57 protein-coding genes and 1 riboswitch (1 of these 58 only partly in view) are annotated in these 55,001 nt (G+C 71.9%); of the genes, 34 read left to right on the forward strand and 23 right to left on the reverse strand.

Annotated features, from left to right (window positions below; translation table 11 throughout):
• Positions 1-144 precede the first annotated feature (144 nt).
• The 3 genes from ACZ6I3_RS07350 to ACZ6I3_RS07360 all read right to left on the reverse strand — a co-directional run bounded on the left by ACZ6I3_RS07350 (position 145) and on the right by ACZ6I3_RS07360 (position 2,567).
• A complete protein-coding gene (locus tag ACZ6I3_RS07350; RefSeq protein ID WP_469412530.1) occupies positions 145-1,176 on the reverse strand; it encodes a LacI family DNA-binding transcriptional regulator in 1,032 nt (343 codons plus the stop codon).
• 211 nt (positions 1,177-1,387) lie between these two features.
• Positions 1,388-1,594: a DUF5999 family protein gene (locus ACZ6I3_RS07355; protein ID WP_193482070.1), complete on the reverse strand. Its 207-nt coding sequence runs from the start codon at positions 1,592-1,594 to the stop codon at positions 1,388-1,390.
• Between the two features lie 388 nt (positions 1,595-1,982).
• Positions 1,983-2,567, reverse strand: a complete 585-nt coding sequence (locus ACZ6I3_RS07360; RefSeq protein ID WP_469412532.1) for a hypothetical protein — start codon at positions 2,565-2,567, stop codon at positions 1,983-1,985.
• A 563-nt stretch (positions 2,568-3,130) separates the two neighbouring features.
• On the opposite strand from ACZ6I3_RS07360, the gene ACZ6I3_RS07365 reads away from it, so the two are divergent.
• Together ACZ6I3_RS07365 and ACZ6I3_RS07370 are read left to right on the forward strand one after the other, a co-directional pair.
• Positions 3,131-4,648, forward strand: coding sequence for a glutamate-cysteine ligase family protein (locus ACZ6I3_RS07365; protein ID WP_469412533.1), 1,518 nt, complete (start codon positions 3,131-3,133; stop codon positions 4,646-4,648).
• Between the two features lie 110 nt (positions 4,649-4,758).
• Positions 4,759-5,562: a CPBP family intramembrane glutamic endopeptidase gene (locus tag ACZ6I3_RS07370; protein WP_469413109.1), complete on the forward strand. Its 804-nt coding sequence runs from the start codon at positions 4,759-4,761 to the stop codon at positions 5,560-5,562.
• A gap of 16 nt (positions 5,563-5,578) precedes the next feature.
• On the opposite strand, the gene ACZ6I3_RS07375 is transcribed toward ACZ6I3_RS07370, so the two are convergent.
• Entirely contained in the window at positions 5,579-6,397 is an 819-nt protein-coding gene (locus tag ACZ6I3_RS07375; protein ID WP_469412535.1) for a PhzF family phenazine biosynthesis protein, read from the reverse strand.
• Between the two features lie 179 nt (positions 6,398-6,576).
• Here ACZ6I3_RS07375 and ACZ6I3_RS07380 point away from each other — a divergent pair, with 179 nt between their 5' ends.
• The 3 genes from ACZ6I3_RS07380 (at position 6,577) to ACZ6I3_RS07390 (ending at position 9,175) form a co-directional block, all read left to right on the forward strand.
• Positions 6,577-7,245 (forward strand): HEAT repeat domain-containing protein, encoded by a 669-nt coding sequence (locus ACZ6I3_RS07380; protein WP_469412536.1) that lies wholly within the window; start codon positions 6,577-6,579, stop codon positions 7,243-7,245.
• Positions 7,246-7,252: 7 nt separating this feature from the next.
• Positions 7,253-8,257, forward strand: coding sequence for a MerR family transcriptional regulator (locus tag ACZ6I3_RS07385; RefSeq protein WP_469412537.1), 1,005 nt, complete (start codon positions 7,253-7,255; stop codon positions 8,255-8,257).
• A gap of 282 nt (positions 8,258-8,539) precedes the next feature.
• The gene (locus ACZ6I3_RS07390) at positions 8,540-9,175 is read left to right on the forward strand and encodes a PadR family transcriptional regulator (RefSeq protein ID WP_469412539.1); all 636 of its coding nucleotides are present in this window, start codon (positions 8,540-8,542) and stop codon (positions 9,173-9,175) included.
• A 66-nt stretch (positions 9,176-9,241) separates the two neighbouring features.
• Here ACZ6I3_RS07390 and ACZ6I3_RS07395 read toward each other — a convergent pair whose 3' ends face one another.
• Positions 9,242-9,670 (reverse strand): type II toxin-antitoxin system Rv0910 family toxin, encoded by a 429-nt coding sequence (locus ACZ6I3_RS07395; RefSeq protein WP_469412540.1) that lies wholly within the window; start codon positions 9,668-9,670, stop codon positions 9,242-9,244.
• A gap of 217 nt (positions 9,671-9,887) precedes the next feature.
• On the opposite strand from ACZ6I3_RS07395, the gene ACZ6I3_RS07400 reads away from it, so the two are divergent.
• Positions 9,888-10,445: a Clp protease N-terminal domain-containing protein gene (locus tag ACZ6I3_RS07400; RefSeq protein ID WP_469412541.1), complete on the forward strand. Its 558-nt coding sequence runs from the start codon at positions 9,888-9,890 to the stop codon at positions 10,443-10,445.
• A gap of 85 nt (positions 10,446-10,530) precedes the next feature.
• The gene (locus ACZ6I3_RS07405; RefSeq protein WP_469412542.1) at positions 10,531-11,535 is read left to right on the forward strand and encodes an EamA family transporter; all 1,005 of its coding nucleotides are present in this window, start codon (positions 10,531-10,533) and stop codon (positions 11,533-11,535) included.
• A 41-nt stretch (positions 11,536-11,576) separates the two neighbouring features.
• On the opposite strand, the gene ACZ6I3_RS07410 is transcribed toward ACZ6I3_RS07405, so the two are convergent.
• Positions 11,577-12,263, reverse strand: coding sequence for a pyridoxamine 5'-phosphate oxidase family protein (locus ACZ6I3_RS07410; RefSeq protein ID WP_469412544.1), 687 nt, complete (start codon positions 12,261-12,263; stop codon positions 11,577-11,579).
• Positions 12,264-12,299: 36 nt separating this feature from the next.
• On the opposite strand from ACZ6I3_RS07410, the gene ACZ6I3_RS07415 reads away from it, so the two are divergent.
• Complete coding sequence (locus ACZ6I3_RS07415; protein WP_469412546.1) at positions 12,300-13,667, forward strand: aminotransferase class I/II-fold pyridoxal phosphate-dependent enzyme; 1,368 nt, start codon at positions 12,300-12,302, stop codon at positions 13,665-13,667.
• Here ACZ6I3_RS07415 and ACZ6I3_RS07420 read toward each other — a convergent pair.
• Entirely contained in the window at positions 13,658-14,635 is a 978-nt protein-coding gene (locus tag ACZ6I3_RS07420) for a DMT family transporter (RefSeq protein ID WP_469412547.1), read from the reverse strand. The genes ACZ6I3_RS07415 and ACZ6I3_RS07420 overlap by 10 nt on opposite strands.
• A 75-nt stretch (positions 14,636-14,710) precedes the next feature.
• Between ACZ6I3_RS07420 and ACZ6I3_RS07425 the strand changes: the two genes are divergently transcribed.
• Positions 14,711-15,613 (forward strand): LysR family transcriptional regulator, encoded by a 903-nt coding sequence (locus tag ACZ6I3_RS07425; protein WP_469412548.1) that lies wholly within the window; start codon positions 14,711-14,713, stop codon positions 15,611-15,613.
• 34 nt (positions 15,614-15,647) lie between these two features.
• On the opposite strand, the gene ACZ6I3_RS07430 is transcribed toward ACZ6I3_RS07425, so the two are convergent.
• Positions 15,648-16,118, reverse strand: a complete 471-nt coding sequence (locus ACZ6I3_RS07430; protein ID WP_469412549.1) for a pyridoxamine 5'-phosphate oxidase family protein — start codon at positions 16,116-16,118, stop codon at positions 15,648-15,650.
• 137 nt (positions 16,119-16,255) lie between these two features.
• On the opposite strand from ACZ6I3_RS07430, the gene ACZ6I3_RS07435 reads away from it, so the two are divergent.
• Positions 16,256-16,906, forward strand: a complete 651-nt coding sequence (locus ACZ6I3_RS07435) for a cysteine hydrolase family protein (protein WP_469412551.1) — start codon at positions 16,256-16,258, stop codon at positions 16,904-16,906.
• On the opposite strand, the gene ACZ6I3_RS07440 is transcribed toward ACZ6I3_RS07435, so the two are convergent.
• Positions 16,893-17,360: a Rieske (2Fe-2S) protein gene (locus tag ACZ6I3_RS07440; protein WP_469412552.1), complete on the reverse strand. Its 468-nt coding sequence runs from the start codon at positions 17,358-17,360 to the stop codon at positions 16,893-16,895. The genes ACZ6I3_RS07435 and ACZ6I3_RS07440 overlap by 14 nt on opposite strands.
• Before the next feature lie 196 nt (positions 17,361-17,556).
• On the opposite strand from ACZ6I3_RS07440, the gene ACZ6I3_RS07445 reads away from it, so the two are divergent.
• From ACZ6I3_RS07445 to ACZ6I3_RS07475, 7 genes are all read left to right on the forward strand, one after another.
• Positions 17,557-18,312 (forward strand): HipA family kinase, encoded by a 756-nt coding sequence (locus tag ACZ6I3_RS07445; RefSeq protein ID WP_469412554.1) that lies wholly within the window; start codon positions 17,557-17,559, stop codon positions 18,310-18,312.
• Positions 18,309-18,722 (forward strand): DUF3037 domain-containing protein, encoded by a 414-nt coding sequence (locus ACZ6I3_RS07450; RefSeq protein ID WP_469412555.1) that lies wholly within the window; start codon positions 18,309-18,311, stop codon positions 18,720-18,722. Before ACZ6I3_RS07445 ends, ACZ6I3_RS07450 begins: the two co-directional genes overlap by 4 nt.
• A gap of 102 nt (positions 18,723-18,824) precedes the next feature.
• Positions 18,825-19,586, forward strand: a complete 762-nt coding sequence (gene fabG / locus ACZ6I3_RS07455; protein WP_189724524.1) for a 3-oxoacyl-ACP reductase FabG — start codon at positions 18,825-18,827, stop codon at positions 19,584-19,586.
• Between the two features lie 12 nt (positions 19,587-19,598).
• Positions 19,599-20,357: an SDR family oxidoreductase gene (locus ACZ6I3_RS07460; RefSeq protein ID WP_193482095.1), complete on the forward strand. Its 759-nt coding sequence runs from the start codon at positions 19,599-19,601 to the stop codon at positions 20,355-20,357.
• Positions 20,358-20,555: 198 nt separating this feature from the next.
• Positions 20,556-22,142, forward strand: a complete 1,587-nt coding sequence (locus tag ACZ6I3_RS07465; protein ID WP_469412557.1) for an ABC transporter substrate-binding protein — start codon at positions 20,556-20,558, stop codon at positions 22,140-22,142.
• Positions 22,143-22,234: 92 nt separating this feature from the next.
• Complete coding sequence (locus ACZ6I3_RS07470) at positions 22,235-22,918, forward strand: uracil-DNA glycosylase (protein WP_469412559.1); 684 nt, start codon at positions 22,235-22,237, stop codon at positions 22,916-22,918.
• A gap of 128 nt (positions 22,919-23,046) precedes the next feature.
• Positions 23,047-23,544 (forward strand): hypothetical protein, encoded by a 498-nt coding sequence (locus tag ACZ6I3_RS07475; protein WP_469412561.1) that lies wholly within the window; start codon positions 23,047-23,049, stop codon positions 23,542-23,544.
• 10 nt (positions 23,545-23,554) lie between these two features.
• Here the strand turns inward: ACZ6I3_RS07475 and ACZ6I3_RS07480 are convergent, their stop codons facing one another.
• The 3 genes from ACZ6I3_RS07480 to ACZ6I3_RS07490 all read right to left on the reverse strand — a co-directional run bounded on the left by ACZ6I3_RS07480 (position 23,555) and on the right by ACZ6I3_RS07490 (position 25,322).
• Complete coding sequence (locus ACZ6I3_RS07480) at positions 23,555-24,064, reverse strand: hypothetical protein (RefSeq protein WP_469412563.1); 510 nt, start codon at positions 24,062-24,064, stop codon at positions 23,555-23,557.
• A 112-nt stretch (positions 24,065-24,176) separates the two neighbouring features.
• Entirely contained in the window at positions 24,177-24,689 is a 513-nt protein-coding gene (locus ACZ6I3_RS07485) for a DinB family protein (RefSeq protein WP_469412565.1), read from the reverse strand.
• 42 nt (positions 24,690-24,731) lie between these two features.
• A complete protein-coding gene (locus ACZ6I3_RS07490; protein WP_469412567.1) occupies positions 24,732-25,322 on the reverse strand; it encodes a TetR/AcrR family transcriptional regulator in 591 nt (196 codons plus the stop codon).
• Positions 25,323-25,408: 86 nt separating this feature from the next.
• Between ACZ6I3_RS07490 and ACZ6I3_RS07495 the strand changes: the two genes are divergently transcribed.
• Entirely contained in the window at positions 25,409-26,593 is a 1,185-nt protein-coding gene (locus ACZ6I3_RS07495; protein ID WP_469412569.1) for an FAD-dependent monooxygenase, read from the forward strand.
• Between the two features lie 12 nt (positions 26,594-26,605).
• A complete protein-coding gene (locus ACZ6I3_RS07500; protein ID WP_469412571.1) occupies positions 26,606-27,511 on the forward strand; it encodes a Gfo/Idh/MocA family protein in 906 nt (301 codons plus the stop codon).
• Here ACZ6I3_RS07500 and lnt read toward each other — a convergent pair.
• From lnt to ACZ6I3_RS07525, 5 genes are all read right to left on the reverse strand, one after another.
• Positions 27,435-29,009, reverse strand: a complete 1,575-nt coding sequence (gene lnt, locus ACZ6I3_RS07505) for an apolipoprotein N-acyltransferase (protein WP_469412573.1) — start codon at positions 29,007-29,009, stop codon at positions 27,435-27,437. The genes ACZ6I3_RS07500 and lnt overlap by 77 nt on opposite strands.
• 69 nt (positions 29,010-29,078) lie before the next feature.
• Positions 29,079-29,549: a nuclear transport factor 2 family protein gene (locus ACZ6I3_RS07510; RefSeq protein WP_469412575.1), complete on the reverse strand. Its 471-nt coding sequence runs from the start codon at positions 29,547-29,549 to the stop codon at positions 29,079-29,081.
• Positions 29,550-29,631: 82 nt separating this feature from the next.
• Positions 29,632-29,811, reverse strand: a complete 180-nt coding sequence (locus ACZ6I3_RS07515; protein WP_184599516.1) for a hypothetical protein — start codon at positions 29,809-29,811, stop codon at positions 29,632-29,634.
• A 97-nt stretch (positions 29,812-29,908) separates the two neighbouring features.
• Positions 29,909-30,784, reverse strand: coding sequence for an undecaprenyl-diphosphate phosphatase (locus ACZ6I3_RS07520; protein ID WP_469412577.1), 876 nt, complete (start codon positions 30,782-30,784; stop codon positions 29,909-29,911).
• 310 nt (positions 30,785-31,094) lie between these two features.
• Positions 31,095-31,886, reverse strand: a complete 792-nt coding sequence (locus tag ACZ6I3_RS07525; protein ID WP_469412579.1) for a TVP38/TMEM64 family protein — start codon at positions 31,884-31,886, stop codon at positions 31,095-31,097.
• 334 nt (positions 31,887-32,220) lie between these two features.
• Here ACZ6I3_RS07525 and tuf point away from each other — a divergent pair, with 334 nt between their 5' ends.
• A complete protein-coding gene (gene tuf, locus ACZ6I3_RS07530) occupies positions 32,221-33,402 on the forward strand; it encodes an elongation factor Tu (protein ID WP_469412581.1) in 1,182 nt (393 codons plus the stop codon).
• Between the two features lie 88 nt (positions 33,403-33,490).
• Entirely contained in the window at positions 33,491-34,336 is an 846-nt protein-coding gene (locus tag ACZ6I3_RS07535) for a spermidine synthase (RefSeq protein ID WP_469412583.1), read from the forward strand.
• Positions 34,337-34,450: 114 nt separating this feature from the next.
• Here the strand turns inward: ACZ6I3_RS07535 and ACZ6I3_RS07540 are convergent, their stop codons facing one another.
• The gene (locus tag ACZ6I3_RS07540) at positions 34,451-35,467 is read right to left on the reverse strand and encodes a DUF8017 domain-containing protein (protein WP_469412585.1); all 1,017 of its coding nucleotides are present in this window, start codon (positions 35,465-35,467) and stop codon (positions 34,451-34,453) included.
• Positions 35,468-35,641: 174 nt separating this feature from the next.
• On the opposite strand from ACZ6I3_RS07540, the gene ACZ6I3_RS07545 reads away from it, so the two are divergent.
• Complete coding sequence (locus ACZ6I3_RS07545) at positions 35,642-36,094, forward strand: DUF4442 domain-containing protein (RefSeq protein WP_189724504.1); 453 nt, start codon at positions 35,642-35,644, stop codon at positions 36,092-36,094.
• Between the two features lie 66 nt (positions 36,095-36,160).
• Here the strand turns inward: ACZ6I3_RS07545 and galU are convergent, their stop codons facing one another.
• Positions 36,161-37,144, reverse strand: a complete 984-nt coding sequence (gene galU, locus ACZ6I3_RS07550) for a UTP--glucose-1-phosphate uridylyltransferase GalU (protein WP_469412587.1) — start codon at positions 37,142-37,144, stop codon at positions 36,161-36,163.
• A 350-nt stretch (positions 37,145-37,494) separates the two neighbouring features.
• Here galU and ACZ6I3_RS07555 point away from each other — a divergent pair, with 350 nt between their 5' ends.
• The 4 genes from ACZ6I3_RS07555 (at position 37,495) to ACZ6I3_RS07570 (ending at position 45,180) form a co-directional block, all read left to right on the forward strand.
• On the forward strand, positions 37,495-39,360 hold the full coding sequence (locus ACZ6I3_RS07555) for an RICIN domain-containing protein (protein WP_469412588.1): 1,866 nt from the start codon (positions 37,495-37,497) through the stop codon (positions 39,358-39,360).
• Between the two features lie 125 nt (positions 39,361-39,485).
• Positions 39,486-41,969, forward strand: coding sequence for a beta-glucosidase (locus ACZ6I3_RS07560; protein WP_469412589.1), 2,484 nt, complete (start codon positions 39,486-39,488; stop codon positions 41,967-41,969).
• A 113-nt stretch (positions 41,970-42,082) separates the two neighbouring features.
• Positions 42,083-44,470, forward strand: a complete 2,388-nt coding sequence (locus tag ACZ6I3_RS07565; protein ID WP_469412591.1) for a phosphoketolase family protein — start codon at positions 42,083-42,085, stop codon at positions 44,468-44,470.
• Between the two features lie 71 nt (positions 44,471-44,541).
• Positions 44,542-45,180: a DedA family protein gene (locus ACZ6I3_RS07570; protein WP_469412593.1), complete on the forward strand. Its 639-nt coding sequence runs from the start codon at positions 44,542-44,544 to the stop codon at positions 45,178-45,180.
• Positions 45,181-45,233: 53 nt separating this feature from the next.
• Here ACZ6I3_RS07570 and ACZ6I3_RS07575 read toward each other — a convergent pair whose 3' ends face one another.
• Entirely contained in the window at positions 45,234-45,761 is a 528-nt protein-coding gene (locus ACZ6I3_RS07575; RefSeq protein WP_469413111.1) for a gamma carbonic anhydrase family protein, read from the reverse strand.
• A 112-nt stretch (positions 45,762-45,873) separates the two neighbouring features.
• Between ACZ6I3_RS07575 and ACZ6I3_RS07580 the strand changes: the two genes are divergently transcribed.
• The 3 genes from ACZ6I3_RS07580 to ACZ6I3_RS07590 all read left to right on the forward strand — a co-directional run bounded on the left by ACZ6I3_RS07580 (position 45,874) and on the right by ACZ6I3_RS07590 (position 47,889).
• Positions 45,874-46,605 carry an acyltransferase gene (locus ACZ6I3_RS07580; RefSeq protein WP_469412594.1) on the forward strand — a complete coding sequence of 244 codons (732 nt, stop codon included), beginning with the start codon at positions 45,874-45,876 and terminating at the stop codon, positions 46,603-46,605.
• 111 nt (positions 46,606-46,716) lie between these two features.
• Positions 46,717-47,289: a helix-turn-helix domain-containing protein gene (locus tag ACZ6I3_RS07585; RefSeq protein WP_469412595.1), complete on the forward strand. Its 573-nt coding sequence runs from the start codon at positions 46,717-46,719 to the stop codon at positions 47,287-47,289.
• A 42-nt stretch (positions 47,290-47,331) separates the two neighbouring features.
• Positions 47,332-47,889, forward strand: coding sequence for a YbaK/EbsC family protein (locus ACZ6I3_RS07590; protein ID WP_469412597.1), 558 nt, complete (start codon positions 47,332-47,334; stop codon positions 47,887-47,889).
• 1 nt (position 47,890) lies between these two features.
• Here the strand turns inward: ACZ6I3_RS07590 and ACZ6I3_RS07595 are convergent, their stop codons facing one another.
• A complete protein-coding gene (locus ACZ6I3_RS07595; protein ID WP_469412598.1) occupies positions 47,891-48,919 on the reverse strand; it encodes a cation diffusion facilitator family transporter in 1,029 nt (342 codons plus the stop codon).
• 62 nt (positions 48,920-48,981) lie between these two features.
• Between ACZ6I3_RS07595 and ACZ6I3_RS07600 the strand changes: the two genes are divergently transcribed.
• On the forward strand, positions 48,982-49,341 hold the full coding sequence (locus tag ACZ6I3_RS07600; protein WP_469412599.1) for an ArsR/SmtB family transcription factor: 360 nt from the start codon (positions 48,982-48,984) through the stop codon (positions 49,339-49,341).
• Position 49,342: 1 nt separating this feature from the next.
• On the opposite strand, the gene ACZ6I3_RS07605 is transcribed toward ACZ6I3_RS07600, so the two are convergent.
• Complete coding sequence (locus ACZ6I3_RS07605) at positions 49,343-50,566, reverse strand: 4-hydroxybenzoate 3-monooxygenase (protein WP_469412601.1); 1,224 nt, start codon at positions 50,564-50,566, stop codon at positions 49,343-49,345.
• Between the two features lie 36 nt (positions 50,567-50,602).
• The gene (locus tag ACZ6I3_RS07610) at positions 50,603-51,010 is read right to left on the reverse strand and encodes a CoA-binding protein (RefSeq protein ID WP_469412603.1); all 408 of its coding nucleotides are present in this window, start codon (positions 51,008-51,010) and stop codon (positions 50,603-50,605) included.
• A gap of 81 nt (positions 51,011-51,091) precedes the next feature.
• Positions 51,092-51,281: riboswitch (cobalamin riboswitch) on the forward strand.
• Between the two features lie 127 nt (positions 51,282-51,408).
• On the opposite strand from ACZ6I3_RS07610, the gene ACZ6I3_RS07615 reads away from it, so the two are divergent.
• The 4 genes from ACZ6I3_RS07615 to ACZ6I3_RS07630 form a co-directional block, all read left to right on the forward strand.
• Positions 51,409-52,368, forward strand: a complete 960-nt coding sequence (locus ACZ6I3_RS07615; protein ID WP_469413113.1) for an ABC transporter substrate-binding protein — start codon at positions 51,409-51,411, stop codon at positions 52,366-52,368.
• Entirely contained in the window at positions 52,365-53,378 is a 1,014-nt protein-coding gene (locus tag ACZ6I3_RS07620) for a FecCD family ABC transporter permease (RefSeq protein ID WP_469412604.1), read from the forward strand. Before ACZ6I3_RS07615 ends, ACZ6I3_RS07620 begins: the two co-directional genes overlap by 4 nt.
• A complete protein-coding gene (locus ACZ6I3_RS07625; protein ID WP_469412606.1) occupies positions 53,375-54,187 on the forward strand; it encodes an ABC transporter ATP-binding protein in 813 nt (270 codons plus the stop codon). The genes ACZ6I3_RS07620 and ACZ6I3_RS07625 overlap by 4 nt, the downstream gene beginning before the upstream one ends.
• A gap of 73 nt (positions 54,188-54,260) precedes the next feature.
• Positions 54,261-55,001 carry the 5' portion of a hypothetical protein gene (locus tag ACZ6I3_RS07630; protein ID WP_469412608.1) on the forward strand. Its footprint extends 78 nt past the window's final position, so only the first 741 of its 819 coding nucleotides appear in the window; it begins with the start codon at positions 54,261-54,263; its stop codon lies off the right edge, out of view.

Raw genomic sequence — 55,001 nt, forward strand, 5'->3', positions numbered from 1 at the left:
ATGACTGCTTCTCCGACCCCTTTGCCCTCCCCCCCCCCCCCCCCCCCCCCCCCCCCCCCCCCCCCCCCCCCCCCCCCCCCCCACGGCGGTGGCTCGAGTGGAGGACTGCGGTGGACGTCCGGTCGGTGTCGGGCCCGGCCCGGATCAGGCCTGGCCCGGAGGCATCGTGCTGGCGCGGATCACCAGGTCTGTTCCGAGTTCCACCCTCGGGGAGTCCGGCTGTTCGTCGCGGGTGAGGCGGAGGGCCGTGCGGGCGGCCAGTTTGCCCATGTCGGCGAGGGGCTGGCGGATCGTGGTCAGCGGGGGAGCCGACCAGCGGACTTCCGGAAGGTCGTCGAAACCGACCACGCTCATGTCCTGCGGCACCCGCAGCCCGCGCCGCCTGAGTGCCTCGATCGCGCCGAGTGCCATCTGGTCGCTGGCCGCGAACACGGCGGTCGGCGGCTCGGACAGATCGAGCAGGGTGCCGCAGGCGGTGAAGCCGGACTCGGGGCGGAAGTCGCCGGGAACGACGAGGGACGTGTCCATCGCGATACCGGCGCCTTCGAGGGCCGCTCGGTAGCCGTCCAGCCGGGCCCGGGAGCACAGCAGGCGCGGCGGACCGGCGATCAGGCCGATCCGGCGGTGGCCGAGGGACAGCAGATGCTCGGTGGCCGCCATGCCGCCCGACCAGTTCGCGGCGCCGATCGTGGGCGCGTCCAGGGCGGGGGAACCCGCCGGGTCGACGACGACCAGCGGGACGCCGAGGATCCGCAGTTCCTCGTGGAGCATCGGCTCCAGCGCCGACGTGACGAGGATGACGCCGTCGGACGCACGGGCCCGGAGGTTGCGCATCCACTCGCGGGCGTCGCCCGACCGACCGTGGATGGCCGACACCACCGTGCCGACCCCGGCCGCGTGCGCGACCTCCTCGACCCCGCGGATGATCTCCACGGCCCAGGGACTGTCGAGGTCGTTGAAGACCAGGTCGAGCAGGGCCGCACGGCTACCCGTGGCCACGGGGCGCTTGCGGTAGCCGTGCCGGCGCAGCAGCTCCTCGACCCGGGCCCGGGTCTGCGGCGACACGTCGGACCGGCCGTTGACGACCCGGGACACGGTCGGCACGGACACGCCGGCCTGCCGGGCGATCTCCGTGATCGTGACCTTGCCCTCGGCGTCGGCCTCACGTGCTGCCACTTGCCCCACCTCCGTCGACGGGTGACCGCGAAACTTCCAGGAGTCTTCCGGAAAGCGGGCATCCGTGGGAAGGCGTACGAGCCAGGAACGGGAAGTCGCCGCGGGTGACGGGGAGTGACGACCCCCGGACATGCGTCGGGGCCGGTTCGCAGGGTGTCCTGCGGCCGGCCCCTCATATCTGCGGGCGGGACGTCACCCCGCCCGGCGGCCCTCAGGCAGCCGTCATGACCTGGCTGCCGGCCAGCGGACGGTGCGGGGCGATGACCCGGCCGTCCGGCAGAAGCTCACCGGTGTCCTCGAAGAGCACCACGCCGTTGCACAGCAGGCTCCACCCCTGTTCCGGGTGGTGCGCCACGAGACGGGCGGACTCCCGGTCGGCGGATTCGGCTGACGAGCATGGTGTCTGGTGCTGGCACATGGGTGGGATCTTTCGCTCTGTCGTGATGGATGAGGTGACTGAGTTGTCTGAGTCGGTCGTCGTGTCTGTCGTGCGGCTAGAAGTGTCGTTCATGGCCGCCCCCCGTGATAAGTCGTCGGAACCCAGTGTTGCCCCACGGGCGTCATTCCGCAGGGATTTCGCGGCACCACTTCTCACAGATTCAGGACGCATCACCCGCGCGGACGGTTCATCCCAACTGGGCTGTCACTTCGGGTGGTTCGCAGTGGCCGGATAGGGCTAGTCAGGTCGGACCGGGAGTCCTTTTCGGCTCGTACGAGCTATTGGGTGCTCGTACGAGCGATAAATAGCCCGCACCCCGTCGCCGGGAATTCGGCGACGGGGTGCGGAAGGCTTCACGCGTGGCGTTTCAGGCGGGTGAGCCGAGCAGTCGCGTGGGAGTCGCCCGGTGGGTCAGCACCGGGAGGAGTTCGTCGACGCGGTGCGGGCGATGTGCCGCGATGCCGGGAGGCGCGGGCGCCAGCGGCACGAGCAGGTCGGTGGCGGCGGGGTGGCCGGCCGTACCGTCCGCGGTGCAGTCCTCGTGCAGCCAGAGCGTCAGCATGTACAGGCTGGGCACCGACAGCAGGCGGGGCTGGTACGGCTGCGGCATCGTCTCGGCCTGGCGCAGGGCACGCTCGGTGGAGGTGATGTACGGGCCTTCGAAGAAGTGGGAGAAGGCCCAGCCGTCGGGGGTCAGCATGGTCTCCGCCGCGGCCACGGCACGCTCGCCGCAGCGGATCAGGAAGCGCCACCCGGCCAGCCGGGTGCCCGATACCCCCTCGGCCGTGACCCGGTCGAGAACGTGGACGGGCAGCGGGAGCTCGGCTGCGACGGGTCCCTGGGCGCGGAGCAGGGAGGGGGTTCGGGCCTCCCGGACCGCGGTCGGCGAGGAGAGCGCGGTCAGGACGGAACGGAGTGCGGGCGCGGGAGCCGGGGGGACATGCAGCGGCATGGTGGGTCGCCTCTCATTCAAAGGCACGGTGGCACGAGGGCGGGGGCGGACGGCGCTGTCTGCTCACGAGGGTCGGCAGAGGCAGGGCCGGGTCTCATGAGCGAGAGGGGGGTGGGGTCCGCCGATCACCGACTCGACGGCAGGACCCATCGACCGTGGGCGCCAAGCTTCTGCCTTGTCGCGGAGTTTATACGACACGGGATCAGGGTGTGTTTCGCCTAGCCGTTTCCGGTGAGTAGAACAAGGGTACATTCGGTCGGCGATACGCGAGAATTATCCCGATTCCAGGCGGGGGTGTGAGGTGATGACCTCGGCGAATGTCCGTGAACCGGTCGGCCCATTCTCGTCGGCGTTTTTCACTAGTTCGCGGACACCGAGCGGACACCGAAACCTGTCCTGTGCGACATGCCGATTGAATGTGCCACTGGTCACACGCGACCAGCGTAGCGGTCGGCGGACCCGTCCGGGACGTTATCGATCGCTTTCGCTGGGCATCCTCCACCTGACCGTGACCCCGGCGGCCGGATCTTGAGGCCCGCAATCATCCGAGGAGGGACGCTTCGATGGGGGAGAAGGTCGTGGCAGGGCGGTTCGACCTGTCCGATCGCCAGCGCTACCGCGACAAGCTCCGTCGGTGTCTGACGGGCTTGGAGCGGCTCCTGGCGGAGAAGCGGTTCGATCGCCCGAAGAACCTCATGGGGCTGGAGATCGAATTGAATCTCGCGGGCACCGACGGCATGCCGAGAATGTTGAATGCGCAAGTCCTGGAACGTATCGCCAGTCGGGACTTCCAAACAGAACTCGCCATGTTCAACCTGGAAGTGAACATTCCTCCCCACCGTCTGGGCGGCCGGGTATTCGACCGGCTCGGGGAGGAACTCCGCACGTCACTGGCATATGCCGACCGAAAAGCAGGGGAAGTCGACGCGGGAATCGTGATGATCGGCATTCTGCCGACCCTCGACCGTGACGACCTGGTGTCGTCGAACCTCTCCGACGTCGACCGCTACACCCTCCTCAACGACCAGATCGTGGCCGCCCGAGGCGAGGAGTTCACCCTCGACATCGACGGCGTGGAGCACCTCACCTGCACCTCGAAGTCCATCGCGCCGGAAGCCGCCTGCACCTCCGTGCAACTGCACCTCCAGGTCACCCCGGGCCGGTTCGCCGACGTGTGGAACGCGGCCCAGGCGGTCGCCGCAGCGCAGATCGCCGTCGGCGCCAACTCGCCCTTCCTGTTCGGCCGCGAGCTGTGGCGCGAGTCGCGGCCCCCGCTGTTCCAGCAGTCCACCGACACCCGCCCGCCCGAACTCCAGGCCCAGGGCGTCCGGCCGCGCACCTGGTTCGGCGAGCGCTGGGTCACCTCGGCGTACGACCTCTTCGAGGAGAACCTCCGCTACTACCCGGCCCTGCTGCCGATCTGCGACGACGAGGACCCGCTGGAGGTGCTCGACCAGGGCGGTACGCCCTCGCTCGCCGAGCTCGTCCTGCACAACGGCACGATCTACCGCTGGAACCGCCCGGTCTACGGCATCGCCGACGGCGTCCCCCACCTGCGCGTGGAGAACCGCGTCCTGCCCGCCGGGCCCACCGTCACCGACGTCGTCGCCAACGCGGCGTTCTTCTACGGCGTCGTCCGCGCCCTCGCCGAGGAGCCCCGGCCGGTGTGGACCCGGCTGCCGTTCGAGGCGGCCGCCGCCAACTTCGACGCCGCCTGCAAGGACGGCATCGACGCCCGCTTCACCTGGCCCCGGCGCGGCCGGTACGGCGGCACCACGCAGGTCGACGCGGTGAGCCTCGTACGGGACGAACTGCTGCCGCTCGCCGAGGCCGGGCTGGACGCGTGGGGTGTCGAGCCGGCCGACCGCGACCTGTACCTGGGCGTGATCGAGGAACGGTGCCGGCGCCGGGTGAACGGGGCGAGCTGGCAGGCCGCGACCTTCCACAAGGCGCTGGACGCCGGCCACACGCGGGAGGCCGCGCTGGCCGCCACCACCCGGCGCTACCGCGAGCTGATGCACCAGGGGGATCCGGTGCACACCTGGCCGGTGGGCCTGCCGGAGCCGGTGCCGCTGGGCTGACGCGCCGCCGGGGTGACATCCTGCTGCCTTCATACTGATCCGACAGATCGTTTCCGGCGGATCGATTTCCGGCGGATTGTTTCCGGCAGGTCGGTGAAGTGGAGGCAGGTGTGCAGGCGGAGGCGGGCCCGGTGGCGGACGATTCCCTTCCCCAGCAGCGGCTCTCGCGGCGGATGCTGCGCAACGAGACCCTGCTCGTGCTGGCGCTCTCGCTGGGGGCGAGCGGAGTCTCCGCGCTGATCAGCTTCATCGGCTCGGTCACCAAGCCCGGCGGGCTCAAGGACCAGGCGGCCACGATGAACGCCTCGGCCGCGCCCGGCCGTCCCTGGCTCGACCTCGCCTGGCAGCTCTTCGGGATCACCACGGCGCTCGTGCCCGTCGCACTCGTCGCGCACTTCCTGCTGCGCGAGGGCGCGAGTCTGCGCACCATCGGCTTCGACCGCACCCGCCCCTGGCCCGACCTCGGCCGTGGCGCGGCGATCGCGGCCGTCATCGGCAGCACCGGCATCGCCTTCTATCTCGCCGCCCGCGGCCTCGGCTTCAACCTCACCGTGGTGCCGGAGGCGCTGCCCGGCGTGTGGTGGAAGTACCCGGTGCTGATCCTCTCCGCGATCCAGAACGCGGTGCTGGAGGAGGTGATCGTCGTCGGTTATCTGCTGCGCCGCCTCGGGCAGCTGGGCTGGACCCCGACGGCCGCACTGGTCGGCAGCTCGGTGCTGCGCGGCTCGTACCACCTCTACCAGGGCATCGGCGGCTTCATCGGAAACCTGGCCATGGGCGTCGTCTTCGTCTACCTGTACCGCCGCTGGGGCCGTGTCGGCCCCCTCGTGGTGGCCCACTCGCTGCTCGACATCGGGGCGTTCGTCGGGTACGCGCTGCTGGCGGGCAAGGTCGGGTGGCTCCCGACGGCGTGAACGACGCCCTGTCGTCTCAGGCCAGCAGCTCGCCCTCGATGACGGTGACCGCCCGGCCCGTCAGCAGGGTGCGCTCGCCGCGCAGTTCCGTGCGGACGCGGCCGGAGCGGCGTGAGGCCTGGAGGCCGGTGAGGCCCGGGCGGCCCAGGCGCTCGGACCAGAACGGGGCGAGCGCGGTGTGGGCGCTGCCGGTCACCGGGTCCTCGTCGATGCCGACGTTAGGGAAGAAGCAGCGCGAGACGAAGTCGTAGCCCTGGGCCGGGTCTTCCGCGCGGGCCGTGGCGATGGCGCCGCGCGCGGAGTGGGTGGCGAGGGCCTTGAGGTCGGGGCCGAGGCCGTGCACCGTCTTCTCGTCGGCGAGCTCGACGAGCAGATCGCCGACGTACGGGCCGGTGTCGAGGACCGTCAGCGGTTCGGCTCCCAGGGCCTCGGCGAGGCCGCGGGGCGGGTCGACCCGGGTGAGCGGAGCCGTCGGGAAGTCCAGGGTGACGGAGCCGTCGCCGGCGGGCGTCGCGACGAGGACGCCACTGCGAGTCGCGAACCGCACCGGCCCCTCGTGGGCGCCGGTGGTGTGCAGGACATGGGCGGTGGCGAGGGTCGCGTGGCCGCACATCGTGACCTCGGCGGCCGGCGTGAACCAGCGCAGCGCCCAGTCGGCCTCGCCGCCCTCCGGGAGGGGGTGGGCGAAGGCCGTCTCGGCGTGGTTGACCTCCAGGGCGATGTTCTGCAGCCGGCTGTCGTCCGGGAAGGCGTCCGCGTCGTTCAGGAGCATGACCCCGGCCGGGTTGCCGGTGAAGGGACGGTCGGTGAAGGCATCGACGATTCGAATCCGCATGCCCCGACGCTAGGGGCCCGTCGAGGCCGTGGACCAAGGCCAATGCACGAGTCCTGGCCCGATTCACGGCCTGGCCGGCGGGCTCGGCCCGGATCGGCCCGGATCGGCTCGCTCGGGGTGGCTCCGCTTGACCTTGACATCGTGACAAGGTCTTCACTGTGGCCGAGGAGGTGGTTCCGATGACCATGCCGAAAGAGGACACGACCCCGATACGCGCTCTGCGGGGACTGGAGGACAGCCGCTCGTCGGTCCGGCTGCGGGCGGCGCTGGCGGTCGGCGCGACCCCGGATCCCCGGTCCGTCGACAAGCTCGTCGAACGATGTGCGATCGAGCCCGAGTTCCATGTGCGCGACACGCTGACATGGGCGCTCACCCGCCACTCGGCGTCCGTGACGGTCCCCAGGCTCATCGATGAACTCCGCGCGGAGCGTACGCAGGCACGAAGCCAGGCGTTGCACACGCTGTCCAAGATCGGGGACCGGCGAGCGTGGCCGGCGATCACCCGGGCGCTGCTGACCGACCCCGACGACGAGGTGGCGCGGAGCGCCTGGCGAGCGGCGGTCGTCCTCGTGCCCGAAGGCGAGGAAGCCGGGCTGGCCGGAGTGCTGGCGGCACAGCTCGGGCGCGGCGAGCGGGAGACGCAGTCGAGCCTCAGCCGGGCGTTGATCGCGCTCGGAGAGGCGGTCGTGCCGACCCTGCGCGCCGCGATGAAGGATCCCGACCCCCGAGTGCGTCAGCACGCGATCGCCACGGAACGGCTGCGGCGCGACCCGGACGCCGGATTCGAGTGCGCGATCGAGGAGGCCAAGCGCGTCGTCGCCCTCGGCGCGATCGGCCAGGAGGGGTGACAGGGCGGTGTTGATCGGTGAGGTGGCACGACAATCCGGGGTCAGCGCCCGCATGCTCAGGCACTACGAGTCGCTCGGTCTGGTGCGGCCGACGGGCCGTACCGACGCCGGCTATCGCGCGTACTCCAGCGAGGACATCCGGCGGATCTTCCATATCGAGAGCCTGCGGTCGTTGGGGCTGTCGCTGCGCGAGGTGGGGCGCGCGCTGGACGATCCCGGTTTCCGGCCCGCGGAGCTCGTCGACGACCTCGTCCTCCGGACACGGGAGCGCATCGCGGCTGAGACCGAGTTGCTCACGCGACTCCGTCGGATCGGTGCCGCGGAACCCGCCGGCTGGGAGGACGTCCTCCAGATCGTCGGGCTCCTCCACGCGCTGGGATCGAAGAGCGCCGGGACGCGCCAGCGCGCGGCACTGTCCTCGGTCGAAGAAGTGCCGTGGCCGGTGGAGGCCCTGGTCGAGGCGGCGTTGAGCGAGGCGGACCCGAATGTCGCCGGAGCCCTTCGATGGGCTTTGGCGCAATCGGGCGAGGATGGATCGGCCCTGCTCGCCGAGGGCCTCGGCTCACCCGTGGCCGAGGTCCGGAAGCGTGCCGTCCAGTCCCTCGTCGAGATGCCGAACGGTGCGGCGACCGCACTGCTGAGGGACGCTCTCGCGCATCCCGACATCGTGGTCCGCAGGTACGCGGCTCTGGAGCTCGGGGCGCGTGGGGTGGCCGACGCGGTCCCGACGCTCGTCGACATGGTCGTCGAGGAGGCGAGCGACGTCGACGCGGCCGATGCGCTGAGCGCGCTGGCGAGTGACCCCGCGTCGGCGGACCGGATCGCCACCAGGCTCGTGGACCGCCTCGCCCACGGCACCGCCGGACCGTCCGCCCGTCGGCGGCTGACCCAGGCGCTCGCGGACATCCCCGGACCCACGGCGTCCCGTGCCCTCGCGGATCTGGCCCAGGACGAGGACCGCGTCGTCGCACTGACTGCCACGTACATTCTCGGGATTCGCGACGCCCGCTGAAGCTCGCGGTGACCAGGCCGGGGATGGGCCAGCACGCCGACGGACAGGATCCACAGCTCATCACCGAGCCACAGCGACAGTGCGAGAGATCCGCTGAGGGCTACGAGCACGGCGGCTTGCTTGGTGGTCTTCTTCCAGCCGGTGCTGCGTGCCGAACGCTCCATCAGTGATCCCCTCGGTGGTCTTGTGCGTGCTCGCCCGGCAGGGCCTTGCCATAAGAACGCTACCGATATATCGTTGAAGCATCGCGACAGATCAACGATGGAATGGAGAGTGGTTGCGATGCGTACCCACGGTTACGAGCACGGGCATGGCCACGGCGGACCGCGTCACGGTCGGGGCGGATTCGAGGGGCTGCGGGCGGCCTTCGGTCCTTTCGGGCCCGGTGGTTCCGGTGGTCCCGGCTGGGGAGGGCCCGGTGGTCCGGGCTTCGGTCCCGGTCCCTGGGGCGGGCGAGGGCGCGGCGGGCCGAGGGGGAGGGCGCGGCGCGGTGACGTGCGGGCCTCGATCCTCGCCCTGCTGAAGGACCGGCCCATGCACGGCTACGAGATGATCCAGGAGATCGCCGAGCGCAGCGGCGGGGCGTGGAAGCCCAGCCCGGGTTCGGTGTACCCCACCCTTCAGCTGCTGGAGGACGAGGGCCTCATCGTCAGTGAGTCCGAGGGCGGCAAAAAGCTGTTCGCGCTCACCGAGGCGGGCCGGACGGCGGCTGAAGAGGGGCCCGAGGCGCCCTGGGAGGAAGCCTCCCGCGGGGTCGACTGGGAGGCCCTCGGCGAGATCCGCCAGGCCGGCTTCGGGCTGATGGAGGCCTTCGGCCAGGTCTGGAAGACCGGCAGCAAGGAGCAGAAGGAGAAGGCGCTCGGCGTCATCAACGAAGCCCGCAAGAAGCTCTACCTGATCCTCGCCGACGAGGACTGAGGGCCGCCCCTTGTGGCGCGGGCGCCCCCTGGAGTGATCCGGGGGGCGCTTCCTCGTGCCGGGGTGTCAGGCCACCAGCCCGTCCAGCTTGCGCAGTGACTCGCTCAGCGCCGCCGTGGCCGAGTCCCTGAGTTTGCCCGCCATCAGCGACACGGCCGCACCCGTGAACTCGCCGTCGATGCGGACCGTCGTCGCGTCGCCGTCGGGCGTGAGCGTGTAGCGCGTCGAGACGGTCACGGCCATCGGGCCCTGGCCGCGGACGGCGAGCACCCGGGCCGGTTCGAGTTCCTCGACGGTCCACTCCACCTCGGCCGGGAAGTTCATCAGCCGCATGTTCTCCCGGAAGGTCGCGCCCACTTCCAGGGTCTCGGGGCCGCCCGCCGGGAAACTGGTGTGGGTCGCGTTCCACTGGCCGTACGCGGACCAGTCCGTGAGCCTGGCCCACACCTTCTCGGCCGGCGCCCCGATGCGTGCCTCCGCGCTGACTTCGGCCATGCGACCACCTCTTCGTGTCGGGTGTCGCGGAACGTAGCCGTGGTGGCCGCAATGTTCAATACTGACGAACAGTCAGGCGTGCTGGGTTCGTGGGCAAAACAGCCTGATGTCCTCCGTAAGGAGGAGATTTCGGCCGGCGAAGTCCACTTCCTGTGGGACGCGGAAATGCTCCCCGCCGGGGATGACCCGGGCTCGCGGGACTGATGAGGTAGGGGATGTGCAACCCCGTATCCCCCGGCAGTCGGCCCCTGGGCACGGCATCCACCGCGCAGACAACGATGCCAGGCTCAGTGACGAGCTGGCGTCGGTGATCGGCGGTGCCCGTCGCCGGGCGGTCAGGGACGGGGACCGGCAGATCGACACGGCCCATCTGCTCCACTCGCTGCTGGAGTCCGACCCCGAGGCGCGTGCCCTCTGCGGTGACGGACCGCGCATCGCGCGGCTGCTGGGCTATCTCGTCCAGCGCAGCATCGGCTACGGCCTGCGCTGGCAGAGCGGTGTCGAGGACTCCGGCGCCCTCCCCGTGGTGACGGAGAGCGCGGGCTTCTCGCCGCTGGCCGCGGCATCGATGGAGTACGCCTGCGAACGCGCCGCACGCCGTGGCGGACCGGCTCGCGGCATCGACCTGCTCGCGGCGATCGTCGTCGACGCGCAGGCGCGCGCCGTCGAGGTGCTCGGACGCGCCGGGATCGACCCGCACGAGGTGCTCGCCCGGCTCGACGGCCGGCCCGGCCGGCCCGGGGAGTGGGCCGGGAGCGGCGAACCCACGCACTGACCGGTCCGACCCGGGGCGTTCACCCCGTCCAGGCAGTGAGACAGGTGCCAAAAGGCGTGAAGCTCCTGTCAGGGCCTGTCATCATGTGCCGGTGCGTACGTCTGAGAGCAGTCCGATGAGGCGCGGCAGAGGCATGGGGCTCGGCCTCGCGCTGCTGTCCGCGGTCGCCTTCGGTGGATCCGGAGTCGCGGCCAAGCCGCTGATCGAGGCGGGCCTTGACCCGCTGCACGTGGTGTGGCTGCGCGTGACGGGGGCCGCCCTGGTGATGCTGCCGCTCGCCGTACGCCACCGAGCGCTGCTGCGCCGCCGCCCCGGACTCCTCGCCGGATTCGGGCTGCTGGCCGTCGCCGGTGTCCAGGCCTTCTACTTCGCCTCGCTGTCCCGTATCCCCGTCGGGGTGGCGCTGCTCATCGAGTACCTGGCGCCCGCCCTCGTGCTCGGCTGGGTGCGGTTCGTGCAGCGGCGGCCGGTGACACGTGCCGCCGCCGTCGGTGTCGCCCTCGCGGTCGGAGGGCTCGCGTGCGTCGTCGAGGTGTGGTCGGGCCTCGGCTTCGACGCCCTGGGGCTGCTGCTCGCGCTCGGCGCGGCCTGCTGTCAGGTCGGCTACTTCGTCCTCTCCGACCAGGGCAGTGAGGCCGGCGACGAGGCGCCCGACCCGCTCGGGGTCATCGCCTACGGCCTGCTCGTCGGCGCGGCCGTGCTGACCGTCGTCGCCCGGCCCTGGACCATGGACCGGTCCGTGCTCACGGGCACCGCGTACATGGACGGCACACCCGTCGCCGCCGTCGTCCTGCTGGCCTGGATCGTCCTGGTCGCCACGGTCGTCGCGTACGTCACCGGCGTGGTCTCCGTGCGCCGGCTCTCCCCGCAGGTCGCCGGTGTCGTGGCCTGTCTCGAAGCGGTCATCGCGACCGTCCTGGCCTGGATCCTGCTCGGCGAGCACCTGTCGGCGCCGCAGATCGCCGGTGGCGTCATCGTGCTGGCGGGCGCCTTCATCGCGCAGTCCTCGACGCCCGCGAAGGGCTCCGAGCGGCCGGTGGCCGGCGGCGGCCCGGACAGGGAGATGTCCACGCCCGGAACGGCCGCGTAGGCCGCCGGGCAGTTCCCCGCGCCCCCAAGAGGGATTCTACATCACCGTGCCCTCAAGTAATCCGGCAGCTCGGTGCCGGCGGACAGGTCCGGGTCGGGGATCGGTGTGCCGTAGGTCTGTTGGACCGGGACGACTCCTGCCCAGTGGGGGAGGACGAGGTCCTCCGGCTCGTCGTTCACGCCGCCCGTGCGGAGCTTGGCGGAGACCTCGTCCAGGTCCAGGCGGAGCACGGCGGTGGCGGCCAGTTCCTTCTTGTTGGCCGGGCGGGAGTCGGCGGCGCGGCCCGCTACGACGTGGTCGACCAGCGCGTCCAGTGCCTGCCGCTTCTCCTCGGGGTCCGTCACGTCGTGGGCGACGCCGTGCACCACCACGGAGCGGTAGTTGATCGAGTGGTGGAAGGCCGAGCGGGCCAGGACCAGGCCGTCCACGTGCGTGACGGTCAGGCAGACCGGGAGGCCCGGGTCGGTCTGTCCGGCCGCCCGAAGTGGGCGCGAGCCCGTCGAGCCGTGCACGTAGAGCCTCTCGCCGGCCCGGGCGAAGAGCGTGGGCAGCACGACCGGGGCGCCGTCCCGGACGAACCCGAGATGGCAGACGTAGGCCTCGTCGAGTATCGCGTGCACCAGTTCCCTGTCGTACGAGGCCCGGCCCGGGGAGCGCGTGGGGACGGTGCGGTCGGTCGGGGTGTAGGCGGTGGCGGGCCGCGACGGCGTCCTGGTCGTCTCCTGCATTGGCGCTCTCCATTGCACTAGTGCATAATGTGGTTTGTGCTAGGAGAGTATCCGATCAGCGGGCGCCGTGCTGCGGACATTTCCGCGAGCGTTGAGCGGGCGGTGGGAGCCGGTGAGCTGCGGCCGGGTCAACTGCTGCCGCCCATGCGGGAGTTGGCGGAGCGACTGGGAGTGAATCCCAACACGGTCGCGGCCGCGTACCGGACCCTGCGTGAGCGCGGGGTCATCGAGACCGACGGCCGGCGCGGCAGCCGGGTGCGGGCGGCGCCGGCCACGACCGGGCGGGACCAGATCAGGGTGGACGTCCCCGAGGGCGTGCGTGATGTGGCCGCGGGCAATCCGGACCCGGCGTTGCTCCCGCCGCTCGCGGCCGCGTTCGCGGCGGCGGCCGCCGAGGCCGACCGTGCGCCCGTGCTCTACGGAGAGGCCCCCGTGGAGCCGGAGCTGGCCCGGATCGCGCGGGCCGGCCTCGACGCCGACGGGGTGCCGGACGGGCCGCTCGCGGTGGTCTCCGGGGCACTCGACGGCGTCGAACGCGTGCTGGCGGCCCACCTCAAGCCCGGCGACACCGTCGCCGTCGAGGACCCCGGCTGGGGACGCACCCTCGACCTCGTGCCGGCGCTCGGGCTCAGGACCGTCCCCGTCGGCGTCGACGACGACGGTCCGTACGCCGAGGACGTGCGCCGGGCGCTGGAGGCCGGGGCGCGGGCCCTGATCATCACGGACCGGGCCCAGAACCCGACCGGCGCCGCGGTGAGCGCCACGCGCGCGCGTGCCCTGCGGTCCGTCCTCCGGGAACACCCGGAGACCCTGCTGATCGAGGACGACCACGGCCACGGCATCGTCGACCTCCCCCTCCACCCCCTCGCCGGCGTCACCCGGCACTGGGCCTTCGTGCGCTCGGCCGCCAAGGCCTACGGCCCCGATCTGCGCCTCGCCCTGCTCACCGGCGACGCCGTCACCCTCGACCGGGTCCATGGCCGGCACCGCCTCGGGCCGGGCTGGGTGAGCCGGCTGACGCAGCGGGCCCTGGTACGGCTGTGGGCCGACGGGGCGGTGGACACGCGCGAGGTGGCGGCGGCCTACGGGCGGCGCCGGGACGCGCTGATCGAAGCGCTCGGCCGACGGGGTGTCGCGGCACACGGGCGCAGCGGAATGAATGTGTGGGTGCCCGTGCCGGACGAGACCGGAGCCGTCGCCCGGCTGCAGCACGCCGGCTGGGCGGTCGCCCCGGGCGCCCGCTTCCGGATCAGCGCACCGCCCGGCATCAGGGTCACCGTCTCGACGCTCGCCGAGAACGGGAGCGGGGACGGGGACGGGGGCCAGAGGAAGAGCGAGATCGAGATGCTGGCCGACGCGATCGCCTCGGCCCTCGGCCCGGCCCCGGCGCGGAGTTACGTCTGAGGCCTCGGCCGGGTCCGGGGCTTCGGCCGGGTCCGGGGCTTCGGCCGGACCTGCGTGAGGGCCGCGCCCGTCAGTACGATCACCGCGCCGACCGGTGTCGACCATGTGAGCGATTCGCCGAGGAGTGCGACGCCCGCGGCCGTGGCGATGACCGGGACGAGGTACGTGACCATCTGGGCGGTCGTCGGGCCGACCTCGGCGACCAGGCCGTACTGGAGGAGCATGGCCAGGCCGGTGCCCAGCGCGCCCAGGGCGGCGATCGCCAGCAGCGGCACGACGGGCGCACGGGTGGGCAGGGTCGTGAACACCGGGGTGACGACGGCCAGCTGGAGCGTCGCGAGCAGCAACTGCGCGCCGGTCATCGACAGGTGCGACTGGCTCGTGCCTGCCAGGGTGCGGCGGACGTAGATCCAGCCGATCGGGTAGCTGAGGGAGGCCAGCAGCGCCAGTGCCGTGCCGGTGGCGTCCAGGCCGTGGAAGCCCTGCCAGGCGCCCAGCACCGTGAGCACCCCGAGGAAGCCGAGACCGAGCCCCGCGACCCGCACCCGGGTCGGGCGGTCCTCCGAGAGGGCGACCAGCGACAGCGCCATGCCCCACAGCGGAGAGGTCGCGTTGCAGATGCCCGCCAGGGTGGACGGGATGGTCAGTTCGGCGTACGCGAACAGCGAGAACGGCAGGGCGTTGAGCAGGAAAGCGGCGACCGCCAGATGCCCCCAGGTGCGCGCCCCGCGCGGCAGCCGCTCGCGGCGCACGGCCATCGCGGCGGCCAGCACCGCCGTGCCGAAGACCAGCCGGCCGAGCGTGACCTGGAAGGGCGCGTACCCCTGGGTGCCCACCTTGATGAGCAGGAAGCTGAAGCCCCAGATCAGGGAGAGCGCGGTGAAGCGCAGACGCCAGTCGAGGCGGCGCCGGGGCCGGTCGGGTGAGGCCGCGGTGGCCCGGCCGGGCGTGGTGGTGGCGGTGGTCATGGCAGCCACGATGCTGGAGCGGAACCGCGTAGCACAATCGAGAATTCGCACCCGATATTGCGTAGCATCGCTTAGGTGTTGAATCTGGAGCGCCTGCGCACCCTCGACGCCCTCGCGCGGCACGGCTCGGTCAGTGGTGCGGCCGAGGGCCTGCACATCACGACCTCCGCCGTCTCCCAGCAGATGTCCAAGCTGGAGCGGGAGGTCGGCCAGCAACTCCTCGCCAAGAACGGCCGGGGCGTGCGGCTCACCGACGCGGGCCGGCTGCTCGCCGAGCACGCCGCCCGCATCCTGTCCCAGGTCGAACTCGCCCGGTCCGACCTGGAGGCGCAGCGCGGCGAGGTCGTCGGCGAACTGCGGCTGTCGGCGTTCCCGACGGCCGCGCGCGGCCTGTTCCCGCACGCCTTGTCCGCGCTGCGCGAGCGGCATCCCGCGCTCCGGCTGCGCTCCTGCGAGCTGGAGCCGGAGCACGGCATCGCCTCAGTCGTGCGCGGCGACCTCGACCTCGCCGTGGTGCTCGACTGGTACAACAAGCCGATGGCGCTGCCCGACGGCCTGGTCAAGGCGCCGATCCTGGACGACCCCGCCGATGTCGCCCTGCCGGTGGACCACCGGCTCGCAGGGCGGGACGAGGTGGATCTCGCCGACTTCGCCGACGACGAGTGGATCACCTGGGGCGAGGGCGAGTTCTGCCACGAGTGGCTGATGTTCACGCTCCGCTCGAAGGGCATCGAGCCGATCGTCGGCCATCGCGCCGCCGAGACCCACACGCAGCTCGGGCTGGTCGCCGCCGGGCTCGGGGTGTGCATCGCCCCGCTGCTCGGCCGCCACCCGGTGCCCGACGGCGTCGTGACCGTCCCGGTCAGGCAGCGGGTCCGGCGGCATGTGTACGTCGTCTGGCGCGCGGACGCCGACCGCCGCCCGTCGATCCGGGCCGCGGTCGAGGCACTGCGGGCGGCGGGGGAGAGCGTCACCTGAGCGCTCCGCGCGGGCTGCCGCCCTCCTCCGTCCGTCAGGCGGGCCCCAGCTTGCGGAAGTCCCAGGAGACGATCTTCTGCGGTGTCAGACGCACCCAGGCGTGCCGGCCGTCGTGCGGCATCTCCTCCAGGCCGAAGTTCTTCCGGGCGAACAACGTCTCCGGGACGTCGAGTTCGGCGCGCAGCTCACCGGTGCGCGGGATCTCGCCCACGAACTCGACGGCGCCCGACAGCTCGGCGCCGCGCAGCTCGTCGTAGTCCTCGCCGGTGTCGACCACGATCGCCACCCGGGGGTCGCGCCTGAGGTCGGTCCACCGCTTGCTGCGAACGACCGAGTACAGCCACATCGAGGCACCGTCCCAGGCGAACCACAGCGTGCTCACGTGCGGTGCGCCGTCGGCCGAGATCGTGGCGACCCGGCAGGTGCGCTGCGTGGTGAGGAAATCGTCCAGCTCGCCCGGAGTCATCATGATCTTCCGGCCCCTGCGCTGCTGCGTGACGGTCATGCTCCCCCTCTTTCTTCTTCTCACGTCGTGTCAGAGGAGATCCTCTGACATCACGTCAGAAAAGAATGAGTGCTCTTCCGTCCGTTAGCAACGGTGGCTACGCTCACCCGACCCGCCGCCGGCGCCCAGGGGGAACCGTGCCCTCGTACGCAGAGCTCAGCGAACTCCTCGATCCGCGGACCACCGTGCTGCTCACCGTCGAGTGCCAGGAGGGCGTCGTCGGAGCGGACAGCGCACTGCCCGAACTCGCCGCCGAGGCCCGCTCCGGCGGCGTGCTCGCCAATGTCGCCCGCCTCGTGGACGCCGCCCACGAAGGCGGTGTCCAGGTCGTCCACGCCGTCGCCGAGCGCCGCCCCGACGGCCGCGGCGCCAACCGCAACGCCCGCCTCTTCCGGGCCGCCGCACGGCTGCCCGTCCAGCAGCTGTCCGGCACGCCGGCGGTGCGGGTCGCCGCCCCGATCGAGGTCGCCGAGGAGGACCTCGTCGTACGACGCCTGCACGGGCTGTCGCCCCTCCAGGGCACCGATGTCGACCCGCTGCTGCGCAACCTCGGCTGCCGCACCCTGATCGTCACCGGCGTATCGGCCAACGTGGCCGTTCCCAACGCCGTGTTCGACGCCGTGAACCGTGGCTACACCGCCGTCGTCCCGGCCGACGCCATCGCGGGGGTGCCGTCCGACTACACCCCCGCGATGATCCGCCACACCCTCGCGTTGGTCGCCACGGTCGCGACCACGGACGAGGTGTCGGCGTGTCTGAAGCGTGCGCGTGGGGTCAGGCGAGCGTGATGGAGTCGCCGTTCACGGTGACCTGCTTCGCCGCCAGCGGTTCGACGGCCGGGCCCTTCTTCACGCTGCCGTCGAGGACGGAGAACTGACTGCCGTGGCAGGTGCAGGAGATGATGTCGTCCTTGAGGTCCACCATCGGACAGTCCCGGTGGGTGCAGATCGTCGAGAACGCCTTGTACTGGCCCGCGGCCGGCTGTGAGACCACGACCTTCTCGTCCTTGAAGATCTTGCCGCTTCCCTCGGGGATGTCGGCGGTCTTCGCGAGTGCCGCGCCACCGGCGCCCGCCTCGGGCGATGACGCGCTGCCACCGGCGCCCTGTTCGGTGGACGAGTCGGACGCCTTGTCGTCCGAGCCGCACGCCGTCAGCGCGACGGTGAGCCCCGCCGCGCCAGCTGCCGCCACGACGGCACGGCGGCTCGGTCCGGACATCGGCTGAACTGATTCGCTGGTCATGCTGACGTTCCTTCCGGGGATTCGTGATCTGCGGAGAGGTACGGCCCCTGAGGACCGGCTGTTCAGACAATGTCGAGATCCTGACTCGTTCGCGGAACGGCGTGGGTAAAGCGGAGCTGTCGGTTCGCTGTCGGGTTCCGGCCCGCCGCCGCGAGGCCGTCGCCCGAGTCCCCGTCCACGTCAGTAACCTGGGGCGATGCTCAAGGAAGTGATCGCGACCCGTTTCATCGCGCCGCTGCGCGAGGGCGGTTCGCTGCCGGGACTCGTCGAGGCCGACGACCACGGGATGTACGTCCTGAAGTTCAGGGGAGCGGGGCAGGGCCGCAAGACGCTCGTCGCCGAGGTGGTCTGCGGGGAACTGGCCCGCCGGCTGGGGCTGCGGGTGCCCCGCCTGGTCACGGTCGAGCTCGACCCGGAGCTGGGGCTCGGCGAGCCCGACCAGGAGGTGCAGAACCTGCTCAGGTCCAGCGGCGGCACCAACCTCGGCATGGACTTCCTCTCCGGCGCGCTCGGCTTCGACCCGCTCGCGTTCCGGGTGAGCCCCGAGGAGGCCGGGCGGATCGTCTGGTTCGACGCGCTGGTCAACAACGTCGACCGGTCCTGGCGCAACCCCAACCTGCTGATGTGGCGGGGCGAGTTGTGGCTCGTCGACCACGGCGCGACCATGATCTGGCACCACAACTGGCCCGGCGCGCAGGCCTCGGCGGCCCGCCCCTACGACGCCTCCGACCACGCCCTCGCGCCCTTCGCGCCCGATGTCGCCTCCGCCGCGGCCGAGTTGGCGCCCCTGGTCACCGAGGACCTGCTCGCCGAGGTCACCGCGCGGATCCCGGACGCCTGGCTGGCCGACGAGCCCGGCTTCGACACGCCGGACGACCTGAGGCAGGCCTACGCGCGGCCGCTGCTCGCGCGGGCCGCCGTCATCCACGACCGCATCCAGGGGACCAAGTGAGCGACCGGCACATCATCAGGGGCGGGCCGCGGGACCGCCAGATCTACGAGTACGCCGTCCTGCGGGTCGTCCCGCGCGTCGAACGCGGCGAGTGCATCAACGCCGGAGTCCTCGTCTACTGCCGTGCCGAGGCCTACGTCGGCGCGCGCACCCACCTCGACGAGGCGCGGCTGCTGGCACTCGACCCCCGGGCCGACGTGGCCGGTGTCCGGGCCGCGCTGCGCGCCGTGGAGAACATCTGCGCGGGCGGACCCGCGGCCGGCCAGGCCGCGAGCGACGACCCCGGCCGCCGCTTCCGCTGGATCGTCGCCCCCCGCTCGACGATCGTCCGGCCCGGGCCCGTACACACCGGGCTGACCACGGATCCGGCGGCGGAGACGGAGCGGTTGCTGGACCTGCTGGTGAGGTAATGGATCACACGCGGGCCGTGGCCGTTGACACCGCGTGCCAGGGCTTCTAGCGTCACACCCACTGAAGGTACTAAGCGGTCGCTCACCTGAGGAGAAGCAGCCATGTCCACCACTGAGCAGCGGGTCGCCGTGGTCACCGGTGCCGCGCGCGGTATCGGCGCCGCCACTGCCGTACGACTGGCCGCCGAGGGCCGCGCGGTCGCCGTGATCGACCTCGACGAGGCCGCCTGCAAGGACACCGTCGAGAAGATCACCGCGGCGGGCGGCAAGGCCATCGCGGTCGGCGCCGACGTCTCCGACGAGGCCCAGGTCGAGGCCGCGATCGCCCGTGTCGCCGAGGAGCTCGGCGCGCCGACGATCCTGGTCAACAACGCGGGCGTGCTGCGCGACAACCTGCTGTTCAAGATGAGCGTCTCCGACTGGGACACCGTCATGAACGTGCACCTGCGCGGCGCCTTCCTGATGTCCAAGGCCTGTCAGAAGCACATGGTGGACGCGGGGTTCGGCCGGATCGTCAACCTCTCGTCGTCCTCGGCGCTGGGCAACCGCGGCCAGGTGAACTACTCGGCGGCCAAGGCGGGTCTTCAGGGCTTCACCAAGACCCTCGCCAAGGAACTCGGCAAGTTCGGCGTGACCGCCAACGCCGTCGCCCCCGGCTTCATCGCCACCGAGATGACCAAGGCCACCGCCGACCGCGTCGGCATGGGCTTCGAGGACTTCAAGGCCGCCGCCGCCACCCAGATCCCGGTGGCCCGCGTCGGTGAGCCGGACGACATCGCCAACGCCATCGCCTTCTTCACGGGCGAGGCGGCCGGGTTCGTCTCCGGCCAGGTGCTGTACGTGGCCGGCGGACCGCTCGACTAGAGGACGACAGACATGACTTCCGTGGAACTTTCCGGCAAGGTCGCCCTCGTCACGGGCGGCAGTCGCGGCATCGGCTACGGCGTCGCCGAGGCGCTCGTCGCGCGCGGCGACCGGGTGTGCGTCACCGGCCGCAACGAGGACTCCCTCAAGGAGGCCGTCGAGCAGCTCGGCGCCGACCGCGCGATCTACGTCGCGGGCAAGGCGCACGACGAGGCCCACCAGGCCGTCGCCGTCGAGCGCACGATGGAGGCCTTCGGCCGCGTCGACTTCCTGGTCAACAACGCCGGTACGAACCCGGTGTTCGGGCCGATCGCCGACCTCGACCTGAATGTCGCGCGCAAGGTCTTCGAGACCAACGTGGTCTCCGCGCTCGGCTTCGCCCAGAAGACCTGGCACGCCTGGCAGAAGGACAACGGCGGCGCCATCGTCAACATCGCCTCGGTCGCCGGCCTCTCGCCCTCGCCGTTCATCGGCGCCTACGGCATCAGCAAGGCGGCGATGATCAACCTGACGGTGCAGCTCGCCCACGAGTACGCGCCCAAGGTGCGGGTCAACGCGATCGCCCCGGCCGTCGTGAAGACCAAGTTCGCTCAGGCCCTGTACGAGGGCCGGGAGGAGGAGGCCGCCGCGGCCTACCCGCTCGGCCGGCTCGGCGTGCCCTCCGACATCGGCGGCGCGGCCGCGTTCCTCACCTCCGGGCAGTCCGACTGGGTCACCGGCCAGACGCTCGTCGTGGACGGCGGCATCTTCCTCAACGCCGGCACGGGCTGACGCGAGCGCGTACGCGGCTCGGCACGGGCGCTCCTGGACATCCAGGGGCGCCCGTCCGGCGTAAAGCCCTCGCAAAGGGCGATGACAACGTCGTCAAAGGTTTATCGATCTAGGAGTCATCCACCGGGGAGGGTCAGCGAGCCGGGCACTGCGGTATGGTCTGCCGACCCTTGGTATGGCAGATCGAGGAGCGTGCGCGTGTTCAACCGGAACCGACGCCTGCGGCAGGCGGCGGCCATCGCGTCCATATCGTCCCTTCTCACCGGGTGTGGCGTGTTGTCGTCCGACACCCCGGAGGACGAGGGGCCGATCGTCGTGGGCACCACCAGTTCGCCCAGCACGCTCGATCCCGCGGCCTCGTGGGACAGCTCCTGGGAGCTGTTCCGCAACATCTACCAGACGCTGCTGAGCTATCCGACGGGCGCGAGCGAGCCCCAGCCGGACGCCGCCGAGCAGTGCGGCTTCAGCGACTCCTCGAACCAGGTGTACCGCTGCGAGCTGCGCGAGGGCCTGAAGTTCTCCAACGGCGACGCGCTCGACGCCCGGGCGGTCAAGTACTCCTTCGACCGGATCCGCAAGATCAACGTCAACGGCGGCCCCGCCGGTCTGCTGGGCAGCCTCGAGCGGGTCCAGGCGCCGAACGAGCGTGAGGTGATCTTCCACCTCAACAAGCCCGACGCCACCTTCCCGTTCGTGCTCGCCACCCCCGCGATGTCGATCGTCTCCCCCCAGGCCTACCCGGAGAACTCCCTGCGCAAGGACGGCGAAGCCGTCGGCTCCGGGCCCTACACGCTCGACTCGTACGAGGAGGGCAAGGAAGCCGCCCTCGTCCGCAACGACGGCTACAAGGGCTACGCGGAGCGCCGGAACGACGCGGTGACCATCCGCTACTTCCAGGACTCCGGTGCCATGGTCAAGGCCCTGCGCGACGAGCAGATCGACGTGACCTACCGTGGTCTGGCCGCCGGCGACGTCGTCGACCTCCAGAGCAAGTCCTCCAAGGAGGAGGAGGTCCAGCTCGTCGAGGGCTCGGGCACGGACATCAACTACCTGGTGTTCAACCCGAAGGACTCCTGGGCCAAGCGCAAGCCCGTGCGCCAGGCCATCGCGCAGGTCATCGACCGGGCGGCGATCACCCACAAGGTCTACAAGGACACCGTCGACCCGCTGTACTCCATGGTCCCCAAGGGCCTCACGGGTCACACCACGGGCTTCTTCGACGACTACGGCGACCCGGACGTCGACAAGGCCCGCGAGATCCTCAGCGACGCGGGCATCAACCAGCGGGTCCCGCTCACCTTCTGGTACACGAGCGACCGCTACGGTTCCGAGACCGCCGAGGAGTTCAAGGAGCTGAAGCGCCAGCTCGAGGACTCCGGCCTCTTCACGATCAGCCTGAAGAGCCGCCCCTGGAAGACCTACGTCGAGGGCTACCAGAAGGGCGAGTACCCGGTGTTCGGGCGTGGCTGGTTCCCCGACTTCCCGGATGCCGAGAACTTCATCGCGCCGTTCGTCGGCGAGCAGAACGCCCTCGGTACGCCCTACCCGGCCCCCGAGATCACCGGCGACCTGCTGCCCCGGTCGCGCCGGGAGAGCGATCGCGCGAACGTGGAGAAGGAGTTCGAGGAGGCCCAGCGGATCCTGGTGGACGACGCGCGACTGCTGCCGCTGTGGCAGGGCAGGCAGTACGTGGCCGCCAGCCGGGACGTCTCGGGCGCGGAGCGGGCCCTGGACCCGTCGACGATCATGATGCTGTGGGAGCTGCACCGCAAGACCGCCTGGTAGGCGGGTCGGCACCGGGCTTCCCGGGCACGCTGTCAGTGGTCGCCTGTAGGTTCTGAGGCCTGGAAGTGACCGCACATCGTGAGGACGTTGACGTGACCGACACCGCCATGCTGCCCGAGTCCTGGCGCGGGGTTCTGGGCGACGAGCTGCAGCAGCCCTATTTCAAGGAGCTGACGGAGTTCGTCGAGGAGGAGCGGGCGAAGGGTCCTGTGCATCCGCCGCGCGAGGAGGTCTTCGCCGCGCTGGACGCCACGCCGTACGAGAAGGTGAAGGTCCTGATCCTCGGTCAGGACCCCTACCACGGCGAGGGGCAGGGGCACGGGCTGTGCTTCTCGGTCCGGCCCGGCGTGCGGATCCCGCCGTCCCTGCGGAACATCTACAAGGAGATGCACGAGGAGCTGGGCGCGCCGATCCCGGACAACGGCTATCTGATGCCGTGGGCCGAGCAGGGCGTCCTGCTGCTCAACGCGGTGCTCACGGTCCGGGGCGGCGAGGCCAACTCGCACAAGGGCAAGGGCTGGGAGAGGTTCACCGACGCCGTGATCCGCGCGGTCGCAGGCCGCCCCGACCCGGCGGTGTTCGTGCTGTGGGGGAACTACGCGCAGAAGAAGCTCCCCCTGATCGACGAGTCGCGGCATGTGGTGGTCAAGGGCGCGCATCCGTCGCCGCTGTCGGCGAAGAAGTTCTTCGGCTCGCGTCCGTTCACGCAGATCGACGCGGTGGTGGCCGCACAGGGGCACGAGCCGATCGACTGGACGATCCCGAACCTGGGCTGAGGACGCGCGGCGCACGGCGGGGCCTTCCTCCGGGAAGGCCCCGTGCGTACGGACCGGCCTGAGCCGGATCGCCTCCCTCTCCGGTTAGCGTCGGAGGATCAGCCGGCGAGTGCGCGGAGGGCGTGGCGATGGAGCGACAGGAGCAGACGGCGCCGGACACCGTGCTGACGCGGATCGGGCAGCTCGTCATGCTGCACCACGCGGGGGACCGGGAGGAGGCCCGGCACCGGTTCCTGGACCTGTGGGCGGAGATCGGGGAGCACGGCGACCCCCTGCACCGCTGCACCCTCGCGCACTACCTGGCCGACACACAGGACGACCCCGGGGACGAACTGGCCTGGGACCTGCGCGCGTTGACGGCGGCGGAGGAGATCTCCGAGGACGGGCTCCCCTCCGGCGAGGCCGTGCGCGCGTTCTACCCCTCCCTGCACCTGAATCTGGCCGACGACTACCTCAAGCTCGGCCAGTGCGACGCGGCCCGCACGCATCTGCGACGGGCCAGGGGAACCGCCGCCGCCCTCGCCGACGACCGTTACGGCGACGGTGTGCGGGCCGCCATCGAACGGCTGGAGTCCCGGCTGGGAGAGGGTGGCGCGGGGACCTGGACGCCGCGGCAGCGGCCCTGAAGGAAGTCCGTCAACGCCGGTACGTGTCGCGGCAGATGGTCGCCTCCGGGCTGTCCGCCCGCCACCTCCCGTAGTGCGTCCCCAGCGCGCACACGTCCGCGTTCTTCGGGACGTTCTTGTGGACGTCCTGCCGTACCGACTCCGGGACGTCGGGCAGGTCGGCGGGTGGCCGCTGCGGGGTGCGCGGTGCGGGTGCCCGGCGTTCCGGGCGAGCGGGGCGCGGGCGGGCGTCGTGGGTGCCGGACGGCCGCTGCTCCTGCTCCTGCTGCGGCGCGGCAGCCGGGGTCGTGGTCCGCCGGGGCGCGGACGCGGACGGCTCCGGGCGGCGGGACCCCTCGATGAGTTCCAGGGCCTCCCGGGCCGGTGCCTGCACGACCTGCTCCTCCGGCCGGGGCGCGGGCGGCGGGGACGGTGCCGCCGGCGGCCCGTGAACGGGGGGATCCTGGACCGTCACACAGCCGGCGAGGGCCGAGACCGCCACGGTCACCAGGAGCGTCGCTGTGGTCGTCGTTCGATGCACCCGCGCAACTCTGGTGTGTCCGGCCCCTGGTGGGACAGCGGACAGGCGGAGGATGCCCCGCACGGGTGATGTCCCGCCCCGTACGGAGGTCGCCGGTGGGTCGTGGGTGACGTCAGTCGCCGGTCGAGCCGTCGAGGCGCTCGCGGATCAGGTCGGCGTGGCCGTTGTGCCGCGCGTACTCCTCGATCATGTGGGTGTAGAGCCAGCGCAGATTGAACTGCTCGCCGGTGCGGTTGTGCTTGCCCTCGGAGAGGTCGTCCAGGGCGAAGCGGGCGGCGTTGCGCCGGGCGGTCTCGATCTGGGCCTGCCAGGTGGCATACGCCTCCTGGTAGGTGTCCGCCTCGGTCAGGTGGAACTCGCCGTCCGGGTTCTCGTCGCTGTAGTAGATCGGCGGCGCGTCCTCGTTCGTCAGTACCTTGCGGAACCAGCCCCGCTCCACATCCGCCATGTGCCGCACCAGCCCCGTCAGGGACAGGACGGAAGGCTCTACGGAGGCCGTCCTGAGCTGCTCGTCGCTCAGGCCCTCGCACTTCCACGCGAGAGTCTGCCGGTGGTAGTCGAGCCAGCCTTCCAGCATGGCGCGTTCGGCGGCGTCGGTGGCGGGTTCGGTGCGCTTGATGTTCATGCCCGCATCCTTTCCCAACTCGCCCGGACAGCCCAGGGGTTTTCAGCCGCCGAGCATCCCCGCGAGCAGCTCCCGCAGCCCTGCCCGTACCTCCTCAAGGCTCGGCGTCCCGGAACCGAACGACCCCGCCACGCAGCTGAACATCAGCCCGTCCGCCCAGGCGATCAGCGACAGCGTGTGCCGGGCCGGGTCCGTCGAACCCATCCCCGTGACCAGGGCGGTGAGCTGGTCGCGGAAGCGGGCGCCCGTCGCGTCGAAGTAGGCCCGGAGCTCGGGGCGGCGGGTCGCCTCCAGGGCCAGTTCGTAGCGGGCGAGTGTGAGGGCGCGGTTGTTCGTCAGGGCGCGGTGGGTCGCCAGGGCCAGGGCGCTCGCGAGGGAGTCGGTACCGGACCGCGGGTCCGGCATCTCGTGCAGGGCCAGGACCCGGGCCTCGCGGTCGGCCAGGCGCCGTACCGCCAGTTCCAGCAGGGCCTGCCGGGTCCGCGCGAGGTTCGAGGTGGAGCCCTGGGGGAGTCCGGCCGTCTCGTCGACCGCCCGGTGGGTGAGGCCCCGCATCCCGCGCTCGGCGAGCAGGGCGAGGGCGGTGTCGGCGACGAGGTCGGCGCGGGAAGGGCCGGTGGTGCGTACGGACATGAGGCTCACGCTACCCGTCTCACTACGGCTGTAGTAATGTCGAACGCGAACTACAGCTGTAGTCGACGCGGTGTCGAGGAGGAGCCATGGCGCAGTCGAGGCGGGCCGTCGTGATCGGCGGCGGTATCGGAGGCCTGACCGCGGGGGCCGCCCTGCACCGGCGCGGCTGGCGTGTCACCGTGCTGGAGCGCGCCCGCTCGCTGGAGCCGGTCGGCGCCGCCATCTCCCTCGCTCCCAACGCCCTGCGCGCGCTGGACGTCATCGGCCTCGGTGACGAGATCCGCGGCCTCGCCGCCTGGGCGGGGGACGGCGGGCTGCGCACCCCCTCCGGCCGGTGGCTCTCGCGCTCCTCGGCCGACGCCGCCGCCGAGCGCTTCGGCGGCCCGCTCGTGCTGCTGCGCCGTGCCACCCTCGTGGAGCGCCTGGCGGCACAGCTCCCGCCGGGCGCCGTCCGCACGGACGCCGCGGCGACCCTCGCCGACAGCGGCGACACCGGCCGGCCCGCCCGGGTCGCCACCGCGGACGGTGAGCTGGAGGCCGATCTGGTGGTGGGCGCCGACGGACTCCGGTCCGCCGTACGCCGGGCGCTCTTCCCCGGCCACCCGGGGACGGTGTACTCGGGGTTCACCACCTGGCGGATCGTGATCCCCGTCCCCGGTGTCGAGTTCGCCTCGCACGAGACCTGGGGGAGGGGCCGTATCTGGGGCACGCACCCGATCGAGGACGGCCGCGTCTACGCCTACGCCGCCGCCATGACACCCGCCGGGGGACACGCGCCCGACGACGAGAAGGCCGAGCTGCTGCGCCGCTTCGGCGACTGGCACGACCCGATCCCCGCCGTGCTCGCCGCCGCCCGCCCCGAGGACGTCCTGCGCCACGACGTCCACCACATCGCCGAGCCCCTGCCCGCCTGTCACCGAGGCCGGGTCGCCCTCGTCGGCGACGCCGCGCACGCCATGCCCCCGACCCTCGGCCAGGGCGGCAACCAGGCCATCGAGGACGCGATCGTCCTCGCCCACCACTGCGACGACCTCACGGCCTACACCGCAGCCCGGCTGCCCCGTACGACCGCCGTCGCACGGAAGGCCATCAAGGTCGCCCGGCTCAACCTCATGACCAGCCGCGCCGGGATCGCCGTACGCGACACGGCCGTGGCCGCGCTGTCGAAGGCCGGGCCCGCCCTGTTCCTGCGCGGCTTCGACGGCATCGCCGACTGGCGGCCCCCGCACCAGCCGTATGCTTCCGAGCAGACCCCGGCAGGCAACCGCTAGAGGAGAACCCCCGTGAAGGTCGGCTGCATCGGACTCGGCGACATCGCGCAGAAGGCCTACCTCCCGGTCCTCGCCTTCCAGCCCGGGGCCGAACTGCACCTGCAGACCCGTACGCCCGCCACCCTCGACCGGGTCGCCGACGGCCTCCACGTCCCGCGGGAGCGGCGGCACACCACCCTCGACTCCCTCCTGGACCAGGGCCTCGACGCCGCCTTCGTGCACGCCCCCACGCTCACGCACCCGGAGATCGTGACGCGGCTGCTGGAAGCGGGCGTACCGACGTACGTCGACAAGCCGCTGGCCTATGAACTCGACGACTCCGCGCGGCTGGTGGCGCTCGCCGAGGAGCGGGACGTGAGCCTCGCCGTCGGGTTCAACCGGCGCTTCGCCCCCGGCTACACGCAGTGCGCCGACCATCCGCGCGAGCTGATCCTGATGCAGAAGAACCGCATCGGGCTGCCGGAGGAGCCGCGCACGATGATCCTCGACGACTTCATCCACGTCGTCGACACCCTGCGGTTCCTGGTGCCCGGCGCGGTCGACGACGTGACCGTGCGCGCACGCGTCCGGGACGGTCTGCTGCACCACCTGGTGCTCCAGCTCGCCGGGGACGGCTTCACCGCGCTGGGCGTGATGAACCGGCTCAGCGGTTCGGCCGAGGAAATCCTCGAGGTGTCCGGCCAGGACACCAAGCGGCAGGTGATCAACCTCGCCGAGGTGGTCGACCACAAGGGGCAGCCGACCGTGCGGCGGCGCGGGGACTGGGTGCCGGTGGCCCGGCAGCGCGGGATCGAGCAGGCGGTCCTGACGTTCCTGGACGCCGTCCGCGCCGGGAAGGTGCTCAGCGCCCGGGACGCGCTGGAGACCCATGAACTGTGCGAGCGGGTCGTACGCGCGGTTCAGGAGCGGACCGCCTGAGCCGCAGGGTCCGTACGCCCTCGCCGGCGGCCCAGGCGGCGAGGATCACCATCGCCGCGTACACCGTCCAGTCGCCGAGGCGGACGTACGGTGTCGTGCCGTGGGCGAGGGGGACCTCGTAGACCTGCGCGGCGGACGCGTCCGTCCCGAGCCACGGCCCGATCCGCTGTCCGCTCGGGCCGTAGACGGCCGAGACGCCGGTCAGCGTCGCGTGGACCATCGGGCGGCCGGTCTCGGCGGCACGCAGCGCGGCCAGTGCGGCGTGCTGCTCGGGCGCCCAGCTCTGCTGGAAGGTGGACGTCGACGACTGGCCGACCAGCACGTCGGCGCCTTCCCGGGCGAGGTGGCGGGTCATGTCGGGGAAGGCGGTCTCGAAGCACACCATCGGGCCGACGCGCAGCCCGTCCCCCACGTTCATCACGACCGGCTGGGTGCCGCGCCTGCGGTCCTCGCCGGCCGCCTTGCCGACGGAGGTGGCCCAGCCGAGCAGGGAGCGGGCCGGGACGTACTCGCCGAACGGCACGAGCCGCATCTTGTCGTAGCGCTCGCCGGTCAGGCCGTCCGGGCCGACCAGGATCGAGCTCTTGTAGATGCCGGGCTTGTCGGAGCGCCGGGCGTCCACGTTGACCAGGATGCCGGCGTCCGTCGCGCGAGACAGCGCCGTGAGCCGCCGGGCGAGGTCGGGCCGGTCCCCGAGGTCGAAGCCGACGCTGCTCTCGCCCCAGACGATCAGGTCGACGTCCTGCCCGGCGAGCCCGCGGGTGAGCTGTTCCTCCCGGTCGAAGCGGTGGTCCGCGCTCTTGCCGCCGTCGATCACGCCCGGCTGGACCACGGCGATCCTGACCTCGCCGTCGACGTCCGGGCGGGGCGCGAAGGACCAGGCGGCCGAGGTGGCGGCGGCCGTGGCGACGAGAGAGGCCACGGCGGGCACCCGGGCCCGGCGCACCGCCACCAGGACGGCGACGGCGACGTTGACGGCGACGACCAGGAAGCTCAGCAGCCACACGCCGCCGACCGAGGCGAGCCGCAGTGCCGGTTCCACCTGCCACTGGCTGGAGCCGAGCATGCCCCAGGGGCCGCCGAGGCCCTGCCAGGAGCGGACCAGCTCGACGGCCAGCCAGCCGGAGGGCAGGACGAGCAGCGCGGCCGCGATCCGCCGCCGCGCGGGCGCGCCCGCCAGCAGCCGGTGTGCGAGCCAGCCCCACAGGGCCCACAGGGCGCCGAGCAGCCCGGCGAGGACGAACGTGAAGACGTGCAGGAAGGGCAGCAGCCAGTGGTGCATCGCCAGCATGAAGCCGAAGCCCCCGCACCAGCCGTCGTACGCCGCCCGTTTGCCGGTCGGCGCGGTGCGCAGCAGCAGGAGCCAGGGGACCAGCGCGACGTAGGCGAACCACCACAGGGACGGGGCGGGATAGGCCAGTACGGGGAGAGCGCCCGCGATCACGGCGGCGGCCGAGCGCCGCCACGGGGAGGCGAGCCAGTGGCCGAGCGTCTTCATAGGCGCCTCCTACCCCGCAGGTGCCTCCAGTGTGCGCCCTGCGGACGATCTAGGACAGCGGACGCCGGGTCAGTTGATCACAGGTGTCTTCCGCCGCTCGGGAAGGCGCCGCCACTTCTCCTGGACGACCACCGCGCTCAGCCGCCAGCCCTCGCCGGTGCGCAGCAGCGCGAAGGCGTACCGGCCGCCGCACACGAAGTCGGGTGCGGGGCCCGCGGTGGCCATGGGGTTGACGTAGTCGGCCTGGACCTGGGCCGTGTCGCCGGTGTCCTGTTCCCAGATCCCGAAGCGCACCCGCCGGTTGACGATCAGGTGCTGCCGCACGGTGAACAGCCGCATGCTCTCGGCAAGCCAGGAGGCGACTGCTGTGGCCTCTCCCTCGATGCCGCCTGCCGAGCGGTAGTCCGCCCGCCCCTCCGGGGCGAACAGGCCCCGGTACGCCTCCCAGTCGCCGTCGTCGACCGCCACCGCGTAGTCGGTGATCAGTTCGTCGACGGCCAGCCGGTCCCTCACGGTAGCGAGCTCTACGCGCTGCGTCATCGGCTCAGTGTTGGGTATGGAGGGGGTGGAGCCAAGGGGTGTGACGAAAAAGGGCAGTTGAGTGGGGAGGTGCCGGGGGCGATCAGGCCGCTTCGACGACCTCGCCGCGGATCGCGGCCGCCCACTCGACGACCAGGAACTCGTACTCCGCGCGTTCCTCGGCGGACAGCTTGCCGCCCGTGCGCCGCCACAGCGCACGGATCTCCTCGTTGACCTCGGCGGCGGACCGCACGGAACCAGGGGTCGAGAAATCGGGGGACATGCGGGCAAGACTAGGGGCACCCACTGACAGTCCGCTACCGGACGGCTACGGGATCCCTATGCGGTTGGTCACGAGACGCGGCTCACAGGCCGCCGGATCAGCCCGCCGACTCGGCCGCGTGCGGGCTCAGCACGCCCATCGACACCAGCACAATGATGAGGATGCCGAGGGCGATGCGGTAGTAGACGAACGGCATGAAGCTCTTGGTTGTAATGAACTTCATGAACCACGCGATTACCGCATATCCGACCGCGAAGGCGACGATCGTCGCGAAGATCGTCGGCCCCCAGGAGATATGGCCGCCCTCCGTCGCGTCCTTGAGCTCGAACAGGCCGGAGGCGAGCACCGCGGGGATGGCGAGCAGGAAGGAGTAGCGGGCCGCGGCCTCGCGTGTGTAGCCCATGAACAGGCCGCCGCTGATGGTGGCGCCGGAGCGGGAGACGCCCGGGATCAGGGCCATGGCCTGGCAGGCGCCGAAGATCAGTCCGTCCCGGACGCCCAGGTCCTCCAGGGCCTTGCGCTGCTTGGGCGCGCGGTGCTTGCCGCCCTGTTCGTCCCGGGCGGCGAGCCGGTCGGCGATGCCCAGGACGATGCCCATGCCGATCAGCATCGTCGCCGTGAGCCGCAGGTCGCGGAACGGGCCCTCGATCTGGTCCTTCAGTGTCACGCCGAGCACACCGATCGGGATCGAGCCGACGATCACGAGCCAGCCCATCCGGGCGTCCGGGTCACTGCGCAGCGACTTGTCGGTCAGTGAGCGCGTCCACGCGGACAGGATCCGTCCGATGTCCTTGCGGAAGTAGATCAGCACGGCGGCCTCGGTGCCGATCTGGGTGATCGCCGTGAAGGCCGCGCCCGGGTCCTTCCAGTCCAGGAAGGCCGCCGTCAGCCGCAGATGCGCGCTGGAGGAGACGGGGAGGAACTCGGTCAGCCCCTGGACGAGTCCGAGGATGAGTGATTCGAACCAAGACATGAGGTAGCGGAGTCCAAGTGCCGGTGCGGGACGGACGACGGGCACACCGGGTCACCGTATGAGATGACCGTGGGATCAGGTGTACCGAGGGGGAAGCGTAGCGCCCCCGGGTGACGCCCTGGGACACAGGGGTTGCAAGGCGGTCCGCAGCGGGCCGGATCAGGCCGCCGCCGGGCCGGTCACCGTCCAGCCGGGCGCCTGGGGGCGGGGCGGGCCGTGAGGTCCTCGTGGCGCACCTCGCCTCCGCAGGCCGGTGCTGGAACGGGTGTGACCTGACCGGGATCGCGCCCCGGTCAGGTGTGACGGTTAATCAGAGGCGGCGCAGCTGGTGCCGCTTGCGCCACGCCAGCACCACGCCCACCAGCGCGGGCACGGCGATGCAGGCCAGGGCGATCAGGAAGGCGGGGGACGTCGGAGTGGAGGCGCGGGCGCCGGCGACGACGTAGGCGGCGGTGTTCGGGATCGAGCCGAGGCCGGTCGCCAGCAGGAACGGCAGCAGGCCCATGCGGGAGAAGGAGGCGCAGTAGTTCGAGGCCCAGAACGGCACACCGGGGAACAGCCGGATCGCCAGCATCGAGCGGAAGCCGTGCCGGCTGAGCTGGCCGTCCGCGGCCTTCAGCCAGCGCCCGCGCAGCAGCGGCCGCAGGGCGTCCTGGCCCAGCGCCCGGCCCAGGCAGAAGGCGATGCCGGCGCCCAGCACCGTGCCGGCCAGAGCCGTGCCGGTGCCGACCTGGGAACCGAACAGCGCGCCCGCCGCGAGGTTCAGCAGCGGCCTGGGCACGAACGCCACGGTGCACACGCCGTACGCCACCGCGAACACCACCGCTGCCGCGGCTCCGCCGAGCTGCGGCGGCCAGCCCTCGGTCAGCAGCCGCTGTGGCTCGAACAGCAGCACCGCGCAGCCGGCCGCGGCGAGCAGGGCGACGAGCAGGGAGAGTCGCGACCAGGGGGACAGCAGCACTCTGGTGCAGCGAGCGGCGAAACGGGTCGGTACGGCGGGCGAGGCGGTCGTTGCCGGGGAAGCGGTGACGGCGAGCTCCGCGGTGCTGGCCCGGGGAGAGGCCGTGGCGGTGCCCCCAGAGCGGGTGGTGGCATCGAGCATCCGGCGACACTAACCGACATATGTGTGTGATCGCCGTATGGTTCGTCTCACCAGCGTCACAGGCAGTTGAACGCTGTCTTGCGTGCGGCCCCCCGAAAACCATTCGACGTGCGGTAAAGCGTCGGCAAGGATCGACGTCATGTTCCGGCAGGCCTTCACCCTCGCAGCATCCGTGGTCACGGATGCCCCGAAGGCTGCCGTCGTAGCTCTCACAGCCGTTGCAGACGGCGCCCGAAGCTGACCCTCTCCGGTTCGTCCGGTCGGACCCCGCAAGGGGAGGGTCGGGCAGGTCCTCGGGGTCCCACTTCATGACTAGACGCTTCGAGGTACAGCCATGTCCAAGACGGCCTACGTCCGTACGAAACCGCATCTCAACATCGGCACGATGGGTCATGTCGACCACGGCAAGACCACCCTGACCGCCGCCATCACCAAGGTCCTCGCCGACCGCGGCAACGGCGCGTTCGTGCCGTTCGACCGGATCGACCGGGCACCCGAGGAGGCGGCGCGCGGCATCACCATCAACATCGCGCACGTGGAGTACGAGACCGACACACGGCACTACGCGCATGTCGACATGCCGGGCCATGCCGACTACGTCAAGAACATGGTCACCGGCGCCGCGCAGCTGGACGGGGCGATCCTCGTCGTCTCCGCGCTCGACGGGATCATGCCGCAGACCGCCGAACACGTACTGCTCGCCCGGCAGGTGGGCGTCGACCACATCGTCGTCGCCCTCAACAAGGCCGACGCCGTCGACGACGGTGAGGACGCCGTGCTGACCGACCTGGTCGAGCTGGAGGTACGCGACCTGCTCACCGCGCACGGCTACGGCGGTGACTCCGTACCCGTCGTACGCGTCTCGGGCCTGAAGGCGCTGGAGGGGGACCCGCGCTGGACGGCGTCCATCGAGGCGCTGCTCGACGCGGTCGACACGTATGTGCCGATGCCGGAGCGGTATCTGGACGCGCCGTTCCTGCTGTCCGTGGAGAACGTGCTCACCATCACCGGGCGGGGGACCGTGGTGACCGGTGCGGTGGAGCGGGGCACGGTGCGGGTCGGGGACCGGGTCGAGGTGCTCGGGGCTTCCGTCGAGACGGTGGTCACGGGTCTAGAGACCTTCGGCAGGCCGATGGAGGAGGCGCAGGCCGGGGACAGCGTGGCGTTGCTGCTGCGGGGGGTGGCGCGGGATGTCGTCCGGCGGGGGCATGTGGTCGCCGTGCCGGGGAGTGTGGTGCCCAGCCGTCGGTTCACGGCGCAGGTGTATGTGCTGTCCGCGCGGGAGGGCGGGCGTACGACCGCGGTTTCCAGTGGGTATCGGCCGCAGTTCTATATCCGTACGGCGGATGTGGTGGGGGACGTCGACCTCGGTGAGGTCGGCGTCGCGCGGCCCGGTGACACGGTTGTCATGACGGTGGAGTTGGGGCGGGAGGTGCCGTTGGAGCCGGGGCTCGGATTTGCCATCCGTGAGGGTGGCAGGACTGTCGGGGCGGGGACCGTGACCGTGGTCGGTTGAGGCGGTGGGGGGACTGCGGGACCGTTGTGGCTGGTCGCGCAGTCCCCCGCGCCCCTTGAGGTGCGTGGCCCCACCGCACAATGGAGGGGTGAACGAAGCCATTCCCGTTGCCAGATCCGTCGATCACGGATTCGCCAAGCTCATGCCCGATGTCGACCGTGAGCGGGCCTGGTTGCTGACCGTCGACGGGGCGCCTCAGTCGTATGTCGATCTGGACGATCCGGCGCATCTGGAGTTCGAGTACACGCGGCGGCTCGGGCATGTGCTGGACGTCGTGGCGGAGCCGGGGCGGGTGCTGGACGTGGTGCATCTCGGGGGTGGGGCGCTCACGCTGCCCCGGTACGTGGCCGCGACCCGGCCGGGGTCCCGGCAGGACGTCGTCGAGGCGGACAGCGGGCTGCTGGAGCTGGTGGCCGAGCATCTGCCGTTGCCGGAGGTCGCCCGGGTCGTGCCGCACGCGGCGGACGCGCGGGAGTGGCTGGAGAAGGCCGCGGCGGACTCGGCCGATGTGATCGTCGCCGATGTGTTCGGCGGTTCGCGGGTCCCGGCGCACCTCACGTCCGTTCCCTACGTCCGTGAGGCCGCGCGGGTGCTGCGGGACGACGGGGTCTATCTCGCCAACCTTCCCGACGCCGCGCCGTTCGTCTTTCTGCGGTCCCAGCTCGCCACCCTGGCGACAGCGTTCGAGGAACTCGTGCTGATCGCCGAACCGGGGGTGCTGCGGGGGCGGCGGTTCGGGAACGCGGTGCTCGCCGCCGGGCATAACACGCTCGACACAGCCGCTCTCGCGCGGCTCACGGCCGCCGACGCCTTTCCGGCCCGGGTCGAACACGGTGCCCCGCTGCGGCAGTTCATCGGGGACGCGCGGGCGGTGCGGGACGAGGACGCCGTGCCGTCACCCGAGCCCCCCGGCGGGGCGTTCGGTATCGGCTGACGCGCTCGACGCCGCCCCGGGCCACCGGGGTGGTCCTGCACGCCGCGTGCGTCCGGCCCAGGGCGGCGGGCGTTGAGCGTCCGCGCCGCCGCCCCCAGGCTCACGCCTCGCCGGTCATGCCCCCTGGGGGCCCTCCTTGGTGAGGCGCACGGTGCCGAGGATCTTCTGGACGGTCGCCTCGGACAGCTCGCCCTTGACGCCCTTGGCCCCGTACAGGTTCCAGGTGACGAAGTCGCCCGCGCCGTTCTTGAAGGCGAAGGTGATCGCCTTGCCGTCGCTGTCGCACTTGCCCTTCTGGGGGGTGTTCTCCGAGTGCGCCGTGGCGACGCTGCCCTTGATGCCCGACTTGGTGGTGTACGGCTTGGGCTTGGTGAACTTCACGCTCTTCTTGTCCGGCTGGGTGTAGCCGCCGAAGATCCACCACGGCACGCGGGTCTCGGCCGCCTCGTCCGTGGTCTTCGCGCCGTCCTCACCGCGGGTGCCGACGGTGGCCAGGGCGGTGTCGTCCTCGCGGCCGTCCTTGTCGTCGTCGCTCGTGCACCACTTGGACTTCAGATAGGCGGGGGCGGTGACGCTGGTGCGGTCCATCTCACCGTCCTTCTTCTCCCACTCGAAGCCCACGCTGGTACCGGGAGTCTCGATCTCCCAGTCGGCGGGGACGTCGAACTGGGTGCCGAAGCGCGTGTTGACGACGACCTTCCAGCCGGGGACGGTCGCCTTCTCCTCCTCACCACCGCGCGGGTTGCCCCCGGAAGCGGAGGTGCTCGGCTCGGTGGAGGGCTCCTTGGAGGCGGCCGGGGTCGGCTTCTTGTCGGTCTTCCCGTCAGCCGTGTCGTCCTTGTCGCCGCCCAGCACCAGGAAGCCGGTGACGCCGGCCGCCACGACCACCGCAGTGGCCGCGATGATCGCGACCAGCTTCGTCCGGTTGCCGCCGCCACCACCCTGCGGCGGCTGAGGCGCGCCGGCCGGCGCCGGGGTGCCCCACTGGGGCTGCTGCCCGTAGGCGCCCGGCTGCTGTTGCTGATAGCCCGGCTGCTGGTACGGATTCGGCTGCTGGTACCCCGGCTGCTGGTACGGGTTGTTCGCTTGCGGGTTCTGCTCGCCCCCGGGCGGCTGCTGTCCTGGCCACATGGGCAGTCACCCTAGCCGCGCTCCGGACACGATTCGGTCACCGCCTGTGGACGGAGACGTAGCAACGCGGGGACGACGCGGAGCGAATCGCCGTACAGCGGACGGATGCGGCGGTCGTCACACGGCCTGGTCAGACCCTGGCCAGGCGTCTCTACTCGTGAGTAACATGCGGGCATGAGCGCAGACCAGATGTCCATCGGCGAGATGCTCGCCGCCACGGTGCCCATGGCCCGGACCCTGAACCTCGAGTTCCTCGAGACCACGCCGGAGCGGGCGGTGGTGTCATTGCCGGACCAGAGCGATTACCACAACCACGTGGGCGGGCCGCACGCCGGCGCGATGTTCACGCTCGGCGAGTCCGCGAGCGGGGCGATCGTGCTGGCCGCGTTCGGGGACCAGCTCTCGCGTGCCGTGCCGCTCGCCGTCAGTGCCGAGATCGCCTACAAGAAGCTGGCGATGGGCGCGGTCACGGCGACCGCGACCCTCGGCCGCCCGGCCGCCGAGGTCGTCGCGGAACTGGACGCGGGCGGGCGCCCCGAGTTTCCAGTGGCCATCGCCATCCAGCGGGCCGATGGCGCCGTGACCGGTGAGATGACGGTCGTCTGGACGCTGCGTCCCAACGGCTGATTCCGCTGTCGCGTGGCTGAGGCCCCGGCCGAGGGGTGAACCCCGGGCCGGGGCCCTCGCGTTGCCTCAGGCCGCGACGTGCCGGTGTGCGGGGGGTGCCGGGTCTGCCGGGTGTGCGGGGTGGGCGCCGTCCAGCTCCGCGACGAACCCCTTGAGCCAGGCCACGAACTCCGGCCCCAGGTCGGGCCGGTCGCAGGCCAGCCGGACCACCGTGCGCAGGTAGTCCGCCTTGTCCCCGGTGTCGTAGCGCAGGCCCTTGAAGACGACTCCGTGCACCGTGCCGCCTCCGGCCAGCTCCTGGAGGGCGTCGGTCAGCTGGATCTCGCCGCCCCGGCCCGGTGGGGTGCGCTCCAGGACGCCGAATACGGCCGGGTCGAGGACGTAGCGCCCGATGACGGCGTAACGGCTCGGCGCGTCCTGCCGGGCCGGCTTCTCGACCAGGCCGGTGACACGGACGACGTCCTCCTCGCCGGTGGGTTCGACGGCGGCGCAGCCGTAGAGGTGGATCTGCTCCGGCGGGACCTCCAACAGGGCGACCACGCTGCCGAGATGGCGGTCGCGGACGTCGAGCATCCGGCTCAGCAGTGTCTCGCGCGGGTCGATCAGGTCGTCGCCGAGCAGAACGGCGAAGGGCTGGTCGCCGACGTGCCGGCGGGCGCACAGTACGGCGTGGCCGAGGCCGAGCGGGTCGCCCTGCCGGATGTGGTGGATGCTCGCCAGCCCGGCCGGGTCGCGCACCGCGTCCAGCCGTACGGTGTCGCCCTTGGCGGCGAGGGCCTGCTCCAGTTCGAAGGCGTGGTCGAAGTGGTCCTCGATGGCCCGCTTGTGCCGGCCGGTGACCATGAGGACGTCGTCGAGTCCCGCCGCTGCCGCCTCCTCGACGACGTACTGGATGGCCGGCTTGTCGACGACCGGCAGCATCTCCTTGGGTGTCGCCTTCGTGGCGGGCAGGAAGCGGGTGCCGAGGCCGGCGGCCGGGACGACCGCCTTGCGGACGGTGCGGGCGGTGCGGGCGGGGGTGACCGGGGTGGAAGGGCGGGGGGCGATCATGCGGCACATGCTGACCCGTGGAGATGAGAGCGCGCCGAGAGTCACATGGGAGTGCCCTGTGAGTGGGGGAGATTTCGTGGACAACCGCCTTTGCCTGCACACAACTTGAGGCCCTTCGCGGTGCGGTTTTCGAATGCCGGTGCGGATACCGCCGGTAACATATCTGAATTCCCGGCGTTTTGAACTTGGGTCATCCGAACGCCTTGTTACCTGTGAGTCGCATGTGCGAAAGTGAGCCGCCTCACACCCAAGTCCGCAGCTCACGCGGCTAGGTATGCACCAATCACGCACCTGCTTTCCGACGGACGCGCAATTCGCATGCCGTCCTGCGGCTGGAAGGAAATGGTTCAGTGCAATCCCCGTACCCCCCACGCCCGCCGTACCCGCCGCGACCCGGAGCGGGGCCCGCGGAGTCCGACCGCAATCTTCTCGCCCGGGTCGGCGAACCCGGTGAAGGGCCGCGCGCCGTCGCGCTGTTGCTGTCGCGGCACTGGCGTGCCGTCCACGAGTACGCCGTGATCTGTCTGGCGTCCTCGGAGGATGCGGCGTCCATGGCGGCCGCCGCCGCTTTCCGCCGGGAACTCGCCGGGCCGGGCGGCGGTGCGCTGCGCCCGCGCCTGCTCGCGGCCGTACGGGACACGGTCAGGGAGTGGGCCGCCGACGACGGCATTTCCGTCGTGCTGCCGGAACTCCGCAAACCGGTCGGCGCTCGTGGTCTGCGTGCCGCCCGGCCCATGACGCCCGAAAGGCGGCTCCTGGCGGAACGCGCATTCCGGTCCCTTCCGGGGGCTTCCCAATGCCTGCTCTGGCATACGGAGGTCGAGGCCGAGCCGCTATCCGTACCGGCCGGTCTGCTGGGGGTGGACCCCCGTACCGCGTCGGCCGCTCTGGAGCAGGCGCGCGAGCAATTCCGGACGGGGTGTGTACGGGCGCACCGGGAACTCGCGCCGACACAGGAATGCCGGTACTACAACCGCTTGCTGGACGTTCCCATGCGCCGGGGCGGGGCTCTGCTGCCGGATGTGCAACGGCATCTCATGGCCTGCCGCTACTGCCGTCACGCCGCCGAGCAACTCAGCCATTTCGAGGGCGGTCTGGAGGACCTGCTCGTCGAGACCGTGCTCGGCTGGGGCGCCCGCCGCTACCTCGCCTCGCGGCCGGGCCGCGACGGGGGGCCGAACGCCCTTCCCGCACACCCGGCCGGTGGCCGCCACCGCCTGCGGACCCACGCCCTGCCGGCGGGCGGCCGGCTCGGGACGCCCAGGAAACACACGAAGGCGCTGGCCGCCGCGGTCGGGCTGACCTCCCTCGTGCTGCTCGCGACTCTGCTCGCCACCCGGGGCTGGTCGGAGGAGGGCGGTACCGCCGGCCCCCAGGCCACCTGGGGCGCGGTCAGCGGCCACTCCGTCGACCCGGGCGACGCGGGATCCTCGTCCGCGGAGCCGTCCCCGGCCGGTGTCCCTTCGGCCGCCTCCGCGGGTACCGCCGAAGTCGCCCGTGGGCGGCTGCGCAACCTCGACGCCGGACTGTGCCTCGACGTCCGGGGCGGCCGGCTCCGGGCCGACGCCCGTATCGTGCTGACCGCCTGCTCCGACGGGTCCCCGCAGTGGTCGTACCAGGACGACGGCCTGCTGCGCAGCGCCGCCGACCCGACGCTCTGCCTCGGCTCCGACGAGGGGTCGGTCGGCCTGGCAGGGTGCCTCGTGCACGCCGGAGTCGTGCGCTACGACCTGACCGTGCGCGGCGAAATCCTGCCGCGCGGCGGCAAGGGACGGGCCGTCGCGCCCGGAAAGGGCCGGCACGTGATCGTCACCGGGCGCGACGGCTCCGAGGCGCAACGCTGGGCGCTGGAACCGGCGGTCGTCCGCGAGGAGACGGGGGAGTCCCGGCAGAAGCGGCCCCAGGACTCCCCGGTCGCGCCGCGGGAGAAGCACCAGGAGGAGAAGCACCAGGAGGAGAAGCACCAGGAGAAGAAGAAGGGGCCGTACGCCGATGCCCCCTCGGGCCACCCGCCCCGGTCCCCGAGGGCCGAGTCCGAGCGGCAACTTCCGCCGGACCGTTACGAGCCACGGCTCGCCCAGGTGGCCTGCTGCGACGAGCCCGACCCGGGCCCGGCCCCCGACGACACGGCCGCCCCCGGCCCCGGCGTACTGGGGAGAGCGACCGCCGTCGTGGCAAGGACCGCGCTGACGCTGCATGCCGTGACGCTTCCGTAGGGCCGGGGGTATCGGCCCGCTCACCCGGCCGGGTGACCCCGGCGTCGGTTCGTGGTGAGAGGTTCACCCGACCTGACCGCGGTGTCCGGCGAAGGGTGAGGGCGGGGCTGGCGCATAGTGCGTTCATGACCGACTCCTTCTCCCGTTTTCCCCGGCGGTCCGCCCTTCGTCTGCTCGGTGGAGCGGTCGCCGTGGTCGCGGCGGCCACCGGCGGGTTCGCCCCGGCTTCCCGTGCGCACGCGCGGGACGGCCGGGGCGCCGGGGCCCGGGTCGAGGGGCTGCTCGCCCGGCTCACCCTCGACGAGAAGATCTCCCTGCTGCACGGCGCCGCCGACCCGCGCCCGCTCGGCCAGGCGGGCTACGTCCCCGGAGTGGCACGGCTCGGCATCCCGCCGCTGCGTCTCGCCGACGGCCCGGCCGGTGTCCGGGTCACCCGGCATGCCACCGCCCTGCCCGCCCCCGTCCTGCTGGCCTCCGCCTTCGACCCCGACCTGGCCAGGCGCTACGGCCAGGTCATCGGACGGGAGGGTCGCGCCCTCGGCCAGGACGTGCTGCTGTCCCCGATGGTCAACCTCATCCGCACCCCGTACGCCGGCCGCAACTTCGAGACCTTCAGCGAGGACCCGCTGCTCTCCGCCCACCTGGTCGCCGCCGAGATCGAGGGCATCCAGGGCGAGGGACTCATCGCGACCGTCAAGCACTTCGCGCTCAACAACCAGGAGCGCGACCGCACCTCCGTCGATGTGCGCGTCGACGAACGGACCCTGCACGAGACCGAGCTGCGCGGCTTCGAAGCGGCCGTCGCGGCCGGCACGGGCGCGGTGATGGGCGCGTACAACAAGGTCAACGGCACCTTCGCCTGCGAGAACGAGGAACTGCTCACCGGCGTCCTGCGCGAGCGCTGGGGCTTCACCGGCTGGGTGATGACCGACTGGTCCGCCGCGCACAGCACGCGCGAGGCCCTCATGGCGGGCCTCGACATGGAGATGCCCGACGGCACCCACTTCGGCACACCCCTCACCTCGGCCGTGCGCGACGGCGGCGTGCCCGAACGGTACGTCGACCGGGCCGTGCGCCGCGTCCTGACCGTCATGGACCGCTTCGGGCTGCTCGGCGAAACCGTCCGCCCACGCCCCGACCGCAACGCGAAGGCCGGAGCGGTGGTCGCACGCGAGGTCGCCGAGGCGGGCGCCACCCTGCTGCGCAACGCACACGGCACCCTGCCCCTGGCCGCCGGCGGGAGCATCGCGGTGATCGGGCCGACCGGCGCCCGACCTCTGGTCAGCGGCGGCGGCAGCGCCCATGTCGTGCCCGAGCACGCCGACAGTCCCCTCGACGCCATCCGGTCGCGCGCCGCACGGGTGACCTACGCACTCGGCGAGGACGCCTTCGGCAAGCCCCTCCCGGCGAGCGCGCTCGCCCCCGCCTTCGACACCGAGGCCCAGCGCGTCGACGCCGGCCGGACCTGGACGTACGACGGCACCCTCACGGTGGCCGAAGCCGAGGCCGGCGACGACTGGACGTTCGTCCTCCACTACTCCGGCACGCCCCCGCTGCGCCCGAAGGTCCTCCTCGACGGTGAGGAACTGTTCCCTCTGGTCCCCGGCTGGGACGAGTACTTCATGGGTGGCCTGCTCACCCACGCTGCCGACGGCCTGTCCGTGCGCCGCAGGACCCTGAAGCCGGCCGGGGGAACGCACCGGCTGTCCATCACCGCACAGGGCGGAGACACCGGCCGGCTGTTCCGGCTGCGCCGCATCACCGCCGCGACCCGGGCCCAGGACGTCGCCGAGGCCGTACGGACCGCCCGCGCCGCCCGGGACGTCGTCCTGTTCGCCTACGAGGACGCCATCGAGGGCCAGGACCGTACGACCATCGCCCTCCCCGGCAACCAGGAGCGGCTCATCGAGGCGGTGACGGCGGCCAACCCGCGCACCACCGTCGTCCTCAACACCTCATCCGCCACGTCGATGCCGTGGCTGGAGCGCACCGGCGCCGTGCTCCAGATGTACTACCCGGGCCAGGAGGGCGCGGCCGCCACCGCCGCCGTCCTGTTCGGGGAGCGTGATCCCGGCGGTCGCCTCACCCAGAGCTTCCCCGCCGACGACGCCCATCACCCCGTCGCCGGGGACCCCCGCCGCTACCCCGGGGTGGACGGCACCGAGCAGTACACGGAGGGCGTCCACGTCGGCCACCGCTGGTACGACGCCCAGGACGTGGCGCCGCTGTTCCCCTTCGGCCACGGACTGTCGTACACGACCTTCGCCTACGAGGACCCGGACGCGCGCTGGACCGCCGACGGACTCGATGTCGCCTTCACGGTCCGCAACACCGGCCCGCGCGAGGGCGTGGCCGTGCCGCAGGTGTACGCGGGACCGGCCCCGGACCTCCGGCTCGACCAGCCGGTACGCGTACTGGCCGGGTACCGGCGGCTCACCCTGCGGGCGGGGGAACAGCGACGCGTCACCGTACGCGTCGAGCCGCGCACCCTGTCCTCCTGGGACCCGAAGGTGCGTGACTGGGTGCTCGGCACCGGCCGGCGCACCCTGTGGATCGGGGCGTCGTCACGGGATCAGCGGCTGCGGACGAGCGTACGGGTAGGTGGCTGAAACCCGGCGGGTCGCGAGCGGCACGCACCGCATGGCCGACAGGCGCCTGGCATCGAACCGGAACAAACTGGTACTCCTCCTGAGGCCGTCGCAGAACCCCCAGGGAGTCACTCATGCCCGAGGCCCCGCGCCAGGACAGCAGGACCGCACCGACCGACGAGGAGCTGCGCAGGCTGGACGCCCACTGGCGGGCCGCCGACTACCTGGCGGCCGGTCAGATCTATCTGCTGGCGAACCCCCTGCTGACCGAGCCGCTCAGGCCCGAGCACATCAAGCCGCGGCTGCTGGGGCACTGGGGCACCTCGCCCGGGCTCAACCTCGTGTACACGCACCTCAACCGGGTCATCAAGGCACGCGACCTGGACGCCCTGTGCATCTGGGGGCCCGGCCACGGTGGCCCGTCGGTCCTCGCCAACTCCTGGCTGGAGGGCAGCTACACCGAGAAGTACCCGGACGCGACGCGTGACGCGCCGGGCATGGAGCTGCTGATGAGGCAGTTCTCGTTCCCCGGCGGTGTGCCCAGCCACGTCGCCCCGGAGGTCCCCGGCTCGATCCACGAGGGCGGCGAACTCGGCTACTCCCTCGCCCACGCCTACGGCGCCGCCCTCGACAACCCGCGCCTGCTGGTCGCCTGCGTGATCGGCGACGGCGAGGCGGAGACCGGCCCGCTGGCCGGGTCCTGGCACGCCAACAAGTTCCTCGACCCCGTCCACGACGGTGCCGTCCTGCCGATCCTCCACCTCAACGGCTACAAGATCGCCAACCCGGCCGTGCTGTCCCGGCTGCCGGAGGAAGAACTCGACTCGCTCCTGCGCGGCTACGGCCACGAGCCCATCCATGTCGGCGGCGACGACCCGGCCGCCGTCCACCGCGCGATGGCCCACGCCCTGGACACCGCCCTCGACCGCATCGCCGAGGCACAGCACGCCGCCCGTGAGCAGGGCGTGACCGAACGCCCGCACTGGCCGGTGATCGTGCTGCGCACCCCGAAGGGCTGGACCGGCCCGGCCGAGGTGGACGGCGAGCCGGTCGAAGGGACCTGGCGCTCCCACCAGGTGCCGCTGTCCGGCGTCCGCGACAACCCGGAACACCTGCGGCAGCTGGAGGCCTGGCTGCGCTCGTACCGGCCCGAGGAACTGTTCGACGCCGAGGGCCGCCCGGTCGCGGACGTCCTCGACTGCGTCCCCGAGGGCACCAGGCGGCTCGGCGCCACCCCGCACGCCAACGGCGGACTGCTGCTCCGCGACCTGCCGGTCCCGCCCCTGGACGAGTTCGCCGTGCCGGTCGACAAGCCGGGCACGACGACGCACGAGCCCACCCGGGTCCTGGGCGACCTCCTCGCCCGGGTCATGCGGGACACCGCCGACCGGCGTGACTTCCGCCTGGTCGGCCCGGACGAGACCGCCTCCAACCGGCTCCAGGCCGTCTTCGAGGCCAGCGGCAAGACCTGGCAGGCCGGGACGCTGCCCGTCGACGAGCACCTCGACCGGCACGGCCGGGTGATGGAGATCCTCTCCGAACACCTCTGCCAGGGCTGGCTGGAGGGCTATCTGCTCACCGGCCGGCACGGGCTGTTCTCCTGCTACGAGGCGTTCGTGCACATCGTCGACTCGATGGTCAACCAGCACATCAAGTGGCTGCGCACCTCCCGGCGACTCCCGTGGCGCGCCCCCATCGCGTCCCTCAACTACCTGCTGACCTCACATGTGTGGCGGCAGGACCACAACGGCTTCTCCCACCAGGACCCCGGCTTCGTCGACCACGTCCTCAACAAGAGCCCCGAGGTCGTCCGGGTCTACCTCCCGCCGGACGCCAACACCCTGCTGTCCGTCGCGGACCACGTCCTGCGCAGCCGCGACTACGTCAATGTCGTCGTGGCCGGCAAGCAGCCCTGCTTCGACTGGCTGTCGATGGACGAGGCCCGGGTCCACTGCGCCCGCGGCGCCGGTGCCTGGGAATGGGCGGGTACCGAGGACGGCTCCCGGGAACCCGACGTGGTGCTGGCGTGCGCCGGCGACGTCCCCACGCAGGAGGTACTGGCCGCCGCGCACCTGCTCCGCCGGCACCTGCCCGACCTGGCGGTCCGCGTCGTCAACGTCGTGGACCTGGCCCGGCTGCTGCCGCAGGAGGAGCACCCGCACGGCATGAGCGACTTCGAGTACGACGGGCTGTTCACCACCGACAAGCCGGTGATCTTCGCCTACCACGGCTATCCGTGGCTGATCCACCGTCTCGCCTACCGCCGGGCCGGGCACCAGCACCTGCACGTACGCGGCTACAAGGAGTCCGGCACCACGACCACGCCCTTCGACATGGTCGTCCGCAACGACCTCGACCGCTACCGCCTGGTGATGGACGTCATCGACCGCGTCCCGGGCCTCGCGGTGCGCGCCACGGCCGTACGCCGGCGGATGGCCGACGCCCGCACCCGCCACCACGACTGGATCCGCGAGCACGGCACCGACCTGCCCGAAGTCACCGAGTGGACGTGGAACGCCTGAGCCGCGGAGCACGTCCTGCAACCCGGTAGGCTTCCCGTGCCCGCAGGGAAGCTCAGGGAAAGGAACCCGCGTTGCACGTCCAGGAGTGGCTCGAAACCGTACCCGCCGTCGCCGTCTACGCACTGGTGGGAGTGGTCATCGGCCTGGAAAGCCTGGGCATCCCGCTGCCGGGCGAGATCATCCTGGTCTCCTCCGCACTGCTCGCCTCCCAGCACGGCGACATCGACCCCGTCGTCCTCGGCGCCTGCGCCACGGCCGGCGCGATCATCGGTGACTCCATCGGCTACGCCATCGGCCGCAAGGGCGGCCGGCCCCTGCTGGCCTGGCTGGGCAAGAAGTTCCCCAGGCACTTCAGCGAGGGCCATATCGCCACCGCCGAGCGCTCCTTCGAGAAGTGGGGCATGTGGGCGGTCTTCTTCGGCCGCTTCGTCGCCCTCCTGCGCATCTTCGCGGGCCCGCTGGCCGGTGTGCTCCGGATGCCGTACTGGAAGTTCCTCATCGCCAACGTCCTCGGCGGCATCGTCTGGGCCGGCGGCACGACGGCCGTCATCTACTACGTCGGCATCGTCGCCGAGTCCTGGCTGAAGCGCTTCTCGTGGCTGGGCCTGGTGGCGGCGGTCCTCGTCGGCGTGACCTCCATGCTGGTGATCAAGCGCAAGGCGAAGAAGGCCAACCAGAACTTGGAAGTGACCGGGGCACCGGTGCCCTAGGGGCGCGGGGAACTGCGCGATCAGCCCCCACCGCGCCGCACCCGCCGGTCGACCTACGCGTGCACATCCCGATGCGCCTTCGCCAACTCGGCGTACATCGTGCCGTTGAGGGTCACCCCCTGCTTCTCCTCTTCCGTCAACGGTCGCTTGACCTTGGCCGGCACCCCGGCGACGAGGGACCCGGGCGGCACCACCATCCCCTGCGGCACCAGGGCCTGCGCGGCGACAAGAGACCCGGCCCCGATCACGGCCCCGTTCAGCACGGTCGCGCCCATCCCGATCAGACAGTCGTCCTCGACGGTCGCCCCGTGCACCACGGCGTTGTGCCCGATGGACACCCGCTCACCCACCGTCACGGGAAACCCCGGGTCGGCGTGGAGCGTGCAGTTGTCCTGGACGTTGCTGCTGGCGCCGACGGAGATCGACTCGACGTCACCGCGCAGCACGGCCCCGTACCAGACACTCGCCCCCGCACCCAGCGTCACGCCCCCGATCACCGAAGCCGTCGGCGCCACGAACGCCTCCGGATCGATCTGCGGCTCCCTGCCGCCGATCCCCGTGATCATCGCCCGCTGCGCCATGTCCGCCTCCAGAAACGTCGTAGACAACGCGCAAACCGTACGGCACCCGGTGGGGCGAAGATCACAGGCCTCCGGCACCGCGAGGTGGGCTACCGCTGAGTACGGTGACCTCGTGCCGAAGCGCAAGAACACGTTCTCATCCCGGTGGCGGGGCCTGATGCAGCGCGCCGTCCACGCGGGCTGGGCCTGGGCGCAGCGCACGGGCTCCGTCACGGCCGAGCACCCCGGGCGCCACCGCTTCGGAGCCATCGGAACAGGTACCAGACTCGCCTTCCCGCTCGGCACCGTCTTCGGCGAACCCTGGATCCACCTCGGCTCCCACTGCATCATCGGCGAGCAGGTCACCCTCACGGCGGGCCTGATGCCCGACCTCGATCTCGGCCCCGACCCGATCCTGCGCCTCGGCGACGGTGTCGTCCTGGGCCGCGGCAGCCATGTCATCGCGGACACGACGGTCACCATCGGCAGCGACTGCTACTTCGGCCCGTACGTCTACGTCACGTCCACCAACCACTCCTACGACGATCCGCACGAGCCCATCGGCAGGCAGTGGCCGCGGATGGAGCCGGTGGAGATCGGGCCCGGCTGCTGGATCGGCACGGGCGCGGTGATCCTGCCGGGCGCCCGGATCGGGCGGAACGTGGTGGTGGCCGCGGGCGCGGTGGTACGTGGCACGGTGCCCGACCACGCCGTGGTGGCGGGCGCGCCGGCCCGTGTCGTACGCCGCTGGACCCCGGCCGACGGCTGGCAGCCGCCGCTGCGCACCCCGCCGCCGGTGCCTATACCGGAGGGCGTCACGCCCGAACAGTTGCGCGCGCTCTCGGAGCTGGAACCGGGGTCCTGACCTCAGCCCGATGCCAGCAGGAGGTCCCCGAAGAGCGCTGTCATGGTCCGGAAGCCTCGCAGTACAGTTCAGTGAACGATCAGGTCAAGAATACGAAATGTTGGACGGAACGTGTCGGACCTCGAGCTGCTGACCCAGTCCCTGGCGCGCAGCGTCAAGCACTGGCGCGCGGTGCGCGGCTTCACCCTGGACGTGCTCGCCGCCCGGGCAGGCGTCAGTCGCGGCATGCTCATCCAGATCGAGCAGGCCCGCACCAACCCCAGCCTCGGCACCGTCGTCAAGATCGGCGACGCGCTCGGTATCAGCATCACCACCCTGCTCGACTACGAGAAGAGCCCGAACGTCCATATCGTCCCCGCCGAGCAGACCGTGCGGCTGTGGCACACCGAGGCCGGCAGCTACAACCGGCTCCTCGCGGGCACCGAGGCGCCTGGCCCGCTGGAGATGTGGGACTGGCGGCTCATGCCCGGCGAGAGCAGCCCCTCGGACCCGCACCCCGCCGGCACGACCGAACTGCTCCACGTCACGGAGGGGGAGCTGACGCTCACCGTCGACGGCGTCGAGCACCGCGTCCCCGCGGGCGCGAGCGTCCACTTCGAGGCCAACGTCCCGCACACGTACGGCAACACCGGCGAGGTGCCGATGCGGATGACGATGGCCGTCTCGGTGCCGCCCGTGTCCTGAGGCGCCCGGTCGGAGGGGGCCCGCTGTTGTTAGCGTGCGGTCATGCGCGCACCCATCGGACACTTCGACGACGTCCGTCCCGCCCCGGCCTGCCTCGACGAACTCACCGGCCCGGTCGCCGACGCCGTACGGCACTGGCCGGGCAGCGTCCCCGCCGACCAGATCCTCTACGTCGACACCGACCCGGAGTGGGCCGACACCGCCGTCTTCGTGGAGCACCACGGACGGGACCTGCTGGAGCGGTCCGCGAACTGCGTGGTGGTGACGGGCAAGCGCGCCGGCGAGACCACGCTCGCCGCGTGCGTCGTGCTGTCCACGACCCGCGTCGACGTGAACGGCGTCGTGCGCCGCCGGCTCGGCGCCCGCAAGGCCTCGTTCGCCAGCATGGACACGGCGACCGGCGAGACCGGCATGGAGTACGGCGGCATCACCCCACTCGGACTGCCGGACGGCTGGCCCGTGCTGGTGGACGCGGCCGTCGTCGACCTGCCGTATGTGCTGGTCGGCAGCGGCCGTCGGCGCGGCAAGCTGCTGGTGCCGGGCAAGGCGTTCGCGGAACTGCCCGGGGCCGTGGTGCTGGAGGGGCTCGGGGTCTCCTGACCTACGCCGGCGTGTGATGGGCCAGGACCAGATGCGGGTCCGCCTCGCCGGGCACCGGCTCCGGGTCGGCGTGGACCAGGGCGGCGGTGAGGCGGGGCACGGCGTGCAGCAGCGCGTGTTCGGCGTCGACGGCGATCCGGTGGGCCTCGCGTACCGTCACGGTGCCGTCGACCACGACCGCGACCTCGGCGCGCAGCCGGTGCCCGATCCAGCGCAGCCGCAGCTCACCCACCCCGCACACCCCGGGGACCTCGGTCAGGGCAGCTTCGGCCCGGTCCACCAGGGCCGGGTCGACCGCGTCCATCACCCGCCGGAACACCTCACGCGCCGCGTCCCGCAGCACCAGCGCGATCGCCGCCGTGATCGCCAACCCCACGATCGGGTCGGCCGGTTGCCACCCCAGGGCCGAGCCGCCGGCGCCCAGCAGCACGGCCAGTGAGGTGAAGCCGTCGGTGCGGGCGTGCAGTCCGTCGGCGACCAGCGCGGCCGAGCCGATCGCGCGGCCGACCCGGATGCGGTAGCGGGCCACCCACTCGTTGCCCGCGAACCCCACGAGGGCCGCCACGGCGACCGCCGGGACGTGCTGGACCGGGCGCGGGTCGAGGAGGCGGTCGATCGCGGTCCACCCCGCGAAGACCGCGGACGCGGCGATCGTCAGCACGATCACGAGCCCCGCCAGGTCCTCGGCCCGTCCGTAGCCGTAGGTGAAGCGGCGGGTGGCCGCGCGCCGGCCCAGCACGAAGGCGATCCCCAGCGGCACGGCGGTCAGCGCGTCCGCCGTGTTGTGCACGGTGTCCCCGAGCAGCGCCACCGAGCCGGAGACGGCCACCACGAGCGCCTGGGCCAGGGCTGTCACACCGAGCACCGCGAGCGAGACCCAGAGCGCCCGCATCCCGCGGGCCGAGGACTCCAGGGCGGAGTCGACCTTGTCGGCCGTCTCGTGGGAGTGGGGGCTGAGGAGATGGGACAGCCGGTGGCGCGGGCCGTGCCGGTGGTGGTGAGGGCGGGAGTGCTCGTGCCGGTCGCTCACGTGGGTCCCCTTCCGGTGCGCGGGAGTGGACGCGCACACGCCCACAACGCCATTATGTGCTTATGAGCGCACGCATGCACTTGTCACCTGCGCACGATGCGCACCCGCGCAGCCCCGGCGAGGAACAGTTCGCGCTCGCCGCCGAACTCCTCGCGCTCCTGGGGGACCGGACCCGGCTCGCCCTGCTGCACGCACTGACCGGGGGAGAGGCCGATGTCACGACCCTGACGGAGGCGTGCGGGGCGGCCCGGCCCGCCGTCAGCCAGCACCTGGCGCGGCTGCGTCTCGCGGGCCTGGTGGACACACGCAAAGACGGCCGCCGCGTGATCTACTCACTCCGCGACGGCCATCTGCGCCGACTCGTGGACGAGGCGCTGAACGTGGCCGACCACCGTCTCAGCGACCGCCCCCCGCACGACTGAATCAGTACCGCGCGGCCGTCCCCAGATACTGCTCGGCGAAGGCCGCGGCCGCCGCGGGCGAGGTGAACAGGCGGCGCAGCCGGGCGAGCGTGGTGCCCGCGCGGAACGGGTCGCCCGCCGCCGTGCCGTGGTACACCTCGGACAGCCACTGCGAGAACTCCTGGTAGTCCCAGACCCGCCGCAGGCACGCCTGCGCGTAGCCGGCCAGACCGCTGTCGTCACCCGAGGTCAGGCGGGCCACCAAGGCGTCGCCGAGCAGGAAGGCGTCGTGCAGGGCGAGGTTCATGCCCTTGGCGGCGATGGGGGCGACCAGATGGGCCGCGTCGCCGACGAGGTGAAGCCGGCCGTGCACCATCGGCTCGACCACGTAGTCGTGCATGTCCAGCACGCGCTTCTCGATCAGCCGCCCCTCCGTCAGCGGCGGCGCACCGGCCGCCCCGAGCCGCTGCCGCAGCTCCGCCCAGACGCGCTCGTGCGGCCAGTTCTCCGGGTCGTCGCCCGGCGGGCACTGGAGGTAGTAGCGGGTCACCTCCGGGCTGCGTGGCATCTGGCCCGCGAAGCCGTTCTCGTGACAGCCGAACAGCACGCAGTCGGCCGACGGCGGGGCCTCGGCGAGCAGCGCCAGCCAGCCGATGCCGTAGTCGTGCCGCGCGAGGCGGACCCGCTCCGGCGGCAGCGAGGCCCGCGTCACTCCGCGCGCCCCGTCGCAGCCGGCCACGAAGTCGCAGTGCGCGACCCGCCGTTCACCCGTCTCCGGGCAGGTGTACGACACGGACGGCCGGTCGCTGTCGATGTCGTGCACCTCGACGTCCCGGACCCCGAAGCGGATCTCCCCGCCGCGCACGTCGGCGTACTCGCGCACCAGGTCCGTCACCAGCAACGGCTGCGGGTAGACAAAGTGGTGACTGCCCGTCATCTCGCCGTAGTGGAACGGGTACCGCTCCCCGTCGAAGCGGAACTCGCACGCGCTGTGCAGCTCCGCGCGGTCCAGCAGATTCCGGGCGAGGCCGCGCTTCTCCAGGCCCCGTACGGCCCACTCCTCGATGATCCCGGCCCGGGGCCGCTGCTCGATGAACTCCCGGGTCTCGGTCTCCAGCACCAGGCAGTCCACCGAGGCGGCCCGCAGGATGTTGCCGATCGTCAGCCCGGCGGGACCGGCGCCCACGACGACGACCGGGACATGGTGCGGGGAGCCGGAGTTCGAGGGCGGGGAGGGGTGGGTCATGCACTCATTATGGAGCGGGCGCGTCGGCCGTGACCGTCACCCCACCCGCGGGATCTCGATCGCCGGGCAGCGGTCCATCACCATCTCCAGACCCGCGGCCCGGGTCCGGTCGTACGCCGCCGCGTCGACGACCCCGAGCTGGAACCACACCGCCCCCGCGCCCTTGGCGACCGCCTCGTCCGCGACGGCTCCGGCGAGGTCGCTGTTCACGAACACGTCCACGACGTCCACGTCGAAGGGGATGTCCGACAGGCTCGCGTACCCCTGCTCGCCGTGCACGGTCTCCGCCTTGGGGTGCACGGGCACGACGCGCTTGCCGTACCGCTGGAGCACCGCGGCGACGCCGTACGCCGCGCGCTGCCGGTTCGACGACAGGCCCACCACGGCCCAGGTGTCGCCGAGCTCGGTGAGGATCCTGCGGAGCGTTGCGTCGTCGCCGTACACCGGCGGCCTCCTCGGGAGTCGCGGAAGAGCTGCTGTCCGGGCAACGACGCAGGGTGCGCTGTGATTCCCCCGGATCCTCCGTGATAGCTTGCCGAGGCCAGTCGAACCCATGTACGTGGGTCAGGGAATCCGGTGCGAATCCGGAACTGACGCGCAGCGGTGAGGGGGACGGGCGGGGCCTCGGCCACTGAACGGCTCGTATGTCGTACGGGAAGGCGCCCCGCACCGGGTGAACCCGAGTCCGAAGACCTGCTGGCGGCCCCCGCGGCCGGCCGGCGGTGGGGGAGCACCGTACGACCGGGCTCCGCGATCGGGCCCTCGACGTCTGAGGACTGGTTTCCTTGCCCCTCGCCCGACCCGCCCGTGCCGCCGTCCTGCTCGCGGCCTGCTCCCTGCTCATGACCGGCTGCGCAGGCTCCGAGGCTCCCAAGGCCAAGGCGTCCGCCGCTCTCGACAACTGCGGCCGGAAGGTCCGAGTCGACAAGGCGCCCAAGCACGCCGTCTCCCTCAACCAGGGCACCACCGAGATCCTGCTCTCCCTCGGCCTCGCCGACCGAATAGCGGGCACGGCCACCTGGACCGACCCCGTGATGAAGGGGCTGGAGAAGGCCAACGCGAAGGTGCCGCGCATCGCCGAGAACAACCCGTCCTTCGAACGGGTCCTGGACTCCGAGCCCGATTTCGTCGCCGCGTCCTTCGTCTCCACCCTCGGCAAGGGCGGCGTCGCCACCCGGGACCAGTTCGAGAAGCTCGGCGTGCCCACGTACGTCTCCCCGTCCGACTGCGCAGGCAAGGACAACTCGGGCGGCGGCGACGGCAAGCGCGACAAGGCGCTGGGCATCGACGCCGTCTACGGCGAGGTGCGGGACCTCGCGACCGTGTTCGGAGTGAAGGACCGCGGCGACAAGCTCGTGGCCTCCCTCCAGCAGCGGATGAAGAAGGCCACCCAGGGCGTCGACGCCTCCGACGTCTCCCTTCTGTACTGGTTCGCCAACTCCGAGTCGCCCTACATGGCCGGCTGCTGCGGAGCGCCCGGCATCATGACCCGCGCCCTCGGCGCCGAGAACGCCTTCGACGACACGCACGAGGAATGGCCGCAGGTCAACTGGGAGACGGTCGCCGACCGCAACCCCGACGTCCTCGTCATCGGCGATCTGACCCGCAACTCGGAGACCGCCGAGTCGGCGAAGCGGAAGATCGCCTTCCTTGAGTCCAACCCGGCCACCAAGAACATGGACGCCGTCAAGAACAAGCGCTACGTGCTGCTCAGCGGACAGGCCATGAACCCGACCATCCGCACCGTCGAGGGCGTGGAGAAGGTCGCGGCCGGACTGCGTGAGTTCGGGCTCGTGAAGTGACCGTCCGCGGACCGGCGCTCGGTGTCGCGGGCGCCTTGCTGCTGGTGGTCTCCGTGGCCCTGGCGATCACCATCGGACCGGCCGACATCCGGGTCGGGGACGTGTGGTCCGTCGTCGCCTCGCATGTCGGGCTCGGCAGCTCCGACCTGACGCCGATCCGGGACGGGATCGTCTGGCAGCTGCGGCTGCCGCGCACCCTGCTCGCGGCCGTGTGCGGGGCCGGCCTCGCCGTGTGCGGGGCGGTGATGCAGTCGCTGCTGCGCAACCCGCTGGCCGATCCGTTCGTGCTCGGGGTGTCCTCGGGCGCCTCCACCGGCGCGGTCGTCATCGTCGTGCTGGGCGTGGGCGGCGGTGTCGTCTCGGTGTCCGCGGGCGCGTTCCTCGGCGCCCTGGTCTCCTTCGCGCTGGTCCTGCTGCTCAGCCACACCCTCGGCGACACCACCGACCGGGTCGTCCTCGCGGGCGTCGCCGCCATGCAGCTCTTCTCCGCACTCACCTCCTTCGTCGTGCTGACCGCCGCCGACGCCGAGACGACCAAGGGCGTGCTGTTCTGGCTCCTGGGCTCGCTCGGCGGGGCCGGCTGGACCGACGTGTGGCTGTGCTTCGCCGTCCTGGCCGTGGCGCTGGTGGTGTGCCTGTCGTACGCCCGTACCCTCGACGCCTTCGCCTTCGGGCAGGACGCGGCGGCCGCGCTCGGGGTGTCCGTGGCCCGCACCCGCCTGGTGCTGCTGTGCGTCACCGCCCTGCTCACGGCGGCGCTGGTCAGCTCCGCCGGGGCGATCGGCTTCGTCGGGCTGGTCCTGCCGCACGCCGCCCGGGCGCTTGCCGGACCCGGGCACGCCCGGCTGCTGCCGATCACCGCCCTCGCCGGCGCGGTGTTCCTGGTCTGGGTCGACACCCTGGCCCGTACGGTCCTGGATCCGCAGGAGGTGCCGGTGGGGGTCGTGACATCGCTGATCGGGGTGCCGGCGTTCGTGGCGGTCCTCTACCGGACACGGAGGGTGCGATGACCGGGACACACGTCAGTGAGACGGAGAAGCCGGTGCGGGACGGGCTCCGGGCCGACCGGGTCAGCCGCCGTACCGACGGGCGCCTCATCCTCGACGGCGTCGCCCTCGCCCCCGAACCCGGCTCCACCGTCGGCGTCCTCGGCCCCAACGGCTCCGGCAAGTCCACGCTGCTGCGGCTGCTGGCCGGGCTGCTCACGCCGACCGCCGGAGTCGTCACCCTGGACGGCACCCCGCTGGGCGACCTGCCCCGCCGTACCGTCGCCCGCCGCCTCGCCACGGTCGAGCAACAGGCCGACACCCAGGTCGAGCTGACGGTCTTGGACGTCGTACGGCTGGGCCGGATCCCGCACCGCCGCGCCTGGACACCCGCCTCGGCGGACGACGAGCGGGCGATCCACGCCGCCCTGGAGCGCACCGGCCTCGCCGCCCGGGCCGGCCAGCCCTGGCACACCCTCTCGGGCGGCGAACGCCAGCGGGTGCAGATCGCCCGCGCGCTCGCGCAGGAACCCCGGGAACTCCTCCTGGACGAGCCCACCAACCACCTCGACATCCACCACCAGCTGGACCTGCTCGCCCTGGTCACGGGCCTGCCGGTCACCACCGTCGTCGCGCTGCACGACCTCAACCTCGCGGCGATGTACTGCGACCGGGTCGTCGTCCTGCGCGGGGGGACGGTGGTGGCGGGCGGTGCTCCCGGTGACGTCCTCACCGAGGAGCTCATCGCGGAGGTGTACGGGGTGCGGGCCGCCGTCAGCCGCGAGGGGCCCGAACAGCGGCCCCACGTGCGCTTCCTGGGCACGCTGGCCTGAGGCATGCCCGGCCCGGTGCCGGGCACGCCATTGGTGGGGTGCTTCCCGCCACGGTGGCCTGAAAACGTCGAACATGCCTGCGTGTGCGCGCCCGCCCGCCTACGCTCGCCTCGTGCTGCGCATCATCGACGCCCGTAGCGGCGAGCCGGTCGACGCCGCCCCGGCCCGCCGGGGCCTGACCCGTGTCGAGGTGCACGCGCCCGACTTCGACACGACGAGCCTGCGGGTGCTGCTCGTCGCCGACCTGCTCGTCCGGGCCCTGGAGCTGGGCGGCACCCCGGTGTGGGCGCTGCTGACCGGCGGGCGACGGCAGGCGGAGCTGCGCGCGAGCGCCGCGGCGCTCGGCATCCGGCCCTTCGAGGACAGCCCCGACGTGAGTGCCGGGCTGGGCGAGGCCCAGGTCATCCAGGTCGCGGTCGAGGGCGGCACGGCGACGGACGGTGTACGGATCGATGTCGCCCCCGCGCAGGCCGAGAACCCGGACCCTTCCGAAAGCCGGGACCCTTCCGACAGCCCGGCCCCTTCCGCACACCCGGACACGCGGGACGGCACCGACCCCGGTGTCCTGCGCCTCGCCCTGCTCGCCCGGCACCACAGCGCCCCCGCCCGGCTGGAGGCGGTCACGCTCGACGAGGCCCGGGTCACCCTCGCGCGGTGGCGCGGCGCGGTCGCCCGTTGGGCCCGGCTGCCCTCGCGGCCCGTCCCCGACGAGGTGCGCCGGCGGTTGCGCGACGCCTGGGAGGATGACCTGGACCTGCCCCGGGTACTGGACATCCTGCACGATGTCGAGACCGAGCCGGAGCTGCCCGACGGC

The organism is Streptomyces sp. NPDC041940, assembly GCF_055589465.1.

Coding starts and splice junctions, on each gene's coding strand:
- ACZ6I3_RS07355 (WP_193482070.1), bottom strand. CDS start 1,594: ATGTGCCAGCACCAGACACCATGCTCGTCAGCCGAATCCGCCGACCGG.
- ACZ6I3_RS07360 (WP_469412532.1), bottom strand. CDS start 2,567: ATGCCGCTGCATGTCCCCCCGGCTCCCGCGCCCGCACTCCGTTCCGTC.
- ACZ6I3_RS07365 (WP_469412533.1), top strand. CDS start 3,131: ATGGGGGAGAAGGTCGTGGCAGGGCGGTTCGACCTGTCCGATCGCCAG.
- ACZ6I3_RS07375 (WP_469412535.1), bottom strand. CDS start 6,397: ATGCGGATTCGAATCGTCGATGCCTTCACCGACCGTCCCTTCACCGGC.
- ACZ6I3_RS07380 (WP_469412536.1), top strand. CDS start 6,577: ATGACCATGCCGAAAGAGGACACGACCCCGATACGCGCTCTGCGGGGA.
- ACZ6I3_RS07390 (WP_469412539.1), top strand. CDS start 8,540: ATGCGTACCCACGGTTACGAGCACGGGCATGGCCACGGCGGACCGCGT.
- ACZ6I3_RS07395 (WP_469412540.1), bottom strand. CDS start 9,670: ATGGCCGAAGTCAGCGCGGAGGCACGCATCGGGGCGCCGGCCGAGAAG.
- ACZ6I3_RS07410 (WP_469412544.1), bottom strand. CDS start 12,263: ATGCAGGAGACGACCAGGACGCCGTCGCGGCCCGCCACCGCCTACACC.
- ACZ6I3_RS07420 (WP_469412547.1), bottom strand. CDS start 14,635: ATGACCACCGCCACCACCACGCCCGGCCGGGCCACCGCGGCCTCACCC.
- ACZ6I3_RS07430 (WP_469412549.1), bottom strand. CDS start 16,118: ATGACCGTCACGCAGCAGCGCAGGGGCCGGAAGATCATGATGACTCCG.
- ACZ6I3_RS07440 (WP_469412552.1), bottom strand. CDS start 17,360: ATGACCAGCGAATCAGTTCAGCCGATGTCCGGACCGAGCCGCCGTGCC.
- ACZ6I3_RS07445 (WP_469412554.1), top strand. CDS start 17,557: ATGCTCAAGGAAGTGATCGCGACCCGTTTCATCGCGCCGCTGCGCGAG.
- fabG (WP_189724524.1), top strand. CDS start 18,825: ATGTCCACCACTGAGCAGCGGGTCGCCGTGGTCACCGGTGCCGCGCGC.
- ACZ6I3_RS07460 (WP_193482095.1), top strand. CDS start 19,599: ATGACTTCCGTGGAACTTTCCGGCAAGGTCGCCCTCGTCACGGGCGGC.
- ACZ6I3_RS07475 (WP_469412561.1), top strand. CDS start 23,047: ATGGAGCGACAGGAGCAGACGGCGCCGGACACCGTGCTGACGCGGATC.
- ACZ6I3_RS07485 (WP_469412565.1), bottom strand. CDS start 24,689: ATGAACATCAAGCGCACCGAACCCGCCACCGACGCCGCCGAACGCGCC.
- ACZ6I3_RS07490 (WP_469412567.1), bottom strand. CDS start 25,322: ATGTCCGTACGCACCACCGGCCCTTCCCGCGCCGACCTCGTCGCCGAC.
- ACZ6I3_RS07495 (WP_469412569.1), top strand. CDS start 25,409: ATGGCGCAGTCGAGGCGGGCCGTCGTGATCGGCGGCGGTATCGGAGGC.
- lnt (WP_469412573.1), bottom strand. CDS start 29,009: ATGAAGACGCTCGGCCACTGGCTCGCCTCCCCGTGGCGGCGCTCGGCC.
- ACZ6I3_RS07510 (WP_469412575.1), bottom strand. CDS start 29,549: ATGACGCAGCGCGTAGAGCTCGCTACCGTGAGGGACCGGCTGGCCGTC.
- ACZ6I3_RS07515 (WP_184599516.1), bottom strand. CDS start 29,811: ATGTCCCCCGATTTCTCGACCCCTGGTTCCGTGCGGTCCGCCGCCGAG.
- ACZ6I3_RS07520 (WP_469412577.1), bottom strand. CDS start 30,784: ATGTCTTGGTTCGAATCACTCATCCTCGGACTCGTCCAGGGGCTGACC.
- ACZ6I3_RS07525 (WP_469412579.1), bottom strand. CDS start 31,886: ATGCTCGATGCCACCACCCGCTCTGGGGGCACCGCCACGGCCTCTCCC.
- tuf (WP_469412581.1), top strand. CDS start 32,221: ATGTCCAAGACGGCCTACGTCCGTACGAAACCGCATCTCAACATCGGC.
- ACZ6I3_RS07540 (WP_469412585.1), bottom strand. CDS start 35,467: ATGTGGCCAGGACAGCAGCCGCCCGGGGGCGAGCAGAACCCGCAAGCG.
- ACZ6I3_RS07545 (WP_189724504.1), top strand. CDS start 35,642: ATGAGCGCAGACCAGATGTCCATCGGCGAGATGCTCGCCGCCACGGTG.
- galU (WP_469412587.1), bottom strand. CDS start 37,144: ATGATCGCCCCCCGCCCTTCCACCCCGGTCACCCCCGCCCGCACCGCC.
- ACZ6I3_RS07560 (WP_469412589.1), top strand. CDS start 39,486: ATGACCGACTCCTTCTCCCGTTTTCCCCGGCGGTCCGCCCTTCGTCTG.
- ACZ6I3_RS07565 (WP_469412591.1), top strand. CDS start 42,083: ATGCCCGAGGCCCCGCGCCAGGACAGCAGGACCGCACCGACCGACGAG.
- ACZ6I3_RS07575 (WP_469413111.1), bottom strand. CDS start 45,761: ATGGCGCAGCGGGCGATGATCACGGGGATCGGCGGCAGGGAGCCGCAG.
- ACZ6I3_RS07590 (WP_469412597.1), top strand. CDS start 47,332: ATGCGCGCACCCATCGGACACTTCGACGACGTCCGTCCCGCCCCGGCC.
- ACZ6I3_RS07600 (WP_469412599.1), top strand. CDS start 48,982: ATGAGCGCACGCATGCACTTGTCACCTGCGCACGATGCGCACCCGCGC.
- ACZ6I3_RS07605 (WP_469412601.1), bottom strand. CDS start 50,566: ATGACCCACCCCTCCCCGCCCTCGAACTCCGGCTCCCCGCACCATGTC.
- ACZ6I3_RS07615 (WP_469413113.1), top strand. CDS start 51,409: ATGACCGGCTGCGCAGGCTCCGAGGCTCCCAAGGCCAAGGCGTCCGCC.
- ACZ6I3_RS07625 (WP_469412606.1), top strand. CDS start 53,375: ATGACCGGGACACACGTCAGTGAGACGGAGAAGCCGGTGCGGGACGGG.